This window comes from Prevotella sp. CAG:255 (genome assembly GCF_000431195.1).
In the GTDB taxonomy this organism is placed as follows: Bacteria; Bacteroidota; Bacteroidia; order Bacteroidales; family Bacteroidaceae; genus Prevotella; species Prevotella rara.
This window is the reverse complement of sequence record NZ_HF986806.1, coordinates 1-57,671: the sequence shown is the minus strand read 5'-3', so window position 1 is coordinate 57,671 and position 57,671 is coordinate 1. Positions and strand designations below refer to the sequence as shown.

Genomic DNA, 57,671 nt, shown 5'->3' with positions numbered 1-57,671 from the left:
TTGTTTGAACGTAAAAACGGCCTTAACGAACTGGCTAAGATTCTGACGGCCGACAACAACGAGCTGTATGAAAAACTGGTAAATGACCTCGGCGAGACCGGCACCAAATTTCAGGCATGGTGGGACCGCATGAGCGACAAATATCAATGGGAAAGCGCTGAAGGCGGCAACTGGGAGATAAACTTCGAAACATGTGAAATTTATTTAGTACAACAATGACATCATTATTTTTGTTTATAGGCACCACCGAACTCCTGCTCATAGGAGCCATAGCCCTGCTGCTTTTCGGTGGCAAGAAACTGCCCGAAATGATGAAGGGCTTAGGACAAGGCGTAAGAGAATTTAAAAAAGGAGTTAACGACATTAATACATCCATAGAGGAAGATACGAAAAAAGAATCTGCTGAAAATGCCCCTGTTGAAGATCATAATAATACAGAAAAAGGCAACAAAGTAAATAATGAAAAATAGCGAAAATAATGGAATGATGACTTTTGGCGGACATCTTGAGGTGTTGCGCCAAATGATTTTTAGAATACTCGGAGTAAGCAGTCTGTTTGCAATAATTGTATTTTGTTTTAAAGATACAACTTGGAACATTCTGCTTGCGCCAAGTGAATGGAATTTTGTTTCTTACACATTTACCGAGCATATTATGCACATGTTAGGGCTGCATAATTTCCATTTTGACGAATTTCACGTTAAGCTGATAGCGACAGATTTGTCAAGCCAATTCATGACACATCTTTCCACATCCATATATTTAGGTCTATTGATTTCATCCCCATACATTCTGTACGAGCTGTTCCATTTTGTTTCACCTGCATTATTCGAGAATGAGAGAAAATACTCGGCAAAAGTAATTTGCGCAGTATATTTTCTTTTCATCATCGGAATTCTGATAAGCTACTACATGCTGTTCCCTATTTCGTTCAGATTTCTTGGAACTTACAGTGTCTCAAACAGAATAGAAAGCACAATAACCCTTGACAGTTATGTTTCTACATTCATAACCATGACTTTACTCATGGGTGTTGTGTTCCAGTTGCCCGTAATATCCTTTGTCCTTGGTAAAATGGGAATAATAAACGCAACAATACTTTCAAAATACCGTAAACACGCATTTATTATAATTCTTACAATTGCCGCAATAATCACACCCGGGCAAGACATCCTAAGTCTTATTTTGGTTACTCTGCCCTTGTATTTGTTATACGAAATAAGCATCAGAGTAGTAAAAAAGGTATGCTGATTTAAAATTATGTTACCCAAAGGCACATTCTTTTTAAACAGACATTACCAACAACTTATTATCGCCAAAAGACGCACACTGACTGTGGATGTTCTCTACCGACAACTTACACGATGAAAACAAAATGCGGCTTAATATGCCGTATGAACATAAACTTTAATGCAAGACTAAACCACTATAAATAATAATCAGTCAAAAGACAGCAAGTCGTTCGCGTTGCTTAAGGCCAGAATTAACCTAAACTATAAACGACATCTGCAGACACCAATATGTTTGTCGAATTAAACAACATGCTGCCCTGTGAACAATTGAAATTTAACTTACCTTGCATATCACCACATGCACAGCCGACGCATTAAAGTAAACAAATTTTATTAAAATTAACGTCCAAAATAGCCAAAAAGGGCGTTTATATAAAAAAATTAAGGGTTTAAGGTCAACTTTAATCGCCTTGTAACATAATATATCTATTTTTTAATTAATTTTGCATGTGGAATAGTTGTAAGGCGCATTCTGACGTAACAGAGGCGCCTTAGAAAAGAAAAATTAAGTCAGATTATTAAAATTTTATTTTTAATCATAAACAATAACAGTATGAGAAAACGTCTAGAAATTCTATTCGTGTTGATGTTGTTCTCTGCGACCGCCATGCTGGCCCAGATGACAACGTCAGGAATCAACGGTATGGTTACGGCCGGAGGCGACAAGGCTATCGGCGCCACCGTAACAGCAGTGCACGAGCCGTCGGGAACCACCTATAACACCGTGGTGAACGAGAGCGGCCGCTACTCTATCAACGGTATGCGCGTGGGCGGCCCCTACACCGTCAAAGTGAGCTACATAGGCTACACAACGAGCGTTACAAAAGATGTGACGCTGCAGTTGGCAGAGTCATACAGCCTGAACGTAAAGCTCGCTGAAGACGCCAATGAGCTGGGCGAAGTAGTGGTTTCGGCCAAGGCTACAAAATTTACTGCAGAAAGAACAGGTGCCTCTACCAACATCAACCTGAGACAGCTGGAGAACATGCCTACAGTAAGCCGCTCAATCACCGACTTCACACGTCTGTCTCCCTACGGCGGCAACGGAATGAGCTTTGCCGGTACTGACGGCCGTACAGCCAACTTCACCGTGGACGGTGCCAACTTCAACAACAACTTCGGTCTGAGCGACGGTCTGCCCGGCGGCGGCAACCCTATATCTATCGATGCCATCGAAGAAATGCAGGTTGTGATATCACCCTACGACGTACGTCAGACTAACTTCATAGGCGGTGGCGTGAACGCCATAACCAAGTCAGGTACGAACACCTTCAAGGGTACTGCCTACATATATCATCAGAACGAGAACATGCGCGGTGATGCCATTGAGCGCGAGCAGATAAGCGGCGCACGCGAGAAAGACCAGAAGACTACTTACGGTTTCACTCTCGGCGGTCCGATCATCAAGAACAAGCTGTTCTTCTTCGTCAGCGGAGAAATGAGCAAGACTCCTACAGTGGTTAACCGTTGGCGCGGATCTGTGGACGGCGTGGCCGACGCAGACAACTACATTTCACGTACGACATTGGCCGACCTTGAGAAGGTGTCTAACTTTGTAAAAGACAAATACGGCTACGACACTGGCTCATGGACAAACTTCCCTGCCGACGAAAACAACTACAAGCTGTTGGCACGTCTCGACTGGAACATCACCAACATGCACCATCTGTCATTCCGTTACAACTATACGAAGAACCGCAACTGGAACCCCACCAACGCATCTTCAATGGACGGAGGTACGCGCTCGGCTTACGGACGCTTCTCACAGATGTCAATGAGCTACGCAAACTCTATGTATGCTCTCGACAACCTTGTTCACTCTTTCTCTCTCGACCTTAACAGCCGCTTTACCGAGAACCTGTCTAACCAGTTCTTGGTTACTTACTCAAAGCTCGATGATGTGCGTTTCACCAATTCGGCTGACTTCCCCTTCATAGACATCATGGACGGCACAGGCACTAACACTGCCTACATTTCACTCGGTAAGGAGCTGTTCACACACAACAACGCTGTGCGTAATAACATCTGGAACATCAAGGACGACGTTACCTACTATGCCGGCAACCACAAGATTATGCTTGGAGCTAAGTTTGAACACCAGATGGCGCTCAACTCTTATATGCGTAACGGTACAGGATATTACCGCTACTACTCACTCGACGACTTCCTCAACGGAGCTGCTCCTGAGATTGTAAACCTGACCTACGGCTATGACGGCAAGAGCGATCCGGCTGCGAAAGTAAGCTTCAACACTCTCGGTATCTATCTGCAGGACGAGTGGTCTATCAATCCACGCTTCAAGCTTACTTACGGCTTGCGCTTTGACGACATGTTCTTCAGCAACGCTGACCTTATGACAAACAAGGCCATATACGACCTCGACTACGACGGACGCCACATTGACACAGGCAAATGGCCGAGCTCTAATCTTACTGTAGCTCCGCGTGTAGGCTTCGTATGGGATATCCTCGGCGACAAGACCCTCAAACTGCGTGGAGGTTCAGGTATATTCCAGGGCCGTCTGCCGCTGGTATTCTTCACCAACATGCCTACAAACTCAGGTATGGTGCAGTATCAGGCAATCATCAATGCCGCAAACGCTGCAAAGAAAGGATTCACAATGGAAGAATTTGCCGGAGGACTTGTTACAAACGAGAACGGCTATCCCACTATCGACGCCCTGCAGAACAAACTCTTCGAGCTGGGCTATCCTAAGACAATCAGACCTGAGGACGGAACTCTGCCTTCACAGATATCAGCCGTAGACCCCGACTTCAAGATGCCTGAGGTATGGAAGACTTCTTTGGCTATTGACTATGTTGTACCAGTAGGCTTCCCTCTGACAATCACAGCCGAAGGTATCTTCAACAAAACAATATATGGCGTTACAATGCAAGACTGGTCAATTCCAGATGTAGGCGGATTTGCACGCTTCAACGGTGTTGACAACCGCCCGATATTCCCTACCGGATACAACAAAGATGTTGTGCCTGCTTATGTGCTGTCTAACACACACAAGGGCTACGGATGGAGCGCAAGCTTGTCAGCATACGCATCTCCTACAAAGAACATCGACATCATGGCTGCCTATACACACACCTGCTCTAAGGAGCTTACAGGTATGCCCGGCTCTAACGCTTCTTCTACAATAGCATATCTGCCTTCAGTAGAAGGTCCTAACAACATCAAGCTGCACAACTCACAGTATGTTGAGCCAGACCGCGTGATAGCACAGATCACTGCTCACGACAACAGCCACAACCACTTCAGCCTCATCTATGAGGGATGGCGCGGCTCTTACAACTACACATACATGCTGCAGAACGATATGAACGGCGACGGACAGGCTTACGACCCGATCTTCATCCCGACCGACGAGCAGGTTGAGAAGAACCAGTTCCGCTTCAAGACAGCTGACGACCGCGACCGCTTCATGGCTTATGTACACAACAACAGCTACCTGAAGAATCATCAGGGCGAATATGCAGAGGCTTACAGCGTTTACTCTCCATGGGTTCACCGCTTCGACTTCAGCTACAAGCACGACTTCGTGTTCAACACTGGCGCATGCAAACACATGCTGACCCTGAGCTTCGACATCAAGAACGTCGGCAACCTCTTCAACTCTTCATGGGGTGTGGCCAAGACTCTCAACCCGGCTATCGGCACAGAAGCAAAGATCCTGAAATATGAAGGAGCCGACGCTGACGGCTATGCTGTGTTCTCTACTCCGTCATCTATCAACGGATCAACAAAGACATGGACAACAAACCATGCAATCGGTCAATGCTGGTATATGTCTATCGGCATCAAGTACACATTCAACTAATTTTTAAAACGGAAGTATAATTATGAAACTAAAAAATATATTTTCCCTGCTTCTGCTGAGTGTTGTGGCTTTGTTCACAAGCTGCTCAAACGACGATGACATCACTCTGCTTGATGACATTCAGGTATCAAAATCATACATATCCATCCCCGAGGAAGGTGGTAACGACACCATCATTGTAAAAGCCAAAGGCGACTGGGTACTTGAGAACAAGCCCAATTGGCTTAAATTTAACGAGCATTCTGACTCAGTAGGCAAGGCCGGTGAAACACAGCTCGTATTCTCTGCAGAACCTTACACAGGCGGCCGCAGCTCTGACGCCATGACAATAACATGCAACGGCAAGGTGCAGCATCTCAACGTCGTACAGGGTGAAGTAAGCATCACAAACGCCACTTGCGCCGAGGTTATTGCCGGACCTGACAACAAGACTTATCAGGTAACTGGTACTGTGACAGCTATCGCCAATACAACCTACGGAAACCTCTATCTGAACGACGGCACAGGAGAGATTTACATCTACGGAACTCTCGACGCGTCAGGCGCTGAGAAGAACTTCCTCAGCCTTGGCATCGAGGTAGGCGACGAAATCACAGTTCAGGGTCCGAAGCTTACTTACAACGGAACTGTAGAGCTGGTAAACGTTACTGTTGTTGACATCAACAAGAGCCTTATCAAGGTTGACTCTCTTTCTGCAGACGCCATTTCTAAAGATGGCGGCACCATTACAGCATATGTAACCACAAAAGGCTCAGGCGTGTCAGTAGACATTCCAGAGGATGCCAAGGAATGGCTGTCTATCGCTTCAATAAAGCAGAACGGCACATCTGCAGAACTGACCTTCAAGGCTGCACCCAACGAAGGAGGCATACGTTCAACAGAGCTGACACTTGCTACTGTGGCAGACGGTAAGACATACACCACACTGACTACAATCACACAGCAAGGCGGCATACAGGACGTATCTGTAGCTGACTTCAACGCTGCTGCCGACGGCGATGCACAATATCGCCTTAAGGGTGTGGCAACAGACGTTCAGGAGAACGGAAGTTTCACGCTGACCGACTGGAGCGGCTCTACCTTGGTTTACAAGAGCACCAATGCTGCAGCCAAAGGCGTTAAGAACGGCGACATCGTAACCGTTGTAGGTACACACGACACATATAAAGGCACAGTAGAACTGGTAGGCGGCGACGTTACAGAACTGAATCCTACAACCACCATCTCTATTGCCGACTTCATGGGTCTTCCTGACAGCGACACCAACTATATGATAACCGGTACAATCACAAAGATAGCCAACGACCATTACGGCAATGTCTATATCTCTGACGGTACAAACGAGGTTTATCTCTATGGTCTGTATCCCGGCTATGGTGCAACTGGCGACAACCGCTACGACTTTGTTGCCAACAGCGGCCTCAAGGTTGGAGACGAGATTACTGTTATCGGCGCTCACCTGACATACGGCGAAACAATTGAAATAAAGAACGCCATATTCGTCAGCAAGAACAACTGATAAGCAGAATAAAAAAGCTGATGCTGCTTGCGGCATATCAGATAAGAACAGAAATGGCTGTCCAAAGATTAATTTATGGACAGCCATTTCTGTTTCTATCAAAATCACCATTAGGCTGCAATAGCTTTATCAATTTTGCGCATTCATGCTTACGCCGCAAAATATAAATCTCAGGATATTTTCTTTTCCAGACAACCACTTTTATCACGCCTTGCTTTCCGTTCTCGTTTTTTAGTTGTATTTTTGTCAGGTTAAGAAACAAATAACGGTAATATGTCAGATTTCAGACTAAAAGCATTCTACAGCGTGGCCAAGAACCTCAGTTTCACACGTGCGGCTAAAGAGCTGTTCGTAAGCCAGCCTGCAATAACCAAACACATCAACGAACTGGAACGGCAATACTCCGTAAGACTCTTCGACCGCACAGGCGGAAAGATAATGCTCACCGATGCCGGACGGCTCATGCTTGAACACTGCAGCCGCATACTCGACGAGTATAACCGCATGGAATACGACATGAACCTGCTCAACGAGCGCAGCAGCGGACACATAAGCATAGGCGCAAGCACCACGGTGGCGCAGTATGTGCTGCCGCAGATACTGGCAGAATTTACCGAAAGATTTCCGCAGATAGAGGTGTCGCTCACCAACGGCAACTCGCGCGACATAGAGAACGCACTGCTCAACCACGACATAGATCTTGGCATGGTGGAAGGCATCACCCATTCAGCCGGCCTACAGTATGAGCCGTTTCTTGAAGACGAACTCGTGGCCATAATAAAGCAGTCGGGCAACGAGTCGATGCCCGAAGAAATTACTCCACAGGAGCTGTGCCGCCAACCGCTCGTCATACGCGAACAAGGCTCAGGAACACTCGAGGTGATAGAGACCGAACTGGAAAAGCACGGAATAAGGCCCCAGGAACTTAACATACGCATACGCCTCGGCAGCACCGAAGCCATCAAGGCCTTTCTGCGCCACAGCCGCAGCATGGGCATAGTGTCGGTGTTCTCCGTGAGGGAAGAACTGGCCAGAGGCGTGTTCAGAGTCATCGACATTGCCGGTCTCAACTTCAGCCGCCACTTCTGCTTTGTGGCCTCTGCCGGCAAGGATTCGCCGCTTACCGAAAAGTTCAAAGACTTTACACGCCGCAGCATAATAACTTCAGGTTATAGAGTATAAAAAATTAAGATATACTACATAACAAAAAATTAATTACCTTTGCAACAGTAAACTTAAAGGCAGCCCGACAACAAGACACGAAGGTCTGCCCGGCAAGGAGAAAAAGAGAATAAAATAAATATTATTAACAAAGGTAATCTATCATGTTTGAAAAAGGAAACAGGGCAAACACCCTTCACGGAATCTTGCTGATTGCATTATTTTCGTTTGCAGCATTCTATCTGGCAGACCTGCCCATCATGAAGCAGCTCTCGCTCAGTCCGCTCATCATCGGAATCATCCTTGGTATGCTCTATGCCAACAGCCTTCGCAACAAACTGCCCGAAACTTGGGTGCCGGGTATTAAGTTCTGCACGAAGCAACTTCTCCGCACGGGTATCGTGCTCTATGGTTTCCGCCTTACGCTGACACAGGTTGCGGCAGTAGGAGTGCCGGCAATAATCGTGGATGCCATAATCGTTACAGGAACAATATTTCTTGGCCTGTGGTTTGGCCGCATGCTCAAGCTCGACCGCGACACTACGCTAATGACCTCTACAGGAAGCGCCATATGCGGTGCAGCAGCCGTGCTCGGAGCCGAACCCGTAGTGAAATGTGAAAGCCACAAGACAGCCATTGCCGTATCAACTGTAGTTATATTCGGAACAATATCAATGTTCCTCTACCCCATCATGTATCGTTCCGGAATACTTTCAGGCCTGAGCGACACAGCCGTTGCAATCTACACTGGAAGCACGCTGCACGAAGTGGCACACGTAGCCGGAGCCGGCAACGCCATGGACCCAACAGACAGCCTGGGCATAGCCGGCACTGCAACTATCACAAAGATGATACGCGTAATGATGCTTGCCCCGGTGCTCGTCATAATGAGCTTCGCGCTTGCCGGACGCAAGAAGGCCACAGCCGACGGACATAAGGAAAAGAGCAAAATCACAATACCCTGGTTTGCCTTCGGCTTCATCGGCATAATCTGTGTAAACTCCCTCCTGCAGTATCTTTTCGATGCATCGACAGTTAAGGACATACCGCTGAACGGCGTCATTGAATACATCGACACCTTCCTGCTGACCATGGCAATGACTGCTCTCGGAACAGACACAAACATACAGAAGTTTAAACAGGCCGGAGCCAAGCCGTTCCTCCTTGCCGGCATGCTTTACGTATGGCTCGTAGGTGGCGGATACTTTATAACAAAATACGTTGTAGGCTTTTTCGGATAATACGTTTTATAACGACATACTCTCTTCAAAGCACAATTCAATAAACTTAAGCACAAACCGGCGGACAGATAATCGATATCAGTCCGTCGGTTTGTGCTTTTCATCATAAACAAAAAGCCATGACCTGCTCAATGAGGTCATGGCTTGTAGCCCGGACGCGGGCTTACGACATATTATCACAAAAAATTAATCGTTGTCTGTGCTTATCCGGCAATATTTCTTGTGCCAGAACGCAAACAGCACTCCCGACAGCAGCAGCACTATGACGGCAGCTATATAGCCGGCAACATTGCTGAGTGCAAACGAATTTTTAGAAACAAGAAGGAATGCCACACACACGGCCGTCATAAACATAGCCGGGATAAGCGTTATGATATACGGCTTTGACTTACGCGCAAGATACACCGTAAGCGCCCAAAGCGTAAACACGGCAAGCGTCTGATTGGCCCATCCGAACCATCCCCATATAACGTTGAAGCCGTCTTCATCGGCAATGTTAAACCACAAGAAGCCCAGCGTGACCAAGAACAGAGGTATGCATATATAAATGCGGTGGCGTATGGTGTGCTGCTCAAAGTTAAGAAACTCCGCAATAATCAGTCTGGCACTGCGCAATGCCGTGTCGCCGCTCGTTATAGGAGCAGCCACAACGCCAAGTATAGCCAATGCACCGCCAAACATGCCGAGCCATCCCGAAGACACGGTGGTTACCACCTCAGGTGCCTGAAGCGTAAGAGGAACGCCAAGCTCCTGTGCGGCTCCGCCATAAAAGAAATAAGAAGATATTGTTGCCCATATAAGCGCAACGATGCCCTCGGTTATCATCGCACCGTAAAACAGCGGACGTCCCTGCTTCTCATTCGCCATACAACGTGCCATAAGCGGACTCTGAGTGGCATGGAAGCCGCTGATGGCACCACAGGCAATGGTTATAAAAAGACATGGGAATATCGGGCCCGATTTAGGCGACAGATTGCCAAGTCCGTCGGTAAGCTCAGGTAGCTGCGGCCATTTGACAAACAGCACCACCATGAGCGCAACAGCCATAAACAGCATGGCAATGGCAAAAAGCGGATAAATCTTGCCGATAATCTTATCAACAGGAAGCATCGTGGCAAGAAAATAATATGCAAAAATTATCAGACACCATACATAAACCCATGTAACTGAGTCGCCGCATATTGTACCTAATATCAATGCCGGACTATATACAAACACGGCACCGACCATTATAAGCATAAAAACAGAGAACACCAGCATGACCTTCTTAGTTGACTTGCCGAGATAACAGCCTACAAGCTCCGGCAGACCTGCACCGCCATGACGCTGCGACAACATTCCGCTGAGATAATCGTGAACCGCACCAGCAAAGATACAGCCGAAAACTATCCACAGATAGGCCGAAGGGCCAAACTTGGCACCCATGATGGCACCGAAAATAGGTCCTGTGCCGGCAATGTTAAGAAACTGAATCATAAAGATTTTCCATCCCGGCAATACTACATAGTCTACGCCGTCGGCCATACTTACAGCCGGTGTAGGACGGTCGTCGGGAGCAAACACGCGCTCTACGATGCGTCCATAAATGAAATAGCCCACCACAAGGGCAACCAAACTTAAAACAAATGTGATCATAGATTAGATTATTATTCTCTTTTGAACATACTAATTATTGGCAAAAGTAAAAATATAAATTTAAAAATGCAAAGAAAAACCTGATTTTATATATAAAATATATAAGCCGCACAACAGCTTATCCCACTGAGACATTTCATGTTGTTTTAAAGTTTTATTCTAAAAAATGCATCACTGACAAAAACAAGACTACGCTAAAATGCCATAAACGTGATATCCGGCACAACAATATCTTAATATTCAAGCTGAATATCAAATAATTTTATTTTACAACCCAGAAAAATCGAAAGCAAAACATACATTTATTATTAACAAGCGTTCATATCGAACGTCTATCCTGTAAAAACAATAAGCAAAACAATGCGTATTAGTTTCAAATCATTAACCTATTGTTTTCATGTCGTAACTCGGCCACTTTTGAAGCGAAAACGGCCGAGTTTTTCATCAAAAACTAATTGTTTTTTTATGAGAAATCAGTATGCTCCGCAACCGTAAGCCAGTCCGTAGACTATGACTTTACAAATCGCAGCACCTGTTAAGCCTACATAAAATAAGCCTTGCCATACAGCCAACGCATCATTCACATGCAAGAATATCGTCCGGCCATGCACATGACATAAAAAATTTACCTTCTTGTAGCTTCCGTATATTTACTTCTCTTTAGTCGCCAGCTTTTTATACATGGCTGGAGTCATGCCGTTAATTTTCTTAAACGTGCGGTTAAAGCTTGTCGCATTGGTATATCCCACCTCCTCATAAATAGCCTGAATGGTCATATTGCCATAATGCTCATTATCCGAAAGCATTCTGCATGCCTCCATTATACGTTTCTCGTTAATGTATGTTCTGAAGTTTTTATTGTATGTCTTGTTGATGACAAACGAAACATACTTTGTATTCGACTTTGCCATGTCGGCTATAATCTTCAGACTGAGGTCAGGATCAGAAATTATTTCGGGCGTATTTATAATCTCATTTATTTTCGCAAGAAGTGCGTCTGCCTGTTCCTGCGTCATGTCAACCCCACCGGCATTTCCGTCAAACTCGTCGTCGCCGGCCTCATCGCCTTCATTGTAAGACGGCACAATAGCCACCTTGCTTCTGTCTGATTTTATCAAGTCGTTGTTCTTGTTGATAAGCAGGCGCTGTGCATTTCTTAAATTGCGGTTTTTGCGTATAACCACCACTGCCAGCACAATCGTGATTATCAACAAAATAGAAATCAAGATAACAGCCAAGGTGTAAATATTGATAATCGAGGTCAGCGAACTTATCTCCTCCGTACTTTTACGCGACTCATACTCCTGCAGCTTTCCCCTTGCCTGGTTCATGCCCTTTGCACTAAACACCGAGTCATAAGTCTCAAGATACAACACTCTGTATTTTCTGGCAGAATCGCTATCGCCATTTCCGGCATACGCCTCGTAAAGAATCTTGTACGCATTGATTTCCATCTCGGCATTATCAATTTCAACAGACATATCCCGGCATTTCGTTCCATATTTTATAGCATTGCCGTAATCATGCTTTTTGACGAGAATATTTCCTATCTCAGACTCCTGATATAATATAAAGATGTCGTCCAGCTCATTTTTCTCTGCGTATGCGGCAGCCCTTAGATGATCCTTCACAGCTTCGTCATACTTACGTTCAGCCTGCTTTATTCGGGCAGAATTATATATTAGGAAATACTCCCATTGTGTTGCGTTCTTGCTTACCTGCATCTTCTTGGCTATATCATAATATTCCTTTGCCTTTTTAATATTCCCCAGATGACAATATGCAGGCACTATATTAGTAAGGTATTTGCCTATCAGCTCTTCGTCATTAAGTTTTTTCGACATCTTGTATCCTTTCAGCAGATAGAAGAGGTTTGCCTCATAATCGCCAAAAGCTTCATAAATATTGGCAATATTACCTATGCATGCCATGTATGTGCGCTTGTCGTCTTCCTTTTCAGCTATTTCCATACCTTTTATATAATATGTAAGGGCCAAAGGATAATTGCCATCCTTATACAAGCCGTCGGCTATTATTTTTGTCATGCCTGATTTTGTGTTTGCAGGCATCGACGCATAAGAATGACATACAGGACATACAAATAGAAATATTATGAAAATAATGTGTTTAAACATATCGTATTAGGCTTTTAATAAATTTTAATCGACAGGCTATTAACCGTCTTCCATTGCAAATTTAAACAAAATATAAGAGAAAAATATAGACAAAATCGTAAAATGCAAGTTTTTTTTTAATATTTCGTGAAATGTGAAGAATTTGGATGCTTTTATTTGTATAATCTGTAATAAAAAATATAATTTAGCAGACGTAAAAATTTAATAAATCTATTATTCTGATAAACTTAACACCTACAATATTATGAGAATCCTTAACGTTTTTATTACCATTGCAGCTTGCCTGATTTGTTTAAACGGCACATACGCTGCTCCTGCCTGGCCAAACAAAATATCATACACCCAGGCAGACGGAACTAAGGTAACAGTGTATTTGAATGGTGACGAATACATGCACCATTATGTAAGTGAAGACGGATTCATCCTTCTACCCGATGCAAACGGAAGTCTTAGATATGCAGAAATTGTTGACAACAAGGTAGTGCCGACAGGAATGGTGGCACACAACGCAACAAGCCGCAACGCTAAAGAACTCCAGTTTATAAAGACATTAGACCAGCAGGCTATCAAGCAAAAGCTTGCCGTAGCCTATAGGGACAAGCGCCAGGAGATAGCCTCTAAGGCACAAAGAGTAAAAAGTCAAAGCTCGCCAAGCGTCATAGAGCCTGTATTCCCAACAATAGGCAATATCCGCGGACTTATAATCTTAGCCCAGTTTAAGGACCAGAAGTTTTCTACTGACAACATCCATGACATATATAACAGCATGGCAAACGATGAAGACTATTCAGGCCCGTATGCTTCAGGAAGCATAAAGAGCTATTTCACCGCGCAGTCTGCCGGAAAATTTGTTCCTACATTTGACATTGTCGGCCCAGTTGACCTTCCTCACGAAATGGCATATTACGGCTATGACGAGAGAGCAGCAGAACTGATGATAGATGCATGCAGCATGGCAGACGCAAACACAGACGTCGACTTTTCTAAATACGACTACAACGGCGACGGATATGTTGATTTTATCTTCGTGGTGTATGCCGGCTACGGACAGTCGCAGGGCGGCAGCGAAGAGACTGTATGGCCACAGGCCGTAGACCTGACCTACGAAAGCTGGAACATGTACGACGGACTGTATTTAGGCCAGGCAGCATGTTCATGTGAGCTGAGAGGCCATGAAGGAACAACTCTCGACGGTATCGGCACATTCTGCCATGAGTTCAGCCACATCCTCGGACTGCCTGACATATACGACGCTGCATATTCAGGAATGCAAGGCATGCTTACATGGGACGTGATGTGCAACGGACTTTATAATGACGACAGCAAGACTCCTGCCGGATACACAGCAATGGACAAATATACTGTAGGCTGGCTCGAACCTGTAGTGCTTAGCGAACCTGCCAAGGACCTGACATTAAACCCGTTGTCTGAATCAAATGAGGCATACTTCATTGTATGCGGAACAGACAACAATGAATACTTCACCTTGGAGAACCGCCAGCAGACAGGCTGGGACAAGGCTCTCGACGGTCACGGACTGATTATTTCGCAAATACATTATGTTCCTTCTCTTTGGAATACCAACCGTGTCAACACCTCATCGTCAGGCTATGAGCATGTTTCTCTTATCCCTGCAGACGGACATGCCTCTGACGGCACCGAGGCCGGCGACCCGTTCCCCGGAACAAGCAACAACACACAGTTTACTGATACGTCAATGCCTTCTGCAAAATGGCAGACTACATCTGACGCGGTAAACTGTCCGATAACAAACATAAGAGAAAACAACGGTGTGATAACTTTCGACTTCAAGAGCGATGCAACAGGCATTGAATCACACGAAGCAGGACAAGAACTGGCACGCATCAGCGCAACCGGCGGAACAATAAATATTGACAATCCGCAAAAGTCTGATGTACTCATACTCTCAGCTGACGGCCGCATTATACAGAAATCAGCCCAAAGGCATATAACATGCACTCCTGGATGTGGCATGTACATTGTAAAATGCGGTGAGTTAATTAAAAAAGTTATTTTAGCAAGACCCTAATTATTAACATTTAAAAAGTACCATTATGAAGAAAATTTTATTCTCCATGCTTGCAGTTTTGGCTATTATTTGCGCCAACACATCTGCGTATGCTGCAGACAGCGGCTCAGCATCAACCGTAAACAGGAAAATGTATGGATACTTTAACTACAACGGAGCTCTGGCAGGTGCTTACGGCTTTTGTTCATTAAACCTCAATGATCTTTCAAAAGCTGACGTAATATATCCTTATGGAAACATGAAGAGCATATATTCGGGAGCTGCCGTAGACGACGTCTTCTATGCATACGAGTATGTCTATGACTCATTTATTGGGCCTCAGAACGGCGATTTCATATCATACAATATAACGACGGGCCGTTACACCGTGCTGGGTTCGGAAGGACTTGCCGCACAAGGCACTAACTTCAAGACACAGGACATGACCTATGACTACAGTTCTAAGACAATGTACGCAATAGGTTTCTTCCAGGGAGAATCTGCCCTGTATAGCGTCAACCTTAAAGACGGTATGCTTACAAAGGTTACAACGCTGCAAAAAACTCTTGGCGTAATTGCTGCCGACATGGACGGAACATTATATGGCGTAGGCGCCAATGACGGCGTGCTGTATAAGGTGAACAAAAATGACGGTTCGGTAACAAGAATATTGCAGACAGGTTTCGGAGGATTGTCACAGAATCAGACAATGGAATTCGACCATTCTACAGGTCTTCTGTATTGGGCAGCATGCTCATATGATTATGATCAGGGTATACAGACATATATGCTGTGCATCGACCTGACATCTGAAAATGTAACAATGAAGAATCTCGGACAGATTGGTATCAATTCATCATTCATGGCTCTCTATATCCCGTTTGCTGAAGGCGGAGACAACGCTCCTGCAGAACCCGCAGAATTCACAGTTACACCAGGAGAAAAAGGTGCAAGGACAGCACACATGACATGGAAAGCTCCTACAACTTCTTTCGGCGGCGAGACATTGGCTGATGCCGTTACAGGTTATGTGATAGAGCGTAACGGAGAAAAGATTGCAACTCTGGAAGCTAATGCAACGTCTTATGACGACACTAGTATTGATGCTGACGGCGACTACGCATACGTTATTTACGCCGTAAACAAGGCCGGAAACGGCGGCAAGGCCCGCGCAACGGTATTTGTAGGCAACGACATGCCGGGACAGGTGTCTAACATGAAATTTGTCGTAGGCGAAGGATGTGCTTCAGCCAAGCTGTCATGGGACGCACCTACACAAGGCTTTAACGGAGGATATTTCTCTCCAGACGGACTGACATATAAGATTGTGCGCCAGCCGGACAACAAGACTGTTGTTGAAAACCTGAAAGAAACCACGTTCACAGACGACCAGATGACACGTATCGGACGCTACACATACGTCATCTATGCATGCAACGAATATGGTGAGACAGCTGCAAACATGCCAGAAGCCTATGTACTCGGCAAGGCAATGACTCTGCCGATGTCACAAGACTTTTCGAACATGACATATTTTGAAAATCAGTGGATGGCTTATGATGCCAATAAAGACGCATACAGCTGGACATATACATCTGAATGGGGTCCGCTGCAGTTTGACGATACTACACCATGCGCTGAATACATTGTTAACCCCGGTATCGAAAACTACGGAAATGACGCCGACGAATGGCTGATAAGTCCTCCGCTCGAGTTTAATGCCGCAAAGAGCTACAAGATCAGAGTGAAGATACGCTGTACAGCCGAAGAGAAACTGCAGTTCACTTTGGGCAGCAACAACGTTTACACAGAACATGCTATGTTTGATGAATTTACGTTCAAGCCGCAGTTGAATGAATCAGGCGACAACTGGATTTACTCTGAGTATGAGTTTAACGTTCCGGCAGGAACAGACGGAGCGCGCTGTATAGGTATACACCTCGTAAGCCCGTATCCTGTAAATGGTATGTCTTATTTACAGATAGCCAATGTAACTGTCGAAGAAGGTGTTGCATCAGGAATCAAGCAGACAATAAATTCTGATGAAGCAAAGAACGACAACGACATATATACCATAGACGGACGCTTAGTGCGCACCGACGGCAGCCTTAAAGGCCTCACAAAAGGCATATACATCAAGGGCGGCAAGAAATATGTAATAAGATAAAAACATTTCCAGACGCCATACATATAATATTTGCAGCATGGGATATTGCCCGGGGTGATTTATCCCATCGAAACGGCAGACAATAACCCATGCTGCAATTCTTGTTTAACACTTAAAACCTTCTGTTTATGAAAAAGCATTTATTCACAACAATATTGCTAGCAGCAATGTCAGGCTTTGCCATCGCACAAGACTCGCCCGAAACAGCGATAAACCTGCGTGTCGGTTATAACGAATACACGCCTGACACAAAAGATGAAGTGGATGTCTACTGGAAATACACAGCTGAAGAGAACAGTATACTTACGATTGAGGCAACCAGCATCCAGCAATTAACGGCATTTGAACTCGATGGCACCGAACGGGTTAACGTAAAGCCTGCTCAAGGCGAACAATTTACCATACAAAATTATCCGTTGGAGGCAGGCAGCACAATTTACTTTCAAATGCCAGTGTATAGCGGCAACAAGGCAACATTCGACCTGAAAACGACTCCTTTACCGGATTTAGGCAAAGGTCATACCGAGGATGACCCTATGCCTATCTCACCCGAAAACAAGTATTACATGGGAAACCAGTATGTATTTTCTGATCAAGTTTTCTATGCCACTTACACGGCAGACAAGGAAGGTCTGCTTGTCATGACCTCGTCTACAGCCGTAATGGGAATTACTGTTGAAGGTTCTATTGGTCTCAAATTCGATCCGACATTCGCCATCGACCGCGGTACACAACATCAATGCAAGATGCCGGTAGAAGAAGGAAAGACATATCTGATAAGATTCGACAACTATTCTCCTTTCATACTTGACGTAACATTTGAAGACGCTGAGCGCGGCTCACTCTACATGCCGTTCCGGCTGAAAGAAGGCGACAACACTGTTCCTGCAGCAGCCGGTACTTATTACTACATATACTCAAACGAAAGAACCGGATATGGAGTTGTCAGCAGCACAAGCGAACTTCCTGGAGGACAAGTTAAGATTTTCCCGGAAGACAAGAGTCTTATTGAAGCCGGATATACTTTGGCCACATCAGAAGAAGGCAGCTTCAACACACGCTGGGAAATGCAGGAGCCAAACACTATATATTTCGTATGTGTAAACAAAACTGAGGCTACGGCTGAAGAGCAGACCATGACTTTTGCATGCGAAGACTATAAGGCAGGAGACAAAGAGTCGAACCCGATTGTAATCAGTGAAACTCCATCAGAAATCACAACAGAGGCGTCTAACAAGACAACATTCTATGCGGTAGATATTCCGGCACAGTCGAACAAAATTCTTGATGTGAAGGCTGTTTCTGAAATACAAAGCGGATACACTAAGGTTGAAATTTATCCTAGTGGGAACAGTTATAACAGCATTTCCGGCAATAATGCCGTATACACACAGGTCAGCGGAGGCGAGCAGGGCCAGCGCTATATCATCAAATGGACTTCAAGCGAGACAGAGCCTATCACATTCAAAGTTTCAATGGAGGACATAATGCAGGGAGACATCATCACCGATCCTCTAACAGCCGTGAAAGGTGAAAACACTGTTGAAAACAAGAACGGATACATCAAGTATTATAAGTATACAGCCACAATAACCGGCAAACTGTATTTCAGCGGACCGTCTAATATGTTCGTTTCATTCCCGAAGGGCACCGGCCCATACGATGGTTCTTATTCTACTACTAGAGACGAAAATATGGCATACGTACTTGAAATTCTTGAGGGAACAACATATCTCATTAAGATAGACGGAGCCTTGGACGGACAGAAGTTCACCATAGAGGAAAAAGATTATGATCTCGGAGAAGGACGCACTAACCCGATAATAGTAGACGGCAACACATACACATTCGGAGACGAAATACCAAGAAATCTATGGCTGCAATACACAATGAAGGAAGACGGCGTTCTGACTATCGAAAGCAACAAGCCTTACAATGATATGGGCTATGACGAAATTTATTACTGCAAAGGCAAGGACGGTGAGCCAGTAGCAATATCAGGACCAGATACCGACGGTTCTACTATTTACCATGTAGATCTTTCGGCTGCAGCAGGCGACATATTCCTTGTAAATGTCAAGATAACAACAGCGTCAAAAGGCAACAGTGTGTACTTCACCGAAAGAGAATTCAAGGAAGGCGAATCTGTCAATACGGCTATCGAGCTTAAAGACGGAGAGGCTGTAGAACTACCGGAAGTTGAGGCAACAAAACCGTTATGGTATGTCGTTCCACTTGAAGAAGGAGAAGTTACTGTTACAACCAACGCTCCGTTTATGACCAACCCTGTATGGTTTGCCAACGAAGAAGATGCACTCAACGGAACTAATGGTGTTGTAATGGAATTCCAAAACTCATTCGACGAGGATTACAATATGCTATGCACTTGGAAAACCACTGTCACTACTCCGGGCAAGCACTATATAAGAGTAGACGAAGCATACACAGGCATCAGCATGACACTTACAGGACCGGTAAGCACTAACATATACCAGATGAACGATATGCAAGAAGGCATAACTGCAGGTAAAGGCTACATCAATGTCAGCGCTGCTAATAAGCCGGTTGCTATCTACAATGTTTCAGGCGTAAAAGTGGCAGAAAGCAATGTTGACGGCAACTGTACCTTCAACCTGAACAATGGTATATATATTGTAAAAGTAGGAAACTTGGTAAAAAAAGTTTTAGTTAAATAATAATGGGGATTTTCACATCATAGAATGTGGATATAGTAAAAGCAGCGCCTGTCTTTCCAAAACGGAAAAGACAGGCGTTTTTTTCATCATAAATTATTGACTATCAAACATCCTGATACGTATCATTCCGTATTGCAAAAGCATAGTTTTTAGAATGCGAAAGGTGGCCTTTTACATTACGAAAGGGCACTTATCATATTGCCAACGCATATAATAAAAATGTTTTTCTTTAAAAACTCATCACTCGTCACAATTGGGCATAACTTATTTATCTACAACAACTTACAGTGTGACGAGTTGACATTTCAACTCATCACACATGCATATTTGGTCAACCAAAAACAGGATTAATTATATCCAGAAACAGTTTTTTATCTGAATTCTGCATTATGAAAACATCAATAAAAGCCTGAAAAAGCTGAAAAACAGATAGTGTGATGAGTTGACTTTTCAACTCATCACACTATAACCACCTGACAGCAAGCATCTTAGAGCAGAATGTGACGAGTGATGAGTTTCTAAAGAAAAATTATTTTTCTATTTGCTCCACGATATAACGCACCCCGGTGCGCGTGTGGCGCCTGTTGAAACCTAGCCGCTTCAATGTTATGCCTACACTTTTATCAGACAACCCTGACACCGGCAGACGCGGATAGGCACGGCAGACTACGGACACAATGTCGTCAACAGACATCTCATGCCCTGCCCCATCGGCTTCAGGAATGCGGAAGAGACGAGCTACGGCCGAACCAAAATCAGAAACACGCATGAAGCTCATGTTGTCGTCCATCAGGCGTTCAGTAGCTGCCGCATTGAGATAACACAAGGCGCCGCCACGTATTTCGCTTATAATCTGGGCATAAAGCTGCTGATAATCAACAGCCGAAGTGAAATCAATGTTGCCCGTAACTGCCACGCACGCAAACCTTCGGCTACCGGTAAGGTCGGTCAAAGGATGCCTGCTGTTGGTTGTGGCAATGAAGCTTGCATAACGGCGTTCAGTTGAAAAATTGCTGCGATATGCCTTCACGGCTGTTACTTCACTCTTTGAAATGATGTATTTAATCAGCGGCTGTCTACTGGCCGAATAGCGGTCGAACTCATCGATGTTGATAAGGGCAAAGGATGACAGGCCACGCATCAGCGTATTGTCGTTGCGGAAGTCGATACGGTCGTTGTAATAGGCGCGGAGCTCTGGCGGCAATATAATCTTGGCAAACGACGACTTGCCACAGCCCTGACTGCCAATGAGCAGTGGAACAAGGTCGTTGCCGTGCATGACATCCAGCCCCATCCAGTGAGCAACCATTGAGCGCATCCATACGCTGAAGTATTCCGGCCAACGGGAATTGTCGGTAGGAACACGCTGCGCAAAGGCTTTTATGCGGTCGCGTCCGTCCCATTCGGGCAATGAGTCAAGCCAATGGTTCAACGGATCAAAATCTGAAACGAGCGTAGAATTCACGCGTTCCTTGATGTCGCGGGCCCACACCCTGATGCCCTCGCGCTGAGCCTTCACGGCTATGGTGTTGATAACTTCCTGCGTAACCGGCCTGTAATCGGCATCGCAAGCCCCGATGTGCTTATACTGCACCACACCCGTAAGCACATTGCGGCGCATAACATAACGTGTACTGAAAAAATTATCAAGCTTTATGGCCTGAAGCCGGGGAGCCTCGACATACCTCAACGGATTAGGATTATCTTCTGCCTGACGATATGCCTGCGCAAAAAACAACTCAACCAGGCCGCGTTCTACATTAATAGTGCCAAGGTTCATTGTGCGGTCAACACACATCTGTTGCGGCAAACCTGACTTACGGCACAGGTATGCCAGCTTCTGTATGGCGCGTTCAGCATAATAAGGGTCGTCTTGATTAAGTTCTGAATCAAGCACATGGTTCCAACAGCAATAAAAGATATAGCGATAAGCCTCTGAAGACGATTTGCCCGGAAGAGGCGACTCATCGGCTTCAAAATCGTGCGAACGGCATACATTAAAAGTGTCATACACATCATTCTCACACACGATCAATGTCAAAGCCTCACGATTGTAATAAATGCCGGCATCGGCACTCATAAGACACATAGCCTCGGCAGTGCCTGTCTGCATAGATATTTCGGTCTTTAGCTGTGACGAATATATATAATGCAGAAGTCTGTACCCCTTTGACATTAACCTGCGCCAGGCCTCCGTATCGCATGGAACTGTGCCGTCAGCCTGCGAAATAGAACAAACCACAATGACAGATAATCCATTCGCACCGATAAAAGCCAACATTGTGTATGGCTGGCACGATGCAACACGCCGTATGCGCACAGCCTCATCAAAGCTCTTTAGCCCTGCTATCTCGATGAAAAGCAGTCCGTTGCGTCCAACTACAATTCTTTTGCCGTTGCGGCGCTTATATACGGAAGAGAAACAAAGGCGCGGAATGCGATTGTCAGCTGTCATTACATCGCGCCGGGAACATGAGACAGGCTTGCCGGAAGACAGCAACGGACTGTAACAGCGATAGTCTGACAAAGCATCGGCATAGCGTCCTTGCCGGATCATAACCACCAATTCGTCCAACTCACAATTAGCAATAGTCTCCCTGTTAAGGAAGTTCTTGAACAAACTTACTTTAAATGTATTATTCATGATATAAGAAATTATTTGTTATCCTTGCCGCAAAAATACAACATCAGAAAAGCGATTGCAAATTTTATCTATATCAAAAACACGCTAAAGTTCTAATAAGTCAGCAGCCGCAACAGTCTCCCCGCACACAGGAACCCAGCCACTGCAGCATAAGCAAACAAATCAACAAGAAATGACCATAACTGATACTGCAAATATGGAAACTGAGATTAAATCAAAACATGCAATCAGATCAAGCAAATATACGACAAACTGTAAGCAGCATAAAAAATGAAGGAACAAAAGTGTTAACAAATTTGTATATCAGTTAAAAACGATATACCTTTGCACCCCGTTAGGTAAAAAGATTATTTGTTTTAAAGGTTATGATGATTAGACAATTGGCCATATTGTTTGGCTGTCTCGCATTGGGTGAGCTGATAATATGGCTCACGGGCATACCTTTGCCGTCGAGCATCCTGGGCATGCTAATTCTTACTCTTCTGCTGAAGCTGAAGATAATACGTCTGGAATGGGTAAAGACCATATCAGACTTTCTTGTAGCAAACATCGGATTTTTCTTTGTTCCGCCCGGCGTTGCCATTATGCTCTATTTCGACATTATTAAGGCTGAATTCTGGCCAATAGTAATCTCAACGGCCATATCCACGGTAATTGTACTGGCCGTAACGGGATGGGTTCATCAGATTTATGGAAAAGCCGTAAACAGGAAAGGAGGCGACCAATGAGCTATCTGTCAAACGAATTTTTTCTTATCGCCCTCACGTTCGGCAGCTATTTCTTCGGAAAGCTGCTCCGCAAATGGACTCATTGGACAATAATGCACCCCATTCTGGTGAGCATCTGCGTGCTGATAGCCTTTCTGAAGATATCAGGCGTAAAATACGAAACATACAACACGAGCGGACACATGATAGAATTCTGGCTTCAGCCTGCCGTCGTGGCGCTTGGCGTACCGCTGTATCAGCAGCTTGAAACGATAAAGAAACAGTTTCTGCCGATACTCATGTCAGAGCTTGCAGGCTGTCTGGCAGGCATTATATCGGTAGTGCTTATAGCTAAAGCGCTCGGTGCATCGAAGCCGGTGATAATGTCGCTCGCACCAAAATCTGTAACCACGCCTATCGCAATGGAAGTAACGAAGAGCATCGGCGGCATACCGTCGCTTACGGCAGCCGTAGTAGTGTGCGTAGGTCTGCTGTGTGCGGTGGCGGGCTATAAGACAATGGGATTTGCACGCGTAAACAGCCCTGTGGCACAAGGTCTGTCTATGGGAACGGCGGCACACGCCATGGGTACGGCAACATCAATGGACGTGAGCAAGGTGCACGGAGCCTACGCAAGTCTTGGACTTACGATCAACGGCATCCTGACCTCACTGCTTACGCCGTCAATTCTGCCGCTTATGGGCATCTGATTTTACACTTACTTTCTAACATTCATAAAATGCAGACGGACAACAGCCGGAAAGATACATCTAACGCTGTTGTCCGTTATTTTTTGTATAGAAGTAAGATCAGCCTCAGATATTTTAGCTTATAAAAATACATCCGGAGCCACAGCCCCGGATGCATAACAAAGATTATAATCAATTCTATATTATTTCTGCATGTCGTAAACCACCTGCATTATCTTCTTGCCCAGTGCGTCAGCCTCCTCCATTGATGAAGCCTCGCTATAGACACGGATAATCGGTTCAGTGTTAGACTTGCGCAGATGCACCCACTTGTCGGGGAAATCAATCTTAACGCCGTCAACATCGTTTACCTGCTCGTTGCTGTACATCTGCTTAACCTTCTCGAGTATTGCGTCAACATCGGTTGAAGGAGTAAGGTCTATGCGGTTTTTGGCTATATAATAATCAGGGAATGTTGCGCGAAGCTCGCTTACCTTGCAACCCTTATGAGCCAAAGACGACAGGAAAAGGGCAATGCCTACAAGTGCGTCACGGCCATAATGGCTCTCGGGATAAATAACTCCGCCGTTGCCTTCGCCGCCGATAACGGCACCAACCTCTTTCATCTTGGTTGTAACGTTTACCTCACCTACGGCTGATGCAGTGTAGCAACCGCCGTGTTTCTCGGTTACATCGCGCAGGGCACGTGTACTGCTGAGGTTGCTTACCGTGTTGCCCGGTGTATGGCTGAGCACATAGTCGGCAACGCTGACAAGCGTATATTCCTCGCCGAACATACGTCCGTCCTCACAGATAAACGCAAGACGGTCTACATCAGGATCGACAACAATACCAAGACTGAACTCGCCGCTGCGCAGACGCTCCATTATACCGCCGAGATTCTTCTCCAACGGTTCCGGATTATGGGCAAAATCGCCAGTAGGTTCGCCATTAAGTATTTCGTAATCAACGCCCAATGCCTCAAGCAGTTCGGGCAGGATGATGCCTCCCACGCTGTTGATAGCATCAACACATACGCGGAAATGTGCCTTCTTTACAGCCTCAACATCTACAAGGCTGAGAGCCAGCACAGAGTCTATGTGGCGGCGGTTGAACGAGTCGTCTTTTATATAATGGCCGAGAGTGTCTACATCGGCATACTCAAAGTCTTCCTTTTCTGCAATGTCAAGCACTTCGTTGCCGGCAGCCTTGTCGAGAAACTCGCCCTCGCAGTTGAGCAACTTAAGGGCATTCCACTGACGCGGGTTATGGCTTGCCGTAATGATTATACCGCCGTCGGCACCCGACATGCGCACAGCAAGCTCTGTGGTAGGCGTTGTGGCAAGACCGATGTCGATTACATCATAGCCAACGCCCATCAACGTGCCGCAAACAACGCTTCTGACCATTTCGCCTGATATACGGGCATCGCGTCCTACTACGATCTTGCCGCTTGACGACTTGCCGCTGCGGCGGATATATGTGGCATAAGCGGTTACGAACTTTACGATGTCAAGCGGATTGAGCGTGTCGCCCGTATGTCCGCCGATGGTGCCGCGAATGCCTGAAATTGATTTAATAAGTGTCATTATTTATCTTCCCCTTTCGTAAGTTATCGTGTAATAGCAAGGATAAACGCCCGAAGAAGCATAGGCATGTCCCTGTGTGTGCGGAACTATAAGATTAACCTTGGCTATCTCGTCTCCTGCATTTTCAGGACGTCCAACCTTTATATAAGTCAACGGAACAAGCCAGCCTGACGGAACTGACGTTGTGCCATAGAACATGGCCATGACGCTCTGTCCGTCGATAAACGACGCTGTAAACGATCCGCTGCTGTTTGTTACGGTCATCTTGTCAACAATAGAAGAAAAACTGAGGATGTCGTTTGTCAGCTGCAAAGAGTCGGTAAGAATGTTATATTCGGTGAAGCGGCAAAGCACGGTTGTAGTCTCGCCTTCCTTTATCTTCTCACCGCATCCCTCTCTGACAATCTGCATGTAAACTCCTGAGTTCTGCATCAGCACAAACTCATTCTTGCTCACATCGGTCTTGTATCCCTGCTCCTTAAACTGCGACTCTGTTATGACAGTTATGGCCGAATCTGCAATAAATCTACTAATTGCAGCACGCTCCTTATCTTTCTGCTCTGCATAAGTCTCTGTATCATCACAGCTTATAACCGTTACGGCTGCGATAAAGGCTATGAAAGCCAAAGCTAAATTTCTCATTCTATTTTTTATAATATGTAAGTACGACTGGCAAAATTACAAAAAATACACTAATTACGCCACATCGCAATTTATAATTATGCTACTTTAACTGATATTCGGCAAATTAACGCGGATATTGCCTTTTGACAGATAAAAAAGCCGTATGTCAGAACTTGAATTCGGTTACGGCCTTCCTTACCAGCGCCTCTGCCTCTTCAACCGAGCATTCAAGGCGTCCGCCTGCAGCGTTTAGATGCCCGCCGCCGTTGAAATACTGTTCTGCAAGCTTGTTGCACGGAAAGTTATCCACAGAGCGTGTGCTCACCCACACAAGATTGTCCTTCTCGGTGTCCTGCCTGAGCGATATGCTCAGCCTCAGGCCTTTTATCTGCAGGGGCATGTTAACCAGTCCTTCGGCGTCGCCCTTGATGTAATGAAAGCGCTTAAGGTCGTCGCGCGTCAGAACGAAATAGGCTGCACGCTCCTCCTGCATAACCACCATTTTCTCGTTAAGCACATAGCCGATGAGCCTCATGCGCCACTCGCTGTAGTTGTTGTAAACGTTGCGGTAGATTTTGTCTTTATCGATGCCCTTGGTAAGCAGCTGGCTTATAATGAAGAATATCTCGGGGCGTGTTGAGTTGTATGTGAATCCGCCCGTGTCGGTCATCATGCCGCAATACAGCGGAACGGCACACTTGCGCGTCATCATGTCGAAACTGCCGAGCTGCCATATCAGGCGGAAAACCAGTTCGCATGTGCTGCATGCCTCAGGATGCGACACACACAACTCTGTGTCGATGTCGGGGTTAAGGTGATGGTCAACGAGAACCTTCTTTGCAGGCGAGGCTGCCAGCGTGTCTGCCATGTCGTCTGTACGTGAGAAGGTGTTGAAGTCGAGACAGAACACAAGATCGGCCGAAGCCAAAAGTCCGTCGACAAAGCTTTTATGCTTGTCGTATCTTATGATGCGCTCCGTGCCCGGCAACCACTGCAAGAAGTCGGGATAGGCATCGGGAACGACAGCCACGGGCACCTTGCCCTGCTGACGCAAAAACTCTGCCATGCCGAGCAGCGAGCCAAGAGCATCGCCGTCGGGACTGCGGTGGCAGCAAAGAATAATATTGTCTGAACTGAGGATAAGGCTGCGGAGGCTTTCGGTCTCCGCAGCTGTAAGCAAGTTAATGTCCATTATTTATCAAAATAGGAATGTGTTTCAGGCGCGGGCATAACAACATGAGCCCTGCACTGCAACATATTGAAAAGCGGCTCAACGCCGCTGTTTGTGGCAATATTCAGTTTTAAAAAAGTTTGTTGGGATAAACGCCTTCGTCAACAAGACTCTGAATCTTGTCTACAACAGCCTGACGGTCGGCAGAATAAGTTACGCCAAACCACTTGCTGGTTGTGTCAAGCACCTTCACTGTGGCTGTCTTGTCGTTAATCAGCTTATTCACCATAAGCGGAATAAAGAACTCGGCCTTGAGGTTCTCCATGTTTTTCGGATCAGAGAGGAACTCCTTGAAATAAGCCTCGCTGTGCTCGAAATAATCGGGAGTGAATCCCCACATATTCATTGACACCGGTGTGTTGTCCTCAACTGCCACCCATTCGCCCTGCTCGTCCTTGTAGCATACAGGACCGTTTACGCGCATAATCTCAGTGCGCTCAACCACAGTGGTCAGATTGCCGGCATCATCCTTTGAGCAGATGCCACGTGCCACGGTTCCGTTGTCAGACAGAGTGTTGCCAACGCGGAAACCTACCATGGCATAATTGCCGCGGCTGCCCTCAGGAAGTTCAGACAAGAACTTGCCTATAACCATGAATGCATCGCGGTTGTAGAAGTCGTCGCAGTTGATCACGCAGAACGGCTCCTTGATAACGTCTTTTGCCATAAGAACGGCATGGTTTGTACCCCACGGCTTTACACGTCCTTCAGGACAGCTGAAGCCTTCAGGCAGACTGTCGAGACTCTGGAAGCACAGCTCTACAGGCACATGGCCTTCGTACTTGCTAAGAATCTTTTCGCGGAAATCGTCTTCAAAATCTTTTCGGATAATAAAAACAATCTTGCCAAATCCGGCCTTTATGGCATCATAAATAGAATAGTCCATGATTGTCTCGCCGTTAGGACCCAGTCCGTCGAGCTGTTTCAAACCACCGTAACGGCTTCCCATTCCGGCTGCCAGCAATAATAATGCAGGTTTCATATTGTACGTAATTTTATTTTAAGGTTTAACTTTATGTCCCGGCAATGCGTGTTAAACAGTTATGTCAGGATATTGTTCATAAATAACAGAATGCAAATATACTCATTTTTTATGAAAAGCGGCGTTTTTCGTGGCGTTTTCGGCATAAAAAACATTGGCAAACAAACAAGGCGTAACTTATCATGCCGTGTTCCACAAAGTCTGTTTGTAAGCAGACGCAGGAAATAACAGCGCATTGTGTCACTTTGACTTTATCACAAATTCAGCCTGAAATAGAAAAAGCGGAGCATGATTTAAGCACCAACAGGTAAAGCATATTTACAAAAGAGAGTCAAACGGCAGGTTAATTAATGGTAAACCTATGAGTTTTTACTCAAAAACGGCACATCTGGCAACGCAAAACAAGGCTGTTTTTAGGCAAAAATGCAGGTTTTTCATGTCGTTTCGGAACAAAAATTGATGCACATTATTTTGGATATAAGCATAACGTCTTATATCACAGAACATTGCAACTGCACACGTATTTTGCCCATATTTTCGTCCGAACGATTTTAATTTCAAAATAACGTAGTATGAGAGCGCCAACAAAAATCACAAAGAAAGTAAAATCATGTCATACATAACATTATGACAAGCCAGCACAGCAAATCAATGCTGTTTCTCTTCAGCATGCAGAACGCCAAAATGCAGCGTAGGAACACAGGGCCGTACGCCTTACAGAATCGGCAGATTTGTGCTTTTCCTACAGGAGAATCAAGCAGAGCCGGACACAACAGAATCAGCCATTAACACTGTGTCCGGCAAATAACGTTAGCAAAAAACTGCATCAGAAAGGATAGCCGACGGCGATATGAATGGCCTGGCCGTCGCTGAACTTGGGAATGTTATAGAATCCGCTCTTGCCCGTATCGAACGGCACGTGAAGACCTACACCCCAGTCGAGACGCAACACGAGGAAGTCGAGGTCGTAGCGCAGACCTACTCCCGTGCCGAGAGCCATTTCCTTCAAGGCGTTCTTAAACAGGAACTTGGCGCCCTCGCGATAACCGTCGTCACGCAGGGCCCACACATTGCCGGCATCTATAAAGGCTGCTCCGTAAAGGTTGCCGAAAAGATTAAAGCGATACTCAAGGTTAAGCTGCAGCTTTATGTCGCCTGTCTGGTCGAGATACGACAGTTTTGACTCGTTGGTGGTGTAGCTTCCCGGACCTATGCTTCTCACCGCAAAGGCTCTTATGCTGTTGGCTCCTCCCACATAAAACTGCTCGCTGTAAGGCGCAGCCAGACTGTTGCCGTAGGTGTAAATCACTCCGGCACTGATATGCCACACAAGCTGCGACTTCTGCCCCAGCTGCCATATCTTGCTGAAGTCGGTTTCTATTTTGAGGAACTGCGCGTATGGATTCTTAAACAGCTGCTTGCCCACTTCGCCCCATTTGTTTCCGGCAGCCATATAAGCAAGCGACAAGATGTTGCCAGACTCCGTGATGGTGGTCTGCCATACAACAGGGTTGCGGTGTTTCACCGTGCTGCTGTATGCGAGCATATAGCGCATCTTTGGGATAAATGTATTTTGCATTGATGTCTGCAAATACGGATTTTCTTGAAGTATGGAGTCGAATTTAGCCGTGGTGTAGTTAAGGCGCTGATACTGCAGAGTCAGCGGACTGAACTCATGGCGCCACGTAGCCGAACGCTGCCACTTATAGGTCCATTCGGCAGAGAAGGTGTGCATCTTGAAATAATCAGGACGCTTCATCACGTTCATACCGATCTTGGCGTATGTGGTAGGCGTAGTGAAATAGCGGCGATGCTTAAGGAACGGGACAATAAGGCGCGGAAACTCTATTGATGCGTCTGCACCATACTCGTATGAGTTCATGTCTGTCGACGAGCCGCTGACGTTGCCGCCCTTCTGCCATTCGTAAGAGCCGTGAAGGTTTATGTCGAGCTTCTCGCCGCCACGGAAGGCGTTGCGCTTTGTGAAACCGATAACAAGCTCGGGACCGGTGCGGCCGTTTATCTTGTTGGTGTAGTTGGTTTCTATATAAAAGTCATAAGGCTTGCCGAACGTACACGACAGGTTAAGGTCGAGCGTGTCGCATGTTGCTGTGGTGTCGCGCGGCGTAAACGCAAACTCAACCGAACTGAACTGCCCCGATCCGCTAAGTTTGTTTGAAGATTCCAAATAGTCATCGTATCTGAAAAGCTTGCGCGGACGCAGTTTCAGGTCGCTCAAGATTATTCGCGGACGTATCGGCGGCTTGCGGCCGTTGAACCTGACCGTGAAATAGCGATGGCTGAACGAGTCTTTCAGCACCTCCATAAACTGCTTGCGGATGTCTATTCTGATTTTTCCTATATACCATTTGTGCTTGGCAAGTTCCGGCAGATTGTCGGCCATCTGCAGGCGCAGGCTGGCCTTGCCGGGCGTGATGGTTGTGTCGGCAAGATAAGAGGCGAAACTCGGCTGATAATAATAATAGCCGTTGTTGCGGAACAAAGTGGCTATACGGTTGCGCTCTGCGTCAAGAGCAGAGGCGTCAAAAGGCGAACCGCTCTTTATTTTGGCCTCATCTTTTGTCTTCTCTAACAGCGTGTCGGCCATCTCCGGAAAGCCCACATACTGAAGTGTGTCCACCGTGAGCAGCGGTCCGAACTTTACGGTGTATCCTATCTTGCGCTTCTTTGGATTCTTCTGTTCCACGATCTCATACTCTACCGTTCCGTTCATATAGCCATGATTGCGTAGCACCGACTGCGCCACTGAGGCACGGAGCTGAGGATTTACCTGACTCATGAGCACGGGCGACTTGCCAAACGTCTTGGTCATCCATTGTGCTATCTTGTTCTTTGAGCCTGAAAAGGCGTTCCATATCCACAAGCCATAAGGAAACGGCGTGCGATAATACGAACTGCCGAACAAGGCGCCGTTGGGAGCTGTAGCCAACGAAGCCTCAACCTCCTCACGAGTTGTCTCATAATGGTCGCTTTTCTCATAGTCCTGATAGTCGATCTTTGTCAGTCCGATGAACAACTGGTCGCCCTTCGGTATGCCGCTGGTGGTTGAGCACGACCACAGCAACACCGAAACGGCAGCCAACAGGCACACACGAAGCACAAAAACGCGCAACGACGGAAACGACCTTCTGGCCACATATATTATATTCTTTACCGATAGTCTCATTTCTTGTCAGGTATTGTATCAGAGCGCAATGGAATAATCGCGTCCTTCTTCTTGAAACTGAATATATCCTTAAAATGCTGCAGGCTTCTTCTCCAGATGAAACCTACGCCATACTCGCGGGTGGTGCCTTCGAGCCAGTCGTAAGCATTGTTGTCATAGAACAGCTTGACGTAAGTGTCTGAAGAGTTGCTCAGGCGGTATTCGAGCGTCACGTTGTCAAAGAACGACTCGTTCTGATTAGCCACGTCGGCACCCGTTGACACTTTTCCGCCTACTACAATCTTCATTCTGTTGTTCCAGAAACGCTTAGCAAACTTGAACGAATAGTCAGTGTGGGTGTTTCCGCTGGCGTCAGTGGCATTGTCCATACCGAAACTGAGGTCGAGCGTGCGCAACGCACTTCCCGTAATATTGTTAATCTCGCTCTGCAGGAACGAACTTAGCGCGTTGTTCATGGAGAATCCGCTGGTGTTTCCGTCGGCTATATACATGCCCGTGGTAAGCATCGTAACGGCAAGTCGGCCGCGCTGTTCCACGCTCATTGCCATCAGCTCGTTATGCAGCGACATATCCTCCGGCGCATCGAGCGTAAACTCAAGTCCCATGTCCGAAAGGGTCTTGGTTATAACCACGCCGCAGTCGAACTCAACCGTACGCCCTTGCTCCCCGCCGTTAGACACACTTGCCTTTGTTCTCTCCGTGGCCGTTATGTTTAGCTTCGGGTTCATCGGGTCGCCGGTAAACTCAATATTGCTTCCGTCCTGAATGGTAAACGTCTTAAGAGGAATAATAGGCAACGAATATTTCATCTCGCCATTGTCGAGAGTATATTTTCCGGTCAACACGATGTCGCCTGTCAAGCCGTACTTCATGCGCAGGCTTCCGCCGCCCATAAGGTCGATATAGTTAGAATGGTCGGCGTTAAGGTAGCACATGACGTGTGATCCTTGGGCAATATTCATCGTGAGATCCATGCTGAAGCCCGACAGCGGCTGATGTGTTACAACGGCCTCTGTAGTGTCACTGAAGCTTGTAAACTTAACAAGTTCGTCCATCTGGTTGTCGGTAGACAAAGGCGAATCACGCAGGATGTAAGACATGTCGGTAGAACCGAGCACATCAAGTCGTCCTAATAGTTTAAGATTGCTAAGCGGCCCCTGCATAGTGCCGATAAAGTCGACAAAGGCCTTACCGAAAGCCACACTGCGCCTGTTTTCCTTGGCGTCAATTATCTGACAGTTCTTGGCAGCCATGCGCAAATCCATAGACATATTGGCAACGTCAGAGAAGTCGATGTTTCCGTCGAGAATCAACGGGTTGTCATTGTTTGCAAACATCTTGAAATTCTCGAACAGCAGATTGCTTCCTACGATACGGATAGGCTCCTCGCTAAGACGCATACGTATGCCATACTGCGCACTGCGCATATAACAAGAATCCAACGTAAGCTCGCCATTGGCACGTGGATGCGACAGCGTGCCTTTCACATCAAGAGAGCCGTCGGCATAACCTTTCAGACGAATGATACGATCAGGAATGAATCCATTGAGCAGACGCATCGGCAGGCGAGACATATTCATCGTAACATCCAGTTGTCCGTCACCTTCCGACTTATACGATCCGCTAATGTCTGCCACCTGATTATCGTTACACATGAGCATTCCGTCAACGCTGTGGGTTCCGTCCGACTGAGGCATATAGACAAACTCAAGTCCGATGTTGCCCATGCGTGTCCGCTCGTATGTCATCTTGTCTACAGTTACTGACGATGACACAGAAAGCTCGTCCTTTGTCTGTATCAAGTGGAAGTCGCCGTTCATTATTCCGGTTATGCGAGGCATATACGGAACAACCGTAAGCAGCTTCGACAGATCAAACTTGTTAAGTCCTATCGTCAGGTCCTGAAGCGCATCGGTGTTTTCGTCGTTAGTATATGCATATATACCCGTTCCGTCGTCGGCCTTCAGGCGCAAGTCTGCCATGATGCGCCGGTCGGTTCCCATGAAGATATAGTTGTTCTCGTTAACCTCAAACTTCTTATATCCGAGAATCGGATCGTCAGTAAGCATGTGCATCTTTATGCCGTTCTCCTCCATCGAAGCCTCAATGCCCATCTTGAGTCCGAGGCTGTCTTTTGCATCATACACCTTGAAGTTTACGCCCGAGCCTTTCTCAAACACATATCCATCGAACAAGGCATTGAACACATACTGCTTGTTGTCGCTGTTGTTGCGCACCTGTCCGTTGTAAGAGCATTGCGTAGAGTCTGACACGATATTAAAGCGTACGGTATCGAGCACCAGAGTGTTTTTCTGAAGTTCAAGAAGCTGAACACTGCCGTTTAGTCCAGTATGCGGCGACGACTTTATGTCTATGCTTGCATCCTGGAACACATAGCCGGCATTGGCTATAAACCTGCTAAGAGGATTATTCTTTCCTGTTGTGAGATAAAGATCGGCCAAAGGCAGCTTAGACCTCAGCACGGATATGTCTATTTTCTTATTTTTAAGTTCGGCAGACAGTTCATCCATGAAGAATCCGCTCTGCTTAAGCACTTTCTTATATCCGCCGCTGCCGTTGAACCTCAGACGGAAGTCACCACAATATGCGGCAAAGTGAGTTGTGTCGCTGCTCGTGATCATGTCAATCTCAAGGTTATCCGGACGGTAGGTCCTTGCCGAATCTGTCATGACCAGATTCCTCAGATTACCCTTCACGCCCAGCAATGTCTTAAGATCTGTATACGCATCTATCTCACAGTTGAAAGATGTCGTGAACGGCGACTTCACTATTCCAAGTCCATACCAGTCGGCATGATTCAAGTCAGCCTTAAGCGAGGACATTATCTTCTTGCGGCTCAAAAATGCGTCAAACCTCACATTACCGTTAATCAGCGGGTTGGCACTGTTAACGCAAGCATGCGCCTTGCCGTTGTTAAGGTTAGCGTCGAAATCAATTCCGTCAAAATTATACTTGCCATAACTGAATTTCCTTATGCCTGCCTTTGCCTGCAAAGCTGTGCGATGCGACAGGAAATCGAGTCCGTTGCCCTTAACATTCATGCTGCCTGTGAAATCGCCCATTCCGCTGCCCGGCAAGAAATGGCCAAGATGGAGATTATCGGCTGCAACAGAAGCCTTATAAGCCAAGGTTGCTGCATTAAAGTCGGCCTTTGCCTTAACACTGCCTCCGCCCTCACGGGCTATGAAATCTGCCGCATATTGCTTGCCGTTGGCTTTAAAGTCGCCCTTGAGAACAATTCCGGCAGGTATATTAAACGAACCTCCACTGCTCGCAGCCAGCGCTTTAACAAAACTCAGATTATATGTTCTGGCATCAAGGGTGACATTTGCACGCAGACGCTTATCGTCGTTAAGGTTTGCGGCAAAGCCTCGTGCGTTGACATTGAACGCCGTAGGCAGTTTAAGGTTTAGTCCGGCAAACTTAAGATATTTCATGTTGCCGGATATGACAGCCTTGACCGAAAGCGGCTGATTAGGCCAACGCCGTATAAACGCTGTGGGCATACTGCCCATGAAGCGCATGATGTCCTGCTTGCCAAACTCACCGTCAGCCCTGAGCTGCAGCTTGCCCGGATTCTTGTCGCTGAACGCATTAAGGTCCATTATAAGATTGGCCTTCAGATAAGAGTCGGGAGTCTTCAGGCTGAAAGAAGGCAAGGATATCTTGACAGAATCCATGGCAAACGGACCTGAAATGTCATTGACGGTGATACCGCTCTTCTCCTTAAACGAGCAGGCACACAATATCATGTCGAGCTTAGGCGCACAATAATAGAATGAATCAATGCTGATGTTTAAGTCTGACAGACTTATATGATTATAGTCTAGTCCCTTTGTGCGCACCTTGAAATTGTTGTCATAGCTTACGCGACTGTCGTCAAGCTTAAGGCTGTTCAGCCTGTAAAGGCTCGTACCAAGGTCGAAGAAGCCGCTGCGCGCCTCAGCCTTACCCAGATAGGCTCCTACCTGAAGCGTGTCGCCGGGCATGTGTACTACAACTCCCGTATTGGCTATATCAAGCTTCTCTACGGTTATTTTCCAATAGTTCTTGCTCTTCGACGTATCGGGCGGAACCGTATCGCTAAGTTCCACGTTTACAGAGGCATCTTTCAGTTCGGCCTCATTGACGAGTATTGTCTCCTTGCCCCAGTCTATTCCGTGGCTGCGCAGATAAAGTCTGTCGATGCTTCCCTTCACGCGGGCTTCATGAACAAAATCGGCCGTGTTCACTTTAAGTCCGTTGAACTCGAAGGCGTCTATCTCCACCTTCTTCTTCAACAACGGCCAAAGCTGTATGTCAACAACAAGTTTCTTGACGTCAGCCACAGTGTCTTTCACCTGCGGCAGCGAGTCGTTCTGCTGAATCATGCGGAAGCCATGCACGCCGAGGTCAAGCGGAAACTCGAGCCGCACACGGTCTACCGTGATGTCCATGCCGGTTTTATCAGAGGCATACGCAACCACCTGCTTTACAGCCCAATTCTGTACAGCAGGGATGTAAAGCAGCACTGCAAGCGTAATAAACAGCAAAACCGGTGTCAGCACTATCACACCGGCCCACTTCAACGTCTTCCTCATCGGCACATGTAAAAAATTGTATCCAACCGTAATACATGCAAAGTAAGCAAATATTTCGGAAAAAAAGAAATTATTTGGCAACAAAAATGCCTGACGAGGCTAATATAACGTTACAGCATACGCATTTCGCGCCACAACCTGTCGTCAGGAAGCGGTGCCTCGGCGTATATCTTCTCCTTCGACACAGGATGCACAAACTCTATCTTGCGTGCCAGGAGCGATATGCTTCCGTCGGGATTGCTGCGCCTTGCGCCATACTTAAGGTCGCCTTTTATCGGACATCCGATGTTTGCCAACTGGCAACGTATCTGATGGTGGCGTCCGGTCATCAGATTAACCTCAACGAGCGTATAATTATCCGAACGGCCTATCACCTTATAGTGCAGCATGGCTTTCTTTGAGCCGGGCACCTCATGGTCGTAGGCATAACTCTTGTTCTGCTTTTCGTTGCGGCTAATCCAGTCGGTCAATACAGCTTCAGGCTCTGCAGGGCAGTTTTGGGTTATCGCCCAGTATGTCTTATGAACGTCGCCTGTTCTGAACATGTCGTTAAGACGCGAAAGGGCCTTCGACGTCTTGGCAAACACGACAAGTCCCCAAACGGGGCGGTCGAGCCTGTGGACAACACCGAGAAACACATTTCCCGGCTTTGCATATTTTTCTTTAATATACTGCTTCACATCATCGGCCAGTGTCCTGTCGCCGGTCTTGTCGCCCTGCACAATCTCACCGCTGCGCTTGCTCACTATGATGATGTGATTGTCCTCGTATATAACCTGCATGTCTGTATTCTGTATTTATAATATGACTGATAATGTTTTAACAAAAGCAAAGAGGGAAGACTCTCGTAGCAATCTTCTCTCTTTGCGCAAATCTGTATAAACTGATAATTTATTACATGTTCATACCACCGTCAACCTGGATAACCTGGCCAGAGATGTAGCTTGACATATCTGAAGCCAAGAATGTAGCGCAGGCTGCGATGTCGTCAACTGTACCGCCGCGGCGCAGAGGAATCTTTGCAGCCCACTCCTTGCGAACCTCGTCAGACAGAGCCTGAGTCATGGCTGTGTCAATAAAGCCCGGAGCAATGGCGTTGGCGCGGATGCCCTTAGGACCCATCTCCTGTGCGATGCTCTTTGCCAAAGCAATAAGACCTGCCTTTGAAGCAGCATAGTTAGCCTGGCCGGCATTACCGTGAACACCTACTACAGATGCCATGTTGATGATAGAACCCTTACGCTGGCGCATCATTACAGGAACACAAGCGTGTATGAAGTTGAACGCACTCTTCAGGTTGACAGCGATAACTGCATCCCACTGTGCCTCAGTCATACGCAACATCAGTCCGTCCTTTGTTATTCCGGCATTGTTAACGAGGATGTCTATTGAGCCGAAATCCTCTTTCACCAACTTAACAACCTCTTCTGTCTGAGCGAAGTCAGCAGCATTGCTGGCATATCCCTTAGCCTTAACGCCCTTAGCAGCTATCTCGGCCTCTGTGGCTTTTCCGTTCTCGTCAATAACAAGGTCTGTGAAGGCTACGTTAGCGCCCTCTTCAGCAAACTTCAGCGCGATAGCCTTACCGATACCGCGCGCTGCACCTGTAATAAGCGCAGTCTTACCTGTTAATAATCCCATTTTCTTTTTTATTTTATAAAGTTGTAGATAATTTTAAGTACATATTTTTTATATCAGGCACAAGCCTCCTACTTAGACATCGGCTTGCCCAGCGCACCATACACAACCTTTGCCACAAGCGGCTTGCTGGCCTCGGGCGTCATGCCATGACCAAGACGGCCGCAGATAAAAGGCACCTCAAGACCCTTGATACAATAGTGCGTGATGTCGGCCACCAGCTCAACATTGTCTATGTCGAACTCTCCGTCGAGCTTGCCGTCGGCATACACCTTTCTGAAAAGTTCTATTTCGTCTTCGTCAAAGTTCTTTCTCACCTTCTCCACCATCCATATATTTCTGAAGAAGGCAGCACGCAGATTGCCGTTGCGCATCACGGTTTCCTTAATCATGTTAAGGTGTGTGTAAATCAGCTCAATAATCTTGTCCTGAGGCCGTATTTTCTTGGCGGCCACCTCGTCCATCTTGTCCGAAAGCCGTTCGAGCTCCGACTCAATCACGGCATAGTAGACCTCCTCTTTACTTTTAAAATAGGTATAAAGAGTACGCCTGCCCTTGCCCGAAGCCTTGGCTATATCGTTCATCGTCGTATTTTCCAAGCCATTTTTGGCAAACAGTTGCCTGGCAACGTCTACCAGCTTTTGCCTTGTTTTAGATATGGACATCTGGTTGTTTCTCCTAATTTACTTTTGCACATACTGATTATCGTGTGCAAAATTATTATTTTTATTTGACTCCACAAACATTTTAACGCGTAAAAGATTAAAGAAACATTAAACTAAACTATAAATAAATGTACTTTTGATACTTGTCACCAAATCTATACATGAAAAACAATATATTTGCTTAACAGTCAGAATTTCAGCCGGACTGACACCATCATCTCACGCCCGCGCAGCGGTGTGCGGTAATATTGGTAATTGACTCCAGTGTAAAAAGCCTCCTCATATACACGCCGGTCAAGAAGGTTGACGGCAGAAACTGACAGACTTAGACTCTTTAGAACGTCATATATTACTCCGGCATTCCAAAAGCAGTTTGTAGAATAATGGCCATGCGACACTTCAAACGTGGTTTGCGAAAAATCTGAATACGCATGCACATTGCTTACTGGATAGACATCCATACGCACTGTATAGTATACATTTTTAAGCAAATCGCCGCTTTCCGAAAAACAGTCGTGCCGTTTCCAGCTGACATTGCCGGCACATGTCACACTTAGATTAATCCAGCTGAGCTTATCCCATCCCGTTGTAAGCGAGGCATTCATTGCGTTATAACGCAGATAGTCTTCTATTCCGTTTTGCGAGGCCAACGCCTTGTTGTATGAATAGCTGCACGAAGCATCTACCGATAGGCCGGCGCGCGTATATATCTTCTTGAGCGATGCCACCAGACTCCACGAAGAACGGCTGTTGTCATGCCATTCGGGAGTTGCGAAAGTGTAATCGCCGGCATAAAGATACTTCATGTAATAGTCGCGCCTGACATGCGTCCAGCCTGCATAGACATTACAAGAAAACATAGAAGAAGCGTCGAAATATGAAAGCCGCAGATTAGCCAGCGAAGTACGTTCAACAGAGATGCTGTCAGGATATTTTGTATATGTGCGGTAATTGTTTGCCACCACGCCATCTGTCAGCGGATTATCCGTGTCGGCAGCCTGATTGTAGGCCACGGCAACATCGGCTGTGAGCAAATTGCCAATCTTCAGGCTGGCATCAGCATGAGGCGAAAACATAAACCTGGCGGTGCGGCCGTCACGCCAGCTGTAACGGCATGATATGTACTCCACAGGAAGGGATATTTCAGCCGAGCCTCCGCTAAAATTTATCTCATACATAGGTTCTGCCGTATGAATCCAATATCCGCTTACACTGCTGTGTCCCGACTGAGTACCGGCAACATTGTTGTGCTTATGTTCCATAATATAGCCCAATGTCAGGCTGTTGCCGAACAAGTCGAATACAGTTGCAACACGGTTACGCATGAATGTACTCTTCAGCTTCAACATCCGGCTGTCTGAGCCGTCGCCGCCAAATACCACCGAAAGAGATTCCGCATTGTCATAAAGCCGGAATACCGATGACAGGCTGTAAAGGCGCGACGGAGTGTTCAGCTCTGCGGTGAGGATGTTCTGAAGGCCGCGCGGCTTTTGATATATAAATTCTTCCACCTTTCCGATGTTTGTCGTATTGTTGTTTGCCGCGTCACGCCATGTAATACTTCCGGTAAGACGGTCAGACAGATACACCTTTTTTGTGTTAAGTTCATAAGCAAGGCTCATTTTTGCCGTATTCCGGCTGTCGGTTATCCTGTTGTTCTCAAATATGCTCACAGTGTCGTCTGCCACGTAACGGCTAAACACACTGTCTTCACCAACCGTTGTGTCTGCATAATAAAGGGCATTGACACGCAACACCGACGACTTGGTGAACGCATGGAGAAAGTTGAGTCCGGCAAAAGAAGACTTGTTGTCGAGATAATAGCGCTGCGACATTGGCGGAACATGGTATGTCGGCGAATACAGAAAAGACTTTGGCTCAGGCTCGTATGTATAAGCGTCTTCAAGCGTGTTCATGTCAACGGCAAGCTGCCCAAGCCCGATACCGCAGTTGTTCATGGCTCCGTCGGCAAGCAGCTGGTTGTTTCCGGCTATACTTATGGCCGTGGCACGGTTGTCCCATAATGTGGGATCGAACCCTATCGAGTCCGACACCTCGCCGAAGGGCTTCACCCTGTAGTTTTTCTTCAGCTTAAGATTAAGCGTGGCTCTGTCGTTGTTCACCTTGCCCTGCCGGGCCTTTATGGGCTGGTTGTTCTCCATTACCTGCACCTGAGCCACAGCCTCAGCCGGCATGTTGCGCGTAGCCTGGTTGTATCGGTTGCCCATCAGGTCCAGTCCCTCTATGTTAAGTTTGTTTATAGCCTTGCCCTGATAGGTTATGCGTCCGCTCTCATCTACATCAATGCCGGGCATGCGTTTCAACACATCTTCTATATAGACGTCGCCTTTTTGGCGGAATGCGTCAACATTATACATCAGCGTATCCTTCTTGCGTGTTATCGCGTCGGCCGTAACGGTTACGTTGTTCAGTTGCAGGTCGCGGTCATACAGAGTGGCGTCATATCCGGAGCTGCCATTCTTCAGCCTTACTGTTTCAGACTTATACCCCACACGCGAGAACATTATGCTTGCGGCTCCTGCACAGCGTTTTATTCTGTATTCTCCGTTTTTATCGGTAAACGAATAAGCAAGAAGTGAGTCTCTTTTGTCAAGCAGCTTGCACGTTACATTAAGCAACGCCTTGCCTTCCGAGTTGCTCACACGCCCTTCGACATATACGTCACCGCCAGTCTGCGCAAAACCCGCAAGAGGGCATGCCGTCAACACAAAGGCCAACAATATTCTGACAAGACACATCACCATTCCTGTTCAATCATGTTGCTCGGACGTTTCTTCAACTTTTCATCAAACCGAGGACCTTTCTTTATAATCTTAACCCTACCTGACTCTATTGCCGCACGGAGCATGTTTTCAAGTTGATTTTTATATGCGGCAAGAGCGTGTTCTCTTGATGTCTTTATTATATCCTTGCGCTTATACAAATACATTTCACGTAGACTTTCAGCTTTCTCGATACCGACATTTTCAAAAATCCAGTTCCGCTTATCATCATATATTTTCATTATCAGCCCTGGAAGTCCATAGAAAATGTATGGTCCGTATGGGACAGGAAAGTTTTCATCATACCATGCGATATAATGTCTGCCGGCATAATTGCAGGTTGCCTTCTTACACGCCACTCCGTTTATCAGTGTGTCGCCGCTCTCGAGGATCCAGCGCAGATCAGGAGTAGGCATTGTGTATTCATACTTTAAAAGAAAATCTATCTGGACTGTTGTCTGCCTATTTTCCAGGTCCGTCATAGTAGCTGTATAAAATGCCGTTTTTGATATATAATTAGAATGTTCAACATTTAAGCTCTCATCACGAGCTTTTTTTTTATCTTCAGCACACATGTCATTGACAGAATCAGCCAATAATCTGTAATAATCACCAAATCTTACATACTTATCTGAAAAGGACAACACGGTAAGTCCTTTCGTGTAACTTGAAGTTTTTGTTGAATCTTTTAGATAGGCGAGCTTATAATATGCGCTAACCAATGCCGTATCATATATATCCTTTTTTATTTTTTTATACTTACCACCTATACCCAATAATAGTTCACCTTGAGAAAATACAGATGAACTCAAAACGAACAATATTAATATTGTTAAATATATTTTTTTCATAGAACAAAAAAAACGCCACTTAATCGGGAGGGCACCGAAAAAGTCCTTAAAAGCATTTTTGAGTTTCTGAGATTGCGATATTTGCAATCGTGTCGTATAAGGGGTACTAATAACGCAAGCAAAGAAATCGCAAAATGAGAACCTTTTCAGTGTCCTCTTAATCATTTAACATAACACCTACATGACAAATGAATGCTTGAATTTAAATATTGCCTTAATATTACATCTAAAAATAAATAATGCCGCATAAATTAAAAGCCAGTTAAAAAACCGCCATTTGGCCTTGATGTAAGATAAGCATGCTCACCAAATAAGCCACCACTACCAAGGATTGAAAAGTACAACTTCGCCGTCTCCTTATCTTCAAATTCAAACATCATAACATCTCCATCATCGCAATGCACGTAATACTTATACGCAAATGCAGTTTGAGGAATAAACGTACCTCCCACCACTAAAACAGCGACAGCTAAAAGTCTGATTTTCTTTCCACTTAATTTTTCATAATAATTATCATTAAAAAGTTAGTTGTTCGAGTTTTGTGCAAAATTAAGAAAAAAAACAAAAGGACAAAAATTTCATGAATAAAAAATATTCTAACCGGCAATTTCTTTGCACAAAAGGAAAAAGAAGCAGGTATCGACCTGTAATTTATCAGTTTGCCACTTTGACTTAATATTCGGCATTTACATGTCAAATTGAATTTCGCCGACGCTCTGAAACTTGAATATTTGAAAATTAAAATCATTTGGACGAAAATATGGGCAAAATACGTGTGCAATTGCAACAGTCTGTCGTATAAGGCATTATGCCGCCTGACCAGATAATGTGCATCATTTTTTGTTCTAAAATGGCATAAAACGACATGATTTGCGCTCAAAAACAGCATTGTTTTGCATTGCCAAACGTGCCGTTTTTGAGTAAAAACCCATAGGTTTACCACTTAAAAACCTGCCACTTGGCTCTCTTTTGTAAATATGCTTTACCAAGCGACGGGATTAACGACAACATTTTTTCTATTTCACCATAAAATCCGTACATAAACAAAATGTCATAATGCTCGGCATTAAGACAAAATGCTTACGCACGGCTAACCTCACAAATGCAGGCTAAAGCCATGTAAAGTATGGGGCCGGACAACAAAAACAGCCGTTTTTATAGCCATTTTTTAATTTTCCATTAAAATTTTTTCCTAAAATTTTGCAGATTCAAAAAAAAGCAGTACCTTTGCAAACGCAAATCAGAAATGAGGCGCAAACGAATAAAAAATTAACATCGCGGAGTGGAGCAGTTGGTAGCTCGCCAGGCTCATAACCTGGAGGTCGCATGTTCGAGTCCTGCCTCCGCAACTACAACGGATAATATACTTAACAAAGTATTTATCCGTTTTTTGTTTTTCTAAACTTTCCTCTGCCCTGTTTCAGGGCGTGCACCACAATATTTGTCGCTATATCCGCGTCTGTCAGACTGTTCGGAAAAAGACTTTTTGCCGGCAAACCCATAGAAGACCGGTACATTATCGGGACAGTTCGCAGAGACATACTGACAGCCATGCGTCATTACGGATGGCCTTCAGCATACCGCATCCGGCTTTATTATACAAGCAGACTGATGCTTTCTTTCGCCATTCTGCTTTCCATTGCCGGCCTGTCATTTGCCTTATTTCGACATTTCCGCTATATATACGGAAGGCAGGCGACGGCAAACTCTATATTAAAAACGGATGTTATGCCGAATGACAATGACGATTGAAGACAAATAAAAATCTATGCTTCCCGGCAGGAAAGCATAGAGACTGAAACATTTTTCGGCTAAAGAAAGGGGGCGTCAGAATACGTATTGTATTCGAATCTGACCCAGCAGCAGGTCTTTCTGATAAAACTCGTTGCAGTTGTCGCCCACAAAGACATAGCTGCAGTTGGCCTTCACGGCCAGATACTTGTTAAGATAGAAGTTGGCCCCTACAGACAGGTCGGTCTCCTTGCCTCCCGATATGCCGGCCTTCGGGTCGTTCATGTCAGTGTAGTTCAACCTCGCAGTAAGCTCAATAGCCTTTTCTGTCTTAGGGCGTCCCGGTATGCTGTACACCGGATCATACTCAAATCCGCGCCCCTTTATAAGATATCCGGCCTGAATATATCCGCCGTGAGGCATATAGGCTTCGCCCTGAGTGCGGTTATAGCGGTCGACAAAGTATTCGCTCTGAATCATAAACTTGGGCGACATGTATAAAGCCTCGAGCAGCCCCTTCACCTCCGTGCCAAGATGGTCTACCTTTGCGTTTAGAAGAGCATTGGGAAGCATCGATGTCACGCCTGCACTGCTAACTTCAGTTTCAGGGTCCCCCTCGGTGTTTACCGGCCGTGTGCGGAACGAGAAGGCGCCTCCTGCATGTATGAGATAGTCGCCCTTCTGCCTGCGCCACACGGCACGGCTGGTAGACACGAAGGCGTTGACCTGGCTGCTGCCAATCTTGTTGATGTCGTTGTGCGTATAAACGCCCGTAGCCAGATAGAGCGACGGCAGATAATAGTGTATCGTCGCGCCGAGCTTACGGCTGTTGGTGAACGCCAGCACCGAAGTTGCCGACTGGTTGAAGCGCATGTCTACGGTGCTTATGAGCATATCCATCGAGAAAGGTTCATAGGCGTTGCCCACAGCCACCACGCAGTTTTTCATGTGATAGTTGAACAGCAGGTCTTTTATCGCCACCTTTCCGCCGCCGAAACCGATGTCGGCCTTCAGCTCGAATTGACCATAGTTTGCCTTAAAGCCCACGCGGAAATCTTCAAGGCGATAATAGCCCTGCACGTCTTCCTTGCCATAATCGGTAACCGTAGCATCCAACAATGCACGCGAACGGAACTTTATCTTGAGCGAATCGCCGGCAAGTGCCACACTGAAGGATGCCGCCAGCATGACGATACATGCTAATATCTTCTTGCTCATGCCTTTACAGATGTTATGTCGACAAGCCTTGCCAGCGCTTCCTCGGCAGAGATGTTCCATCCGTAATCTGCCACGCTGAATATCGGAGCCTGCCTGTCGGTGTTTATCGCCATTATCTTTTTAGCCCCGACAATACCTGCCGTATGCTGTATCTGTCCGCTGATGCCTATTGCCACATAAAGGTCGGGGGCAACAGTATGACCGGTCTGCCCTACCTGCACCGATGCATCCACAAGCCCCATCTCAACGGCAGCCCTCGATCCGGCAACAGACGCACCTATGCTCTTTGCCCATGCGCTGATTTCGTCGGCACATTTACGCGTCTTCACTCCGCGCCCTATTGCCACGATAATCTTGCTGTTGCTCAGCGACGAATGCTTCACTTCGCTGCTCAAGGTCTCAATAAGCCTTACGCGCGCATCGTTCATGCTCTCGTCGCAGTCGTATCTCACGACGCGGCCTCTGCGGCTGCCGTCTTTCACGGCCGGACGCATGATGCCGGGACGCACCGAAGCCATCTGCGGGCGATGCGCAGGATTTATTATCGTTGCCATAAGGTTGCCGCCGAAAGCAGGACGTATCTGTCGCAGCAATTTGGTCTCTTTGTCAATCTCAAGTTCGGTGCAGTCGGCCGTAAGTCCTGTGTGAAGCACCGAGGCAAGGCGTGCCGAAAGGCCGCGTCCGAGCAGGGTTGCCCCCATAAGGAGTATAGCCGGGCGGTTCTGCCGTATCAGGCGTTCAAAGACTTTGGTGTAGTTTTCGTCGATAAAGTCGGCCATCAACGGCGAGTCAACCACATGCACACTGTCGGCGCCATACGCAATAAGGTCGTCTGCCAGCCCGCTCACGCCGTCGCCTATGAGCACTGCCTCAACCGGCTGCGCCAAGTTTTCAGACAGCTCTACAGCCTTGCCCAGCAGCTCAATGCTCACAGGCGCCAACAGTCCGTTTTCAACTTCAGCCCACACCCATATACCTTTACTGTTGTCGGCAGCGCTGTCTTTAGGCTGCTCCTTGTTTATCTTTAATGCCCCGGCGGCACATGCCTGTACACAACTTCCGCACAGACGGCAGCTGTCTTCGTTTATCTCGGGAAAATCACTCATGGTTATAGCCCCAAAAGCACAGCTCTCAGAACAGATGCCACAACCTATGCAAAGATCTTTATCTAAATTTAATGCGAAACTCATAATTCTTATTATCTGTTATTTTGTTTGACAAAGCACGTTGTTCTCTATAATGTCCATCACGGCATGTCCGTCCTCAATCCATTCTACCACCTTGTCGTGCTGAGGAACCTCTGTTGCCACTACCTGTGTTGGCGACGCACACAGTCCGATCTCGTCAGAAGAAAGGCCCAGGTCGTGCTCGTTCCATCTTGTAATAGGCTGCTGGCGTGCCTTCTGCCATGCACGCAGCGTTACGTTCTCAAGTTCACAGTTTTCACGGCTCACCATGATGGCGCACGGCATCTTCACCTCAAGATGCTGAAGCTTGCAGCCGGCGTTTCTTGTAACACTTACCGAAGTGTCAGATATTGCCATTATGGCTGTCAGCTGTGTTATCTGCGGAATGTCAAGCTGGCCAGCCACTTCAGGGCCAACCTGTGCAGTGTCGCCGTCTACAGCCATCTTGCCGAAGAACAGCAGGTCGTAGTCGCCAATCTTACGTGCGGCAGCTGCGAGCGACTTGCTCGTGCACAACGTGTCGCTTCCGGCAAAAGCACGCGACGAAAGCAGCACAGCCTTGTCGGCTCCGTATTGCAGTGCCTCGCGCAACACCTCTACAGCCATCTCCGGTCCCATGCTTACAGCCACAATCTCTGCCCCGGTCTTTTTCTTAAGGTTAACGGCAGTCTGCAACGCATGCAGGTCGTCAGGGTTGGTGCGCGTAAGAGCCGACGAGCGCTTCAGGGTCTTTGTCACCGGATCTATTTCAACCTTTGTGGATAAGGGTACTTGTTTCAGAAAAACTATATATCGTTTCATTTTCTACATTTTTATATTTATGTTCGTGTTTTCTATATATTCATTTGCAGCACAGGCCTATCCGCCCTTTTTGTTTGAACGGGCATCGGCACATCTCTTCTGAAATTCGGCTGAGAACGGATCAACTTCACCAAAACGCTCCGGTGCGAAAAGACCGGGTGAGACAAATGGTTTCTCGCCTGTAATAAGTTCGGCAGCCAACCGTCCCATACCTCCACCGGCAGCCACGCCACCGCCACAGCAGCCCGTAACGGTAAACAGACCTTCGTATTTGCTCACCGGACCGATGATAAACATTGCATCGGGCACATAGCAAGACGGACCGGCCATGTAGTGGGCTATGCCGAGGTCTTCTATATCCGGCAAGAAACGCTTCAGGAGCGGTGCACATTCGTCAAGCACCTCCCACTTGGCAGCCTTGTTGAAGTCGAAGTCCTGAAGCTGGTCTGTCATCGTAGAAGGGTCGAACGATTGGCACTGGCTTTCGCGCAGACCTATTATCAAGGCTCCTACATCCGATCGCGTGAAGGCTCTTGCGTCAGGAATGACAGAGAACGGATGGTTTACCGGGAAGCGCTGCTTGTCGATGCCAGTAATCCAGAAGTGGCTCCTTACGGGCGTAAACGGCAGTCCTACACCGAGCGGACGCATAAGCAGATTGGCCCATGAGCCGGCAGCATTGACAACAACGGGAGCACTTATCATCTCACCGTCAGGCAGTTCAACGCCGCTTATTCTTCCGCCTTCGGTCTGTATCGACCTCACCTTGCAGTTAGTTCTCAGTTCCACACCCAACGCCTTTGCAGCCCTGGCATATCCAGAGCACAGCAGTGCAGAGTCGATAAAGGCGTCTGTGGGCATATATACGGCTACGTCAGCGGCAGCTTCGTTAATCCATGGCAACAGTTCTTTCACACGTTTCTGTGATATCCGTTCATTCGGAATGCCAAAGTCGTTAGCTGCACTCTCCAAGGCTTCCACACCCTTCAGCGAGGCTTCTGACGAAGCAATCGTAACGCTTCCGCACTGCTGCAGCTCGAGCGACTCTCCAAGAAGCTGTTCTATCTCGTCTATGCAGTCGTAGGTTTCCTGCACCAGTTCCATCAGCGCCGGTTTTGTCCGCGCACGTGTCAGCAGGCAGGCCGCGCGCGAAGAGGCCTGAGATGCAATCTCGTTACCGTCTAAAAGCAATATTTTACCGGCTTTGCGTTTTGCCAACTGATAGGCAGTGGCTGTTCCGAGCAGACCGCCTCCTATGATTATGATGTCGTAGTTCATTTTAAATTGTATTATATTGAGGGTTTATAAACAAATCCATCTTAGAGTTTTTTGTCTTGTTTCTGTTGTTAAGCGAATAGCGCTTGTAGATAAGTGTGGCTACTATTGTGAACAAGACTGTGCATACTGCACCGACGAAGAATGCCATATGGTTGAACATGTCGAACCATTCCATGTCGAAATTGAGGAACTCCTTGGTTGAAAGCAGTGTTACCGTTCCCATGTATCCGATAAAGTCGATTATCGCGATGAAGAATCCAACGTTGCCTTTTATCCTGAAACAGGCTATGAAACGGTCGAAGAATATTGTCTGGAACGTAAGATAGGCTATATAAAGGCACAGGCTCTCTATGAACAGCCACACAACAGGCTGCAGGTCGAGGGCTTTGTAGTTGAACGACACGTATGCCATGGTGATACAGCTCAGTATGACAATGCCCATGAGACACATAAGCGTCTTGATGTTGCTGCGGAAGAACACAAAGGCGGAGAACAGGGCAAGTATGGCCAATGTAACTATAGTGTCGACCTGTGCGAACAGCCATGACGACTGATTGCTCATGTCGAGAATAAGCACAAGGAAATCTTCCTTGATGTCGCGCAGGACAAGGAGCATAAAGTTACCGATAAACAGCAGCGTGAGTATTGGCGCGAAACTCATGAACAGACGCTTGCGGCCTTCAGAGTCTAAGACAACGCGCTCGTTGCGCAACTCGATATCTTCCTGTGTAGGGCTGGGCAGACGCTTAAGCAGATAGCCCATAAGAACAAGCAGAGGCAGGGCCACGCCGCCAATGACTGCCGGCATCCAGAACTGGTCTATATTAAGTTCGTTCATGGCAAAGAGTCCGAAGCTCTTGGCTATTCCGGAACTGAACACCATGCTTACGCCCAAAAGGCTCGCCAGCATATCCGTAACCTTGCGGCCCTCAATGAAACTAAAGATAACGCCCCACATGCATCCGAGCGACAGGCCGTTGAAAAACATTGCTGCGGCATTGTAAGGAGCGCTGAGCACGCCGAAGCCTATCAAAGCCACCTCGGCCATTATTGCCGATGTTACAAAAAAGCGGAAGCGGTTTTCGCGTTTCAGCTCAGAGATAAGTTTTATACCGAAGAATTTTGCTATTACATAGCCAAGTATCTGAATGGTTGTAACAGCTACCTTATAATCTGTTCCAAACAGGGTCAATCCCTCGAAAGAGGCTGCCGTATACGGCTTGCGCAAGGCATATACAAGCGAGTAAGACAGCAAGGCTGCACCTCCGGCCCAAAGTATAAGCAGGAGTTCCGACATTCTTTTGTTCTTTGTTGCTTTTTCCATAATTATATTGATGATTTTGTTTGTTCATTTTTTTAATTACGGCAGCAAAAGTATATCGGTCTGCAATATGAAAAAATCAATTAATCATATATTATAACGCCCAAAAAACGTGTATTCATTATGTAATTTTCATATCATGATAATGAATCAGAATGGTAATGTTTTTGTAATATCGTTTTGGTACATTCGCGCCAAAAATAAAGGATATGGATAAACTGGTATCACTGTATGAGCAACTGAAGAAACTGCGTGACGCAGGAGTGAAGATGAAGGACATTTCGGAGGAGACGAACATAACCTCGAGCGTTCTGTCTTCTTTATATTCGTCTGTACTGCCCGCCTACATCAACAGCATATCCGGCGGCAACGACAGCGACTACGCGCTTAACAACGCCTTGCAGCAGGTGAACAATGTGTCTAAGAGAAAGCTGCTGGGATGCCTTGACGAACTGTACGACAAGGTGTGCCATATAGAGCCACGGCTGATAAGCGGAAAGAGCAACAGCCGTCCGTTTCTTGACGATATTGAAAAAGAATCAATAAAGTATCTTCCCAACGCAGGCATATACACAGGCCTGTACCAGTCGTACAGCGCTTCGTCGTATGCCGACGGACTGAAGGTTGAGCCCTACATGATATCATCCATTGCCGACGGCGACACCCTGCCGAAGGTATACTGCCAGAATATGGCCGGCGACTATTATGTAGGAGTAGGCCTGTTCTCGCCGTTCCAGATTGGCTATCTGATGTTCAACGAACAAAAGAGGCTGCAGCTCGCATTGAAGGTTATTTATCTGCAACTGCCTATCATTGAATATCCTGAAGTGATTAAGGGCATTTATCTCACGCACGACTACAACCGCAATCCTATCGCAAGGCGTATTATCTTTGTACGCCAGGGAGACGAAATACCACTGGAGGAGTTTGAAAAACTAAGAACAGAAGTTATCCTGAAAGAAAAGCTCACCGGAGAACTTATTGACTATTATAACTACACGTGCGGACAAAACGACGTGATAAGGAGCATGATGCTCATATCGCCCGACAAGGGCTTGAAGGAACTGCAGCACGAAAAGCAGCTGCTGAAAATACTTCACTTCAACGGTGGTGATCAATGAGGCTATGCCTAATTGCCTCATTGATTTCTTATGAATTGCCACAGACGGCATAACTGTCGGGCCTCTTTATTCAGACACTGACGAGCCATGTCGCCGTAGAGGCTGAAGACCGTTATCTCACATTAATTATTTTATGGGTCTGAAGCGAAAGACGCCACTTGGGATGCGAAAGACAATATTCCACGGCATCTTTTAATATCACGGCATTCCGTCTGTCGTCATTCACGTCGCACGGCTGCAGGCTATACACCTGAGCCTCCATGCCGTCATATTGCGACATATCCTGCTCCGGCGTCTGAAACACCACTTTCAGTTCGTCAATATGCGTCAGAACGACAGGACGGTATTTGGGTGAACATGTAATCCAGTCGACACGGCAGCCTTCGGGCAGACGATAAGTGCCGTTTGTCTCTATCTGCACATACTTTCCGACAGCGTGCAGCCTGTCAACAAGCGAAGCTGTAAGCTGCATTGTCGGCTCACCGCCGGTGATAACCACATGCGCAGCCGGATAGGCACACACCTCACGGACGATGTCTTCCTCAGACATTTCCGTAAACGACGTATGCTCCGTGTCACAAAAGCTGCAACTGAGATTGCAGCCTGAAAAACGTACGAAGACGGCTGGTGTTCCGGTAAAGTAGCCTTCGCCCTGAAGCGAATAAAAAATTTCGTTTACCCTCATAAACGTCAGTCTTCGTCTTTAACGTATGACACCTTGTTGTTCTCGCTTTCTTCTATATCCACCCGATAGCAGTGCTCAACCTGACTGCATATCCAGGCTGCAATGTTTTCGGCCGTAGGATTGAACGGCAGCAGTTCGTTGAAGTTGCCATGATCTAGATATCCGTGAATTTTATCCTTTATATGCTTAAAGTCAACAACCATACCCTCAGCGTTAAGCTCACGCGACTTGCAATAAACCGTAACAATCCAGTTGTGTCCGTGCAGATTACAGCATTTGCTGTCATAAGAAAGAGTAAGGCGATGACAGCCAGCAATCTCCATTCGCTTAGAAACGTAATACATATTTTATAAAGAAATTATCCGTTAATCATTCAAAAAAAACAACATGCACGAAACAGGCCGTGCCTCTCACACTTGCCCGGCATGACGCATGCCGACATACAATTAAGCCTGCCAATATGGCATGTTTCAACAATCGTCAATGCAAAGGTAGTCAAAAATAGTGAAAGGAGAATGAAAAGACAAACGAAAAACGCAGTTTTTTAACCCCGGCAGGTCATTGGCAGCCGAATAATGAGCGGTTTGTCTTATTTAATATTCTGAAAGCCAAACGCTTGCAGGCAGGAAATTTCATTGTCGGCCTTCAGAAAACACTGCTCAAGATACACTACGTCATCAGCCAACAGGAAGAATCACACAGCAAACTTATTAATACCGGCAGATTGGGATAAACAATGTTTTTCTAACAATGCCTGCACTGAAATGCACGGAACATCGGACTGGGCATAAAAAACCATTTGTTTGCGACAAAAAACTCGGCCACTTTTGCATTAAAAGTGGGCCACTTACGGACCGTAAACAATAGGTTAATGATTTAAAACCAATAAGCACGATTTTGCTTACAGTCTGCATATTTCAAACTACCGTTCCGGCTTTTCGTTAAGGATAATAGCACATTTTCCTTTCAGTTTTTTGAGGTTTAATTCTGATGCATGCAATCCTTACCCTATATCATGAAAAAATAGCGGAAACTGGCGCAAGGCAAAACTATGACAATAATTTACCTGCAAGGAAAAGCGACATTGCCCCCTATTCGCTCCTGCAACAATCTTAGCATAGTTATAGTCTATAACACTTTAGCACGCAACATGATTTAAGATATAAAAATGGGCCGTTCTTATAACAACAAATGCCGTGAAACGTGCATTAACATTATGTTTCGCCTAAATTCGGGCGCAAGACGGCAGCCGAAAATATTTTACATATTTTTAAAGCAATTAGTTGATTTTCAACATGATATAAAATGCTTATTTCAATGCAAAATGTTTAAAAAACGGAACAAAGTTTGGATAATCGCATTTTTTTTCATACCTTTGCAGCGGTAAAAAGATTGAATGGCGTATCTTCTTTTGTTTTGAAAGCCGCCATTCGCGTTAGTATATAACTGGCATCCAGACTCGGTTCAATAATTTTTCTCATACGAACCGCTTGCCGCGGACATCCCTGTTTTTTTATATGTCCAGATGCCATAAACCGTAAAATATGGAGAGAATATTAAGAAAAGTATTAGTATTATTATTTGTATTTACAGCAAATTTATATGCTTTTGCAGAAAACAACGAAACTCAAAGCCCTCAATTCGACTGGAATCCGGTGATGGACGCCATTATTCAAGTCGAAAGCGAAGGAAACCCCAAAGCCGTAAGCGGCAACTCATGCGGAGCAATGCAGATAACTCCGATTCTGGTAAGAGAGTGCAACAACATCCTGAAAAGAAGAAAAAGCAAGAAAAGATTTAAGCTGTCTGACCGCTTTAACGTGGCAAAATCGAAAGAGATGTTCATTTTGTTTCAGTCGGTCCACAATCCGCAAAACAGCATAGAGCAGGCCATAAGGTCGTGGAACGGCGGACTCAGATACAGCATAAAAGGCACTCAGCGATACTTCAACAAAGTAATGAATCTGCTGAAATAAACATTAAAACTTAACATAACGCTCTGCATGTCATAGGATAGATCCTGTCATGCAGAGTTTTTTTATTTCATGACGAAACTAAACCGGAACGTGTCCTTATTGGCTACAACCTTCATATTAAATAAGAATAATAAACAAAAAGACTTAAAGAAACCTCAGATATTCATAAAATGGTATTATATTTGTAAACAAACTTATGAAACCATTTATCATTAAAAAATTATGACAACAGGAATTATTATTTTAGTTATCGTCGTACTGCTTGCAATTTGGTGTGTAAGCCTGTACAACAATCTTGTAAAACTTAGAAACAACCGCGAAAATGCCTTCGCAAATATCGACGTGCAGCTTAAACAGCGCCACGACCTCGTGCCGCAGCTTGTAGCCACGGTGAAAGGATATGCCACACACGAGCGCGAAGTGCTGCAGAGAGTTACCGAAGCACGCACGGCAGCAATGGGCGCCACAACAATAAACGACAAGATCAATGCTGAAAATGCCCTGACAAGTGCGCTTGCCGGCTTAAAGGTGTCACTCGAGGCTTACCCTGACCTGAAGGCTAACCAGAACTTCATGCAGCTGCAGAACGAGATTGCTGACCTTGAGAACAAACTTGCCGCAGTACGCAGATTCTTCAATTCGGCAACAAGAGAGCTCAACAACGCCGTTGAGACATTCCCGTCAAACATCTTTGCCAAAATGTTCGGATTTAAAAAAGAACCTATGTTCGAGGTTCCACAGGAAGAGCGCGCAACATACGACAAGGCACCTGAAATTAAATTCTAACATAAATCGCAAGCATATATGAGATATGTCGGAATGCACACCCAGATTATGCGCAACAACAGATTGACAATAATGTTGCTGATCTTGTTTCCCGTAATAATCCTGGGCATGGTATGGGTATTCCTCGCACTGGTAAACTATTTCGGAAACGGATACTACGACCAATACGGCAACATTGTACACCAGCTTGACGCCGCAACAGTAAACTATTACTTCATGAACACCATACCATGGGTCATCGTGGGCATAGGAATATGGTTTACAATAGCGTATTTTGCAAATACGGCAATGGTACGTGCCGCTACAGGAGCAAGACCGCTTACACGCAAGGAAAATCCCAAAATCTACAATATCGTTGAAAATCTTTGCATGACATGCAACATGGATATGCCAAAGATTAACATCGTAGACGACCCGCAGCTGAACGCTTTTGCAAGCGGTATAGATAAAAAGAGCTACACGGTTACGCTGACAACAGGAATAATCGACAGGCTCAACGATGACGAACTTGCAGGTGTGATAGCTCATGAGCTGACGCACATCCGTAATCACGACACAAGACTGCTGATAACAAGCATCATCTTTGTCGGTATCGTATCAACCATAATGAGCCTCGTTATCCAGATGATGTATAACGCATTCTGGTTTGGCGGACTGAGCAGCCGCAGCAGTGATGACGAGGACAACCGCGGCAACGGACTGTCTATGATTGCGGTATTCATAATCGGAGCTTTATGCTGTGCAGTTGCTTACTTCTTCACATTGCTTACGCGTTTTGCAATATCGCGTAAACGTGAATATATGGCCGACGCCGGAGGTGCTGAGCTTTGCGGCAATCCTTTGGCGCTTGCTTCTGCTCTGAGAAAGATATCAGGCGATCCTGGATTGAATAACGTCAAGCGTGACGATATCGCGCAGCTGTTCATCATTCATCCGCAACACTTCGCACCGGGCATGATGAATTTCTTTAATTCATTATTCAGCACGCACCCGGATACAAAGAAAAGAATAGAGATCTTGGAGCAATTCTAAGAAACATAATTAAAAGACAAAAGTGGGGTTAGTCATACTGCCTGACAATTTATGGCAGTAGTCTAATTCCACTTTTGTCTTTATTATATCTTTGCCACCAACAAATAATTAAATTTGCGTTTTACGGTTGGTTTAAGCGTATATTTTGCCATAATAGCATCAAAATTTGCAGAATTGAAAATCAGCGAAGCTAAATCGTCTGCCATACAAAATAATTTATAACTCTGCCCTCGGTGATCATAACGATTATTGTTTGTAATACTTTGTAATTCAGCACCATAAAGTTACAACGATTTTCGCTTATCACCAAACTTACACGCATTTACAATTCGTCGAACTCACGTTATATTATTAAAAGAGATTACATGAAACAGAATCGTCTTGTATTGAAGGTTCTTGCGGCGAGAGTCTTGCAGGGAGAATGTTTTTGTTTAGCGTCCGTACGCTTTGCAATTTATTTGGTAATGTGACAGATGTGTTGGAATTTTTATTAATTTTATCATTCTGAATATATATATTTATGCATAGATTTTTTATTTGCTTAATTGCTGCAATTACAATAGTAATTCCGTCTTTTTCCCAGAATATCGTTCTTCATGCTCCTGACCATTTCGACGGCCCTGTGAGATGGAATACGAATGTTTCTGGATAGCCTAGTTTACGACTCTCATGTCGAAGAAATTCATATTCCCGACATAATGACAATCGGAAGATTAGGAAATATTGGATTTACCAATCTGAAAAAAGTAACATTCGGCAATATAGATTAATATCCCGTGAGGTCTATTTATGGATAATAACACTTTGAGGGATAGTGTTTGAGGGAGCTATCGGTCATTTCGACTGCGCTTTAATGACAAACTGTCAAAACTTGAGGAAAATCATATTCCGAGGTCCTGTGTCAAGTACGGGAGGCCAGGGATTTGCTCATAACTGTCCGAAATTGGACAGCGTGATATTTGAAAGCACTGTGGTCTATTTCGATTTGGATTTATTGAAAGACTCCAAATGTCCTAATTTAACGAAATACATCTGTCATGGGGCTTTTCTGAAAGTATATAATGACAAGATAGCATCAACAGCAGATATCGATTATCTGAAATCAAATCCTCGCCTGATAAAAGATTTGGAAAAGACTGCGCAGTAGCAGGCACAGATTCTGACAGCAAAGAACTCTGACTGGATGAGAAGCAATGAGTATCTGTCAGCCAGAATACTCTATCCCGTACTAAAAGCTTTGAATAGCAAGAAAGCAGACACATTGAAAGCAGCTATGAATTACGCATGGAGTCTGGGGGATAAGGTCTAGACCAAACTTGACATTTTGAAAGAATCCCCAAAATACAACTCAGAACCACCCTTTGATATGGCTTTCAGATACGCAGAGCCTTCAGACAGAATGTTGAGAATGACACGCAAGAAATTCAATCTTGACAAAATAGCCGGTAAGGGGGATGACATCAGCAGAATCAAAAATCTCCTTTATTGGGTTCATGACAACATCGAACATGACGGAAGCAACGGTTTGGCTCCCGGAGCAAGAAATTTGGAAAATACATACGAATCTGCTCGTAGAAACAGTTGTGGTTACAACTGCAAGGCTCTTGCTATATGATTGACAGAGGCATTGCTTGCTGTGGGGATTCCTGCAAGACATATAACATGTATCCCGAAAGGATGGGAGACGGACAGCGATTGCCATGTTATCTGCATTACCTGGAGTAAATCACTGAATAAATGGGTTTGGGTTGACCCTACATTTGCAGCATATGTCACAGATGAAAACGGAATCATGCTTCACCCAGGAGAAGTGCGTTATAGATTGCAGTATGATTTGCCATTGATACTTAATGAAGAAGCGAACTGGAACAACAGAGTAAAACAAACAGCCGACTATTATCTTAAGGAGTACATGGCTAAGAATCTCTATTTTCTTGAAACAAATATATGGAATCAAGCTGAACCCGAAGGAGAAAGCAATCATCCTCAAGGTAAAACTGTAACATTAATTCCGGTAGGTTTAACATACCCTCATGCTAATTACAACACATCGGATGAAAAGTGGTTTTGGCAAGCACCCTTATAAAATAATTCCGATATTTAAGAGCCTGTTTAACATCCTTCTTTGAAGGTTCTGGACAGACCAAGAGAGCGAAACCATTGGAGGAAAATGAATTTTCGCTTGGTTTCCTTCTATCTTGAGGGTTGTCAAGCAGTAGTGTTTCATCAACTGCGTTTAACCCAAATTGGTCATTAAACCGCACATAGTTTATCTATTTTGTGCCTTCATGCTTTCAGCCGCCTTTATGTTTTCTATTGGAACCTTCTTACTAGCTTTTTCTTGACATAGCCTGCTATGCCTGCGAAAAATCAAACAAAAATCCGCTCAATATAAAGCAAGAATCCGACTGAATTCTAATACCCGATTCGGGGTTAAGTCAACTTGATTCAGACACACTCGGTGAAACACTACCCGAAAACGCTTAATGTTTCTTTGTTCAGCTTTTCAAACGTATGTGCATTTATGTGGTAGAATGTCTAAAGTGTACGGCAAGTCATTGGGGATGTCACCATATGTCTCTTTAAAATAAGTCACATTAGTCTTATTAGTCCCATAAGTCTCATTAATCTCATCCTCAG

40 protein-coding genes and 1 tRNA gene (1 of these 41 running past the window's edge) are annotated in these 57,671 nt (G+C 45.9%); 19 read left to right on the top strand and 22 right to left on the bottom strand.

Translation table 11 applies throughout. The annotated features are described in order from the left end of the window. The 7 genes from QVO66_RS06780 to QVO66_RS06750 all read left to right on the top strand — a co-directional run. Positions 1-219, top strand: partial view of a CXXX repeat peptide modification system protein gene (locus tag QVO66_RS06780; RefSeq protein ID WP_021854687.1) — the 3' portion only. It extends 57 nt beyond the left edge of the window; 219 of the gene's 276 nt are visible here — the last part of the coding sequence; its start codon lies beyond the left edge, outside the window; its stop codon occupies positions 217-219. Further along, positions 216-470 carry a Sec-independent protein translocase subunit TatA/TatB gene (locus QVO66_RS06775; RefSeq protein ID WP_021854686.1) on the top strand — a complete coding sequence of 85 codons (255 nt, stop codon included), beginning with the start codon at positions 216-218 and terminating at the stop codon, positions 468-470. Before QVO66_RS06780 ends, QVO66_RS06775 begins: the two co-directional genes overlap by 4 nt. Continuing rightward, a complete protein-coding gene (gene tatC / locus QVO66_RS06770) occupies positions 460-1,251 on the top strand; it encodes a twin-arginine translocase subunit TatC (RefSeq protein WP_288172704.1) in 792 nt (263 codons plus the stop codon). The genes QVO66_RS06775 and tatC overlap by 11 nt, the downstream gene beginning before the upstream one ends. A gap of 594 nt (positions 1,252-1,845) precedes the next feature. After that, positions 1,846-5,121 carry a TonB-dependent receptor gene (locus tag QVO66_RS06765; protein ID WP_021854684.1) on the top strand — a complete coding sequence of 1,092 codons (3,276 nt, stop codon included), beginning with the start codon at positions 1,846-1,848 and terminating at the stop codon, positions 5,119-5,121. Between the two features lie 22 nt (positions 5,122-5,143). Beyond that, positions 5,144-6,640, top strand: a complete 1,497-nt coding sequence (locus tag QVO66_RS06760) for a BACON domain-containing protein (RefSeq protein WP_021854683.1) — start codon at positions 5,144-5,146, stop codon at positions 6,638-6,640. 273 nt (positions 6,641-6,913) lie between these two features. Further along, the gene (locus QVO66_RS06755; RefSeq protein ID WP_021854682.1) at positions 6,914-7,822 is read left to right on the top strand and encodes a LysR substrate-binding domain-containing protein; all 909 of its coding nucleotides are present in this window, start codon (positions 6,914-6,916) and stop codon (positions 7,820-7,822) included. A 143-nt stretch (positions 7,823-7,965) separates the two neighbouring features. Next, entirely contained in the window at positions 7,966-9,042 is a 1,077-nt protein-coding gene (locus tag QVO66_RS06750) for a YeiH family protein (RefSeq protein WP_021854681.1), read from the top strand. A 186-nt stretch (positions 9,043-9,228) separates the two neighbouring features. Here QVO66_RS06750 and QVO66_RS06745 read toward each other — a convergent pair whose 3' ends face one another. Both QVO66_RS06745 and QVO66_RS06740 read right to left on the bottom strand, forming a co-directional pair. Continuing rightward, a complete protein-coding gene (locus QVO66_RS06745; protein WP_021854680.1) occupies positions 9,229-10,677 on the bottom strand; it encodes a carbon starvation CstA family protein in 1,449 nt (482 codons plus the stop codon). A gap of 650 nt (positions 10,678-11,327) precedes the next feature. Further along, positions 11,328-12,722, bottom strand: a complete 1,395-nt coding sequence (locus tag QVO66_RS06740) for an AraC family transcriptional regulator (RefSeq protein ID WP_288172703.1) — start codon at positions 12,720-12,722, stop codon at positions 11,328-11,330. Positions 12,723-13,056: 334 nt separating this feature from the next. Between QVO66_RS06740 and QVO66_RS06735 the strand changes: the two genes are divergently transcribed. From QVO66_RS06735 to QVO66_RS06725, 3 genes are all read left to right on the top strand, one after another. Further along, on the top strand, positions 13,057-14,862 hold the full coding sequence (locus QVO66_RS06735; protein ID WP_021854678.1) for a M6 family metalloprotease domain-containing protein: 1,806 nt from the start codon (positions 13,057-13,059) through the stop codon (positions 14,860-14,862). 25 nt (positions 14,863-14,887) lie between these two features. Further along, positions 14,888-17,008 (top strand): choice-of-anchor J domain-containing protein, encoded by a 2,121-nt coding sequence (locus QVO66_RS06730; protein WP_021854677.1) that lies wholly within the window; start codon positions 14,888-14,890, stop codon positions 17,006-17,008. A 128-nt stretch (positions 17,009-17,136) separates the two neighbouring features. After that, the gene (locus tag QVO66_RS06725; RefSeq protein WP_021854676.1) at positions 17,137-19,704 is read left to right on the top strand and encodes a T9SS type A sorting domain-containing protein; all 2,568 of its coding nucleotides are present in this window, start codon (positions 17,137-17,139) and stop codon (positions 19,702-19,704) included. A gap of 529 nt (positions 19,705-20,233) precedes the next feature. Here the strand turns inward: QVO66_RS06725 and QVO66_RS06720 are convergent. Further along, positions 20,234-22,348, bottom strand: a complete 2,115-nt coding sequence (locus QVO66_RS06720; RefSeq protein WP_021854675.1) for a VapE domain-containing protein — start codon at positions 22,346-22,348, stop codon at positions 20,234-20,236. A gap of 368 nt (positions 22,349-22,716) precedes the next feature. Here QVO66_RS06720 and QVO66_RS06715 point away from each other — a divergent pair, with 368 nt between their 5' ends. Both QVO66_RS06715 and QVO66_RS06710 read left to right on the top strand, forming a co-directional pair. After that, a complete protein-coding gene (locus QVO66_RS06715) occupies positions 22,717-23,076 on the top strand; it encodes a CidA/LrgA family protein (protein ID WP_021854674.1) in 360 nt (119 codons plus the stop codon). Then, on the top strand, positions 23,073-23,765 hold the full coding sequence (locus tag QVO66_RS06710; protein ID WP_021854673.1) for an LrgB family protein: 693 nt from the start codon (positions 23,073-23,075) through the stop codon (positions 23,763-23,765). Before QVO66_RS06715 ends, QVO66_RS06710 begins: the two co-directional genes overlap by 4 nt. A 182-nt stretch (positions 23,766-23,947) precedes the next feature. Here the strand turns inward: QVO66_RS06710 and glmM are convergent, their stop codons facing one another. From glmM to QVO66_RS06655, 11 genes are all read right to left on the bottom strand, one after another. Continuing rightward, positions 23,948-25,333 (bottom strand): phosphoglucosamine mutase, encoded by a 1,386-nt coding sequence (glmM, locus tag QVO66_RS06705; protein ID WP_021854672.1) that lies wholly within the window; start codon positions 25,331-25,333, stop codon positions 23,948-23,950. A 3-nt stretch (positions 25,334-25,336) separates the two neighbouring features. After that, positions 25,337-25,975 (bottom strand): DUF4827 domain-containing protein, encoded by a 639-nt coding sequence (locus tag QVO66_RS06700; RefSeq protein ID WP_021854671.1) that lies wholly within the window; start codon positions 25,973-25,975, stop codon positions 25,337-25,339. Positions 25,976-26,123: 148 nt separating this feature from the next. Beyond that, positions 26,124-27,149 carry a DHH family phosphoesterase gene (locus QVO66_RS06695; protein ID WP_021854670.1) on the bottom strand — a complete coding sequence of 342 codons (1,026 nt, stop codon included), beginning with the start codon at positions 27,147-27,149 and terminating at the stop codon, positions 26,124-26,126. Between the two features lie 109 nt (positions 27,150-27,258). Then, positions 27,259-28,170, bottom strand: coding sequence for a nucleotidyltransferase (locus QVO66_RS06690; protein ID WP_021854669.1), 912 nt, complete (start codon positions 28,168-28,170; stop codon positions 27,259-27,261). 826 nt (positions 28,171-28,996) lie between these two features. Next, positions 28,997-31,357, bottom strand: coding sequence for a translocation and assembly module lipoprotein TamL (tamL, locus tag QVO66_RS06685; RefSeq protein WP_021854667.1), 2,361 nt, complete (start codon positions 31,355-31,357; stop codon positions 28,997-28,999). Further along, positions 31,354-35,958, bottom strand: a complete 4,605-nt coding sequence (locus QVO66_RS06680) for a translocation/assembly module TamB domain-containing protein (protein ID WP_021854666.1) — start codon at positions 35,956-35,958, stop codon at positions 31,354-31,356. Before QVO66_RS06680 ends, tamL begins: the two co-directional genes overlap by 4 nt. Before the next feature lie 110 nt (positions 35,959-36,068). After that, complete coding sequence (locus QVO66_RS06675; RefSeq protein WP_021854665.1) at positions 36,069-36,740, bottom strand: RluA family pseudouridine synthase; 672 nt, start codon at positions 36,738-36,740, stop codon at positions 36,069-36,071. Between the two features lie 112 nt (positions 36,741-36,852). Beyond that, the gene (gene fabG / locus QVO66_RS06670; protein WP_021854664.1) at positions 36,853-37,599 is read right to left on the bottom strand and encodes a 3-oxoacyl-[acyl-carrier-protein] reductase; all 747 of its coding nucleotides are present in this window, start codon (positions 37,597-37,599) and stop codon (positions 36,853-36,855) included. 68 nt (positions 37,600-37,667) lie between these two features. Next, the gene (locus tag QVO66_RS06665; RefSeq protein WP_021854663.1) at positions 37,668-38,261 is read right to left on the bottom strand and encodes a TetR/AcrR family transcriptional regulator; all 594 of its coding nucleotides are present in this window, start codon (positions 38,259-38,261) and stop codon (positions 37,668-37,670) included. 188 nt (positions 38,262-38,449) lie between these two features. Next, a complete protein-coding gene (locus QVO66_RS06660) occupies positions 38,450-41,026 on the bottom strand; it encodes a carboxypeptidase-like regulatory domain-containing protein (RefSeq protein WP_288172701.1) in 2,577 nt (858 codons plus the stop codon). After that, positions 41,020-41,895 (bottom strand): GLPGLI family protein, encoded by an 876-nt coding sequence (locus QVO66_RS06655; protein WP_288172700.1) that lies wholly within the window; start codon positions 41,893-41,895, stop codon positions 41,020-41,022. The genes QVO66_RS06660 and QVO66_RS06655 overlap by 7 nt, the downstream gene beginning before the upstream one ends. 1,276 nt (positions 41,896-43,171) lie before the next feature. Here QVO66_RS06655 and QVO66_RS06650 point away from each other — a divergent pair. Then, a tRNA-Met gene (locus QVO66_RS06650) sits at positions 43,172-43,244 on the top strand. Between the two features lie 478 nt (positions 43,245-43,722). Here the strand turns inward: QVO66_RS06650 and QVO66_RS06645 are convergent. The 5 genes from QVO66_RS06645 to QVO66_RS06625 are packed head-to-tail and all read right to left on the bottom strand — an operon-like array spanning position 43,723 to position 49,434. Continuing rightward, complete coding sequence (locus QVO66_RS06645; protein WP_021854660.1) at positions 43,723-44,844, bottom strand: porin; 1,122 nt, start codon at positions 44,842-44,844, stop codon at positions 43,723-43,725. Beyond that, entirely contained in the window at positions 44,841-46,034 is a 1,194-nt protein-coding gene (locus QVO66_RS06640; protein WP_021854659.1) for an electron transfer flavoprotein subunit alpha, read from the bottom strand. The genes QVO66_RS06645 and QVO66_RS06640 overlap by 4 nt, the downstream gene beginning before the upstream one ends. A 15-nt stretch (positions 46,035-46,049) precedes the next feature. Next, positions 46,050-46,832 (bottom strand): electron transfer flavoprotein subunit beta/FixA family protein, encoded by a 783-nt coding sequence (locus QVO66_RS06635; protein WP_021854658.1) that lies wholly within the window; start codon positions 46,830-46,832, stop codon positions 46,050-46,052. Between the two features lie 57 nt (positions 46,833-46,889). After that, positions 46,890-48,110 carry an NAD(P)/FAD-dependent oxidoreductase gene (locus tag QVO66_RS06630; protein WP_021854657.1) on the bottom strand — a complete coding sequence of 407 codons (1,221 nt, stop codon included), beginning with the start codon at positions 48,108-48,110 and terminating at the stop codon, positions 46,890-46,892. 1 nt (position 48,111) lies between these two features. Then, positions 48,112-49,434 carry a DUF5690 family protein gene (locus QVO66_RS06625; RefSeq protein WP_021854656.1) on the bottom strand — a complete coding sequence of 441 codons (1,323 nt, stop codon included), beginning with the start codon at positions 49,432-49,434 and terminating at the stop codon, positions 48,112-48,114. A gap of 206 nt (positions 49,435-49,640) precedes the next feature. Between QVO66_RS06625 and QVO66_RS06620 the strand changes: the two genes are divergently transcribed. Next, a complete protein-coding gene (locus QVO66_RS06620) occupies positions 49,641-50,552 on the top strand; it encodes a hypothetical protein (RefSeq protein ID WP_021854655.1) in 912 nt (303 codons plus the stop codon). 112 nt (positions 50,553-50,664) lie between these two features. Here the strand turns inward: QVO66_RS06620 and QVO66_RS06615 are convergent, their stop codons facing one another. Beyond that, complete coding sequence (locus QVO66_RS06615; protein WP_021854654.1) at positions 50,665-51,237, bottom strand: 7-carboxy-7-deazaguanine synthase QueE; 573 nt, start codon at positions 51,235-51,237, stop codon at positions 50,665-50,667. 5 nt (positions 51,238-51,242) lie between these two features. Continuing rightward, complete coding sequence (locus QVO66_RS06610) at positions 51,243-51,581, bottom strand: 6-pyruvoyl trahydropterin synthase family protein (RefSeq protein ID WP_021854653.1); 339 nt, start codon at positions 51,579-51,581, stop codon at positions 51,243-51,245. 1,200 nt (positions 51,582-52,781) lie between these two features. Between QVO66_RS06610 and QVO66_RS06605 the strand changes: the two genes are divergently transcribed. The 3 genes from QVO66_RS06605 (at position 52,782) to QVO66_RS06595 (ending at position 55,031) form a co-directional block, all read left to right on the top strand. Continuing rightward, positions 52,782-53,213, top strand: coding sequence for a transglycosylase SLT domain-containing protein (locus tag QVO66_RS06605; RefSeq protein WP_021854652.1), 432 nt, complete (start codon positions 52,782-52,784; stop codon positions 53,211-53,213). A 222-nt stretch (positions 53,214-53,435) separates the two neighbouring features. After that, complete coding sequence (locus QVO66_RS06600; RefSeq protein ID WP_021854651.1) at positions 53,436-53,999, top strand: LemA family protein; 564 nt, start codon at positions 53,436-53,438, stop codon at positions 53,997-53,999. Positions 54,000-54,017: 18 nt separating this feature from the next. Then, positions 54,018-55,031: a M48 family metallopeptidase gene (locus tag QVO66_RS06595; RefSeq protein WP_021854650.1), complete on the top strand. Its 1,014-nt coding sequence runs from the start codon at positions 54,018-54,020 to the stop codon at positions 55,029-55,031. 83 nt (positions 55,032-55,114) lie between these two features. Here QVO66_RS06595 and QVO66_RS06590 read toward each other — a convergent pair whose 3' ends face one another. Beyond that, positions 55,115-55,237, bottom strand: a complete 123-nt coding sequence (locus tag QVO66_RS06590) for a hypothetical protein (RefSeq protein ID WP_288172697.1) — start codon at positions 55,235-55,237, stop codon at positions 55,115-55,117. A gap of 1,160 nt (positions 55,238-56,397) precedes the next feature. Between QVO66_RS06590 and QVO66_RS06585 the strand changes: the two genes are divergently transcribed. Together QVO66_RS06585 and QVO66_RS06580 are read left to right on the top strand one after the other, a co-directional pair. Then, on the top strand, positions 56,398-56,646 hold the full coding sequence (locus QVO66_RS06585; protein ID WP_021854648.1) for a hypothetical protein: 249 nt from the start codon (positions 56,398-56,400) through the stop codon (positions 56,644-56,646). Further along, positions 56,647-57,117 carry a transglutaminase domain-containing protein gene (locus QVO66_RS06580; protein ID WP_288172696.1) on the top strand — a complete coding sequence of 157 codons (471 nt, stop codon included), beginning with the start codon at positions 56,647-56,649 and terminating at the stop codon, positions 57,115-57,117. It begins immediately after the preceding gene. Positions 57,118-57,671: the final 554 nt, after the last annotated feature.

Excerpts from the sequence above, each read along its gene's own strand:
- QVO66_RS06775 (WP_021854686.1), top strand. The coding sequence starts at position 216 with ATGACATCATTATTTTTGTTTATAGGCACCACCGAACTCCTGCTCATA.
- tatC (WP_288172704.1), top strand. The coding sequence starts at position 460 with ATGAAAAATAGCGAAAATAATGGAATGATGACTTTTGGCGGACATCTT.
- QVO66_RS06765 (WP_021854684.1), top strand. The coding sequence starts at position 1,846 with ATGAGAAAACGTCTAGAAATTCTATTCGTGTTGATGTTGTTCTCTGCG.
- QVO66_RS06760 (WP_021854683.1), top strand. The coding sequence starts at position 5,144 with ATGAAACTAAAAAATATATTTTCCCTGCTTCTGCTGAGTGTTGTGGCT.
- QVO66_RS06755 (WP_021854682.1), top strand. The coding sequence starts at position 6,914 with ATGTCAGATTTCAGACTAAAAGCATTCTACAGCGTGGCCAAGAACCTC.
- QVO66_RS06750 (WP_021854681.1), top strand. The coding sequence starts at position 7,966 with ATGTTTGAAAAAGGAAACAGGGCAAACACCCTTCACGGAATCTTGCTG.
- QVO66_RS06745 (WP_021854680.1), bottom strand. The coding sequence starts at position 10,677 with ATGATCACATTTGTTTTAAGTTTGGTTGCCCTTGTGGTGGGCTATTTC.
- QVO66_RS06740 (WP_288172703.1), bottom strand. The coding sequence starts at position 12,722 with ATGACAAAAATAATAGCCGACGGCTTGTATAAGGATGGCAATTATCCT.
- QVO66_RS06735 (WP_021854678.1), top strand. The coding sequence starts at position 13,057 with ATGAGAATCCTTAACGTTTTTATTACCATTGCAGCTTGCCTGATTTGT.
- QVO66_RS06730 (WP_021854677.1), top strand. The coding sequence starts at position 14,888 with ATGAAGAAAATTTTATTCTCCATGCTTGCAGTTTTGGCTATTATTTGC.
- QVO66_RS06725 (WP_021854676.1), top strand. The coding sequence starts at position 17,137 with ATGAAAAAGCATTTATTCACAACAATATTGCTAGCAGCAATGTCAGGC.
- QVO66_RS06720 (WP_021854675.1), bottom strand. The coding sequence starts at position 22,348 with ATGAATAATACATTTAAAGTAAGTTTGTTCAAGAACTTCCTTAACAGG.
- QVO66_RS06715 (WP_021854674.1), top strand. The coding sequence starts at position 22,717 with ATGATTAGACAATTGGCCATATTGTTTGGCTGTCTCGCATTGGGTGAG.
- QVO66_RS06710 (WP_021854673.1), top strand. The coding sequence starts at position 23,073 with ATGAGCTATCTGTCAAACGAATTTTTTCTTATCGCCCTCACGTTCGGC.
- glmM (WP_021854672.1), bottom strand. The coding sequence starts at position 25,333 with ATGACACTTATTAAATCAATTTCAGGCATTCGCGGCACCATCGGCGGA.
- QVO66_RS06700 (WP_021854671.1), bottom strand. The coding sequence starts at position 25,975 with ATGAGAAATTTAGCTTTGGCTTTCATAGCCTTTATCGCAGCCGTAACG.
- QVO66_RS06695 (WP_021854670.1), bottom strand. The coding sequence starts at position 27,149 with ATGGACATTAACTTGCTTACAGCTGCGGAGACCGAAAGCCTCCGCAGC.
- QVO66_RS06690 (WP_021854669.1), bottom strand. The coding sequence starts at position 28,170 with ATGAAACCTGCATTATTATTGCTGGCAGCCGGAATGGGAAGCCGTTAC.
- tamL (WP_021854667.1), bottom strand. The coding sequence starts at position 31,357 with ATGAGACTATCGGTAAAGAATATAATATATGTGGCCAGAAGGTCGTTT.
- QVO66_RS06680 (WP_021854666.1), bottom strand. The coding sequence starts at position 35,958 with ATGAGGAAGACGTTGAAGTGGGCCGGTGTGATAGTGCTGACACCGGTT.
- QVO66_RS06675 (WP_021854665.1), bottom strand. The coding sequence starts at position 36,740 with ATGCAGGTTATATACGAGGACAATCACATCATCATAGTGAGCAAGCGC.
- fabG (WP_021854664.1), bottom strand. The coding sequence starts at position 37,599 with ATGGGATTATTAACAGGTAAGACTGCGCTTATTACAGGTGCAGCGCGC.
- QVO66_RS06665 (WP_021854663.1), bottom strand. The coding sequence starts at position 38,261 with ATGTCCATATCTAAAACAAGGCAAAAGCTGGTAGACGTTGCCAGGCAA.
- QVO66_RS06660 (WP_288172701.1), bottom strand. The coding sequence starts at position 41,026 with ATGGTGATGTGTCTTGTCAGAATATTGTTGGCCTTTGTGTTGACGGCA.
- QVO66_RS06655 (WP_288172700.1), bottom strand. The coding sequence starts at position 41,895 with ATGAAAAAAATATATTTAACAATATTAATATTGTTCGTTTTGAGTTCA.
- QVO66_RS06645 (WP_021854660.1), bottom strand. The coding sequence starts at position 44,844 with ATGAGCAAGAAGATATTAGCATGTATCGTCATGCTGGCGGCATCCTTC.
- QVO66_RS06640 (WP_021854659.1), bottom strand. The coding sequence starts at position 46,034 with ATGAGTTTCGCATTAAATTTAGATAAAGATCTTTGCATAGGTTGTGGC.
- QVO66_RS06635 (WP_021854658.1), bottom strand. The coding sequence starts at position 46,832 with ATGAAACGATATATAGTTTTTCTGAAACAAGTACCCTTATCCACAAAG.
- QVO66_RS06630 (WP_021854657.1), bottom strand. The coding sequence starts at position 48,110 with ATGAACTACGACATCATAATCATAGGAGGCGGTCTGCTCGGAACAGCC.
- QVO66_RS06625 (WP_021854656.1), bottom strand. The coding sequence starts at position 49,434 with ATGGAAAAAGCAACAAAGAACAAAAGAATGTCGGAACTCCTGCTTATA.
- QVO66_RS06620 (WP_021854655.1), top strand. The coding sequence starts at position 49,641 with ATGGATAAACTGGTATCACTGTATGAGCAACTGAAGAAACTGCGTGAC.
- QVO66_RS06615 (WP_021854654.1), bottom strand. The coding sequence starts at position 51,237 with ATGAGGGTAAACGAAATTTTTTATTCGCTTCAGGGCGAAGGCTACTTT.
- QVO66_RS06610 (WP_021854653.1), bottom strand. The coding sequence starts at position 51,581 with ATGTATTACGTTTCTAAGCGAATGGAGATTGCTGGCTGTCATCGCCTT.
- QVO66_RS06605 (WP_021854652.1), top strand. The coding sequence starts at position 52,782 with ATGGAGAGAATATTAAGAAAAGTATTAGTATTATTATTTGTATTTACA.
- QVO66_RS06600 (WP_021854651.1), top strand. The coding sequence starts at position 53,436 with ATGACAACAGGAATTATTATTTTAGTTATCGTCGTACTGCTTGCAATT.
- QVO66_RS06595 (WP_021854650.1), top strand. The coding sequence starts at position 54,018 with ATGAGATATGTCGGAATGCACACCCAGATTATGCGCAACAACAGATTG.
- QVO66_RS06590 (WP_288172697.1), bottom strand. The coding sequence starts at position 55,237 with ATGGCAGACGATTTAGCTTCGCTGATTTTCAATTCTGCAAATTTTGAT.
- QVO66_RS06585 (WP_021854648.1), top strand. The coding sequence starts at position 56,398 with ATGGCTTTCAGATACGCAGAGCCTTCAGACAGAATGTTGAGAATGACA.